This window comes from Gammaproteobacteria bacterium, assembly GCA_011682695.1.
In the GTDB taxonomy this organism is placed as follows: domain Bacteria; phylum Actinomycetota; class Acidimicrobiia; order Spongiisociales; family UBA4744; genus BMS3Bbin01.
Window position 1 is genome coordinate 1 of the sequence record JAACED010000017.1, and the last position, 43,037, is coordinate 43,037.

Consider the following 43,037-nt stretch of genomic DNA (forward strand, 5'->3'; position numbering starts at 1 on the left):
ATGTCACCGTCATCGACCCGCCGTCGGTGGCGACCAGAACCGTCGAGGCAGTGGTCTCGATGGGCCTCTCCCACAGCAGGCGAACCTATCCATCCCGAGCACCCAAGCCCTACCGCTGGCCAGGGCTCTCGCTCCCAACCTGATGAGGTCAAGCAGATGACTCATATCCGCATTCTCGTGCCCGTCGTCCCGAGCGACTCACTGCCCGGACCAGACGAGATTCTCGAAATCTACGCGCCCCTTCGCAGGCCGGATCTGGTGATCAGCTGCCGGATGATCGAGCGTGGCCCGATGTCGATCGAAGGGCGCAAGGAGGAAGCCGAGGCTGTACCGGGGCTCATTACCTTGGCGGTCGAGGCGGAGGCCGACGGAGTCGATGCCGTGGTGATCGACTGCATGGGCGACCCGGGCGTCGATGTGTTGCGCGAGATCGTCTCGATCCCCGTGCTCGGGCCTGCACGCACGTCGATGACCGTAGCCGCGAACATCGGACACCGTTTCTCGATTCTCACCGTCCTCGAGCGGTCGCGACCGCTGGTGGATGAGCAAGTGGAACGAGCAGGGCTCTCCGGGAGGCTGGCCTCGGTACGAGTGGTCGATTTGCCGGTGCTCGAGATCGAGAGCCACCCGGACGAGACATTCGAGAAGCTCATGGCCCAGGCCGAGCGGGCGGCCCGCGACGATCGTGCCGACGTGATCATCCCCGGGTGTACCGGGTATGTGGGACTGGCCGAATCGATTGAGCAGGAGCTCCACGCCCGGGGCCTCCTTGCCACCGTACTCGACCCGATGCCGCTGACGATCAGGATGGCGGCGGTGCTCGCCGAGAGCGGTCACAGCCACCCCAAGAGCGCGTACATGGCTCCGGGGTGATCGTTCTGCGACCCGCTCGGACAACCCTCGCCGAAGACCGGCGGTGATCCGGCAGGCGGGAACCACGCCATGGTCAGGACGACACCGGTGATCCGGAACGTGTGACCGATGATGAGGACGGCGGCGGCGACGTGACTTCTCCGGAAGCCGGTTCGACGTCGATGCAAGGGCACGACACGCTGCAATGAGTTCGGTGTCGACGCATACACTCGTCCGCTATCTCCCGGTGCACCAGCCTTCTTGCCGGCGATGTTCTGTTGCAGTTCGGTTCGAGACGGGCTACCGTGCTCCCCGCAATGAAAAGGCCATTCGCCCACGTTCATCATCACCACCCGGATCGGGTCGGTTGATGGTGCTCAACTAGCGAAAGCCAGCTAAGGACACAAACGCCGACTTCAGCAGTCGGTGTTTCTTGTTTATGGGCAAGCACCCGGCCGCTGTCGGCGGGAAAGAGCCCGGATGACATCACCCAAACAACAAGACCTTCTTCACCTTGCCGTGCCCAAAGGCCGTATCGAGGAGGGGGTTGTGAGCCTCCTTTCGGACGCGGGTCTGAGATTGCGCAGCGGTGGCCGCGGGTACCGACCCCAGCTGTCGGTTCCCGGCTACGAGGTCAAACTCCTCAAACCACAGAACATCGTGGAGATGCTGGCGGCCGGGTCCCGCGATATCGGATTCGCCGGTGCCGATTGGGTGGCTGAAAAGAACGCCGAACTGATCGAGATGCTGGACACAGGTCTCGACCCGGTACGTGTCGTTGCCGCCGCGCCCCTGTCGCTTCTCGAGGATGGTCGCCTTCCGAATCGGCGGTTGACGGTTGCCAGTGAGTACGAGCGGTTGTCCCGTCGTTGGATAGCTCAGCGTGGTTTGAACGCCGTCTTCGTCCGCTCGTACGGGGCGACCGAAGTGTTTCCGCCCGAAGACGCCGACGTGATCGTCGACAACACTGCCACGGGGGAGACCCTCTCCGCCAACGGGCTTACCGTTGTGGATGAGCTGATCACGTCGTCGACTCGGCTGTACGCCAGCCCTCAGGTACTGGACTTGCCGACGAAGAAGGCGGCGATCGACGGTCTGGTGCTGAGTTTGCGGTCGGTGCTCGAGGCGAGACGCCGTGTGATGGTCGAGTTCAACGTGTCTGCCGAGTACCTCGAGGGGATCATCGAGATTCTCCCGCGCATGCGTGAACCGACCATTGCTCGCCTGCACGGTGATAGCGGAATGGCGGTGAAGGCCGCAGTGCCTCGTTCCGAGCTACCGGCGTTGATCCCCTTGCTCAAAGAACGTGAGGCAACGGATATCGCCGTCTCGCGACTGGAGCAGATCGTCCCATGAGCCGGCCCACCGCATATTCGCCTCCTCGGTCCGAGTATCCGATCGATCTGGACCTGTCGAGGAACGAGGGGCAACCGCCATCGACTTCCCTGCTGAGCCACGTCTCCGACGAGGCCCGCCTGGTGAGTCGATACCCGGAGACTTCTGCACTGAGAGAGAGTATCGCCGAGCTTCACGGAGTCGACACCGATCGAGTGCTGGTGACTGCCGGCGGCGACGACGCCCTGCTGAGATGTTTCCTCGCTCGCATGGGCCCAGGCCGGAAGGCGGTAGCCACGTATCCGAGCTTCGAGATGATCCCCCGTTATGCCGGCCAGGTGGGAGGTCGCTTGGTCGAGGTGCCCTGGTGGCAAGGTGCCTTCCCGACAGAAGCCGTCATGAGCGCCATCTCGGATGACACGGATGCCGTGTTCGTGGTCTCACCGAACAACCCGACGGGGGGAGTGATCGACGAAGCCGCCCTGGGCGAGATGGCGGCGAGAGCGCGTCTGGTGGTACTCGATGCCGCCTATGGTGACTTTGCCGATTGTGACCTGACCGGCGCTGCTCTCGAAATGAAGAATGTCGCCATCGTTCGCACCCTCTCCAAAGCTTGGGGTCTGGCCGGCCTCCGGGTCGGCTACCTGCTGGGTTCCACCGAGCTGGTTACGGAGCTGGCGGCGTACGCGAATCCGTACCCGGTATCCGGGCTTTCGGCATCTCTTGCGACGAAGCGCCTGAATGATCGAAACGAGGTCGCCGAGTTCATCGGCAATGTGAGATCTCAGCGAGACGCGCTGGCCGGAATCCTCGATTCGCTCGGCGTCGTCACATTGCCATCTCAGGCCAACTTCCTCTTGGCCCGATTCGACGCTCCGGAATGGGTGCTTTCCGCTGCTGCGTCTCTGGGAGTTGCGCTGCGAAGGTTCCCGCATCGCCCGGGACTCGAGAGCTACCTTCGGATCACCCTGCCCGGCGACCAGCCTCGGTTCGAGCGTCTGGTCCACACTCTGGCGTCGGCCGTTGCTCCCGAGGCCCTGTTGTTCGACATCGATGGTGTCCTCGCCGATGTTTCCGACTCTCAGGTGACCGCGATCGTCGAAACCGCAGCGAGTTTCGGAGTCGATGTGACCCGTCGGGATATCGAGGAGGCCAAAGCGGCGGGCAACGCGAACGACGATTGGGAGCTGACGCGAAGACTTTGCGCCGACTCCGGCGTGGAGGCGCCGATATCCGTTGTCATCGACCGGTTCGAGACTCTCTACCAGGGAGTCGACGGCCTCGAAGGTCTCAAACTGCGCGAGGAGGCGCTGGTGGATGCCGCCACGTTGGAGCGGTGGGCGGAGATGCTTCCCATAGGTGTCGTGACGGGACGACCAAGGTCTGATGCCGAGGAGTTCCTCGCCCGGTTCGGGATGTTGGATTCGATCTCGGTACTGGTCGCCAAAGAAGACACTCGTCTGAAGCCCGACCCGGCACCGGTCCGGTTGGCTCTGGAGCGTCTCGGTGTCGACAGGGCCTGGATGTTGGGCGACACCCCTGATGACGTAGCTGCGGCAAGAGGTGCAGGAGTGATCCCGATCGGGATCGTTGCACCTGGCGATGACCCGAACCGGGCTCGACGGTCTCTGGCCGGAGTCGCACGGATCCTCGGGTCGGTCTCGGAACTGGAAGGACTCTTTTCATGAGCAGGACGGCGGATTTCGCACGCAAGACCCAAGAGGTCGACATCGTGGGCTCGATCAGCCTCGATGGGACCGGACAATCCAAGCTCGATACCGGAGTGGGCTTCCTCGACCACATGCTGTCCACCCTCGCCAAGCACGCAAGATTCGATCTCGATCTCACCGCCCGGGGAGACTTGGGTGTCGACGATCACCACACGGCCGAGGACTGTGGGATAGCCATCGGGGGTGCCATCGACGAGGCGTTGGCGGACCGGACCGGAATCACTCGGTTTGGCTTTGCCTATGCACCGTTGGATGAGGCACTGTGCCGTGCGGTCGTCGACCTCTCGGGCCGCGGATGGGCTGAGGTCGGGATCCCGTTCACGAGGGAGACCATCGGCGATCTCGCGACCGAGAACATACAACACTTCCTGGTGTCGATGGCGGTCGAGGCGCGCATGGCGCTTCATGTCGATCTGATCCGAGGCGAGAACAATCACCACATGGCAGAGGCCGCGTTCAAGGCAGTGGCTCTCGCCCTGCGGTCGGCGGTGAGCGTGACCGGCGGAGACGTTCCGAGCACCAAGGGAACCTTGCGATGAGCAAGAGCGTCGTGATCGTCTCCACCGGTACGGCCAATACGGCATCGGTGGTCGCCGCGTTTCGGCGGGCTGGGGCTACTCCGAAGCTCGCAGACGACGCCAAGGACGTGGAGGCCGGCGACCGTGTGGTCGTTCCCGGTGTGGGTTCGTTCGGTGCCGCAATGTCGAGAATCGATCAGGTCGGGATGCGGGAGGTGCTGTCGGAGAGAATCGATGAGGGCCGTCCCACTCTGGCGATCTGTCTCGGGTTGCATCTGCTCTGTAGCGCGAGCGAGGAGAGCCCGGGGCAGCTCGGTCTTGATCTGGTCCCCGAAACGGTCACTCGGTTCGACGACGAGGTCAGGGTGCCTCAACTCGGGTGGAACATGGTCGAACCTGAACGAGGAAGCCGGTTTCTCACACGGGGCTGGGCCTACTTCGCCAACTCGTACCGGCTGTCGCGAATACCGCAAGGATGGACGGGCGCAACGAGCGACTACGGAGGCCGGTTCGTGTCGGCGCTGGAACGGGGCGACGTCCTGGCTTGTCAGTTCCACCCCGAACTGTCCGGCGCCTGGGGCGCCGGCATCCTGGAACGATGGCTGACGGTCACTTCGGGGGTGGCGTGATGCTTGCGTCCCGCGTCATCCCCTGCCTCGACATCAGGGACGGGCGTGTTGTCAAGGGTGTCCGTTTTCAGGATCTGCGCGACGCCGGCGACCCGGTTGCCTGCGCCGCCGCCTACGAGGACCAGGGCGCCGACGAGATCGTTCTTCTCGATGTGTCGGCAACGCCCGAAGGTCGAAGTCATGCCGTTGAAACGGTCCAGGCGGTACGGTCGGTCCTCTCGATTCCGCTCACCGTCGGTGGGGGAGTCCGTTCCCCCGAGGACGCGGGGAGGCTTCTCGACGCCGGCGCGGACAAAGTGGGTGTCAACACGGCGGCGGTGACACGGCCCAGCCTGGTCTCGGACATCGCGCAGCGTTTCGGCTCTCAATGCACCGTTCTCGCCGTTGACGCCGCCAGGCGATCGACCCGTGGATGGGAAGTCGTGGTGGAGAGCGGCCGGAGACGGACCGGAATCGATGTCGTCGAATGGTGCCGGGCAGCGACCGCAGGCGGAGCCGGAGAGATCCTTCTCACGAGCTGGGATCGTGACGGGACCAAGGACGGGTACGATCTGGAGCTGGTCGCCGCGGTCAGCTCGGCAGTGAGCGTTCCGGTGATCGCGTCCGGTGGGGCCAGCAACGCCGCGCATCTCAGGGAGGGCCTCGAGGCGGGAGCCACGGGGGTCCTCGTTGCGTCGATTCTCCACGATGGCGTGACGACCGTCGGAGAGCTCAAGGCCCGACTGGGCACCATGGGAGTGGAGGTGCGACAGTGATCATTCCCTCTATCGACATTTCGCACGGTTCGACGGTCCAGCTCGTCGGGGGCGAGAAGCCGGTTTTGGACGCCGGTGATCCCAGGCCTCTCCTGGAACGGTTCTCGGTGGCCGGGGAGGTGGCCGTCATCGACATCGACGCCGCTCGCGGTGAGGGGGACAACGCCGCCCTCATCGCCGATCTGTGCCGACGAGGTCCAACGCGGGTGGGCGGTGGCATACGTGATGTCACCACTGCCCGACGTTGGCTGGACGCCGGGGCGAGGCGGGTGATCATCGGGACGGCTGCGACACCGGAACTGTTGTCGCAGCTTCCTCGCGAGCGGGTGATCGTGGCCCTCGATTCCCGTGATGGGGATGTGGTAACCCACGGGTGGCGTCGCACGACAGGAGAAACCGTCTTGTCGCGAGTGGAGGAGCTTCGCGACTTCTGCGGAGGCTTTCTCATCACATTCGTGGAACGTGAGGGGCTTCTTCAAGGAACCGATCTGGAGCGCGCCGCGGCGGTGGTGGCCGCGGCCGGTGACAGCAGAGTGACCGTGGCCGGTGGAATCGTATCCGCAGACGAGATCCGAGAACTCGATCGTCTCGGCGCAGATGCTCAGGTGGGTATGGCCCTCTATACGGGAAAGATGTCCCTGGCAGACGCCATAGCCGCACCGCTGAGGTCCCTCCAGCCCGAAGGACTTTGGGCGACCGTGGTCGCCGACGAGGCGGGTCAGGCGCTTGGTCTCGTCTGGTCGAGCATGGAGAGCCTCCGTCTGGCCATCGAGACGAGAACCGGTATCTATCAGAGCCGATCCCGCGGGCTCTGGGTCAAAGGGGAGACCTCCGGGGCGACACAAGAGCTGATCAAGATCGACGCGGACTGTGATCGTGACGCCTTGCGCTTCACGGTTCGTCAGAAGCACGGATTCTGCCATCTCGGTCATCGGTCCTGCTGGGGTGAAGACAACGGGATACAGCGACTCGCCCGCCGCCTCATCGGGATCGCCGAAGAAGGGGCGAGCGGCAACACCGCCACCCTCTTGAACGATCCCGCCCTTCTCGCCGCGAAGATCCGTGAAGAAGCGAACGAGCTCGCCGTGGCGGCGGCTCACCAAGACGTGATCGCAGAAGCAGCGGACCTTCTCTACTTCACCTTGGTCAAGACCGCCTCGGCGGGTGTCACGCTGGAGGAGGTCGCCAAGGAGCTCGATCGACGAGAGTTGAAGGTCAGCCGAAGGCCGATGGAGGCCAAGGAGGTTCCCCAGTGAGCGAGTGGCTCAGACTGATCTCGGACGTGGACGCGATTCGAGAGCAAAGACGCCCTGTCGATTCTGCAACCCTTCGCGAAGCCTCGGTGATCGTCGAAGACATCCGCCGAAACGGTGAGGAAGCGTTGCGTCGACACAGCGAACGGTTGGGGGACCTCGAGCCCGGTGAGACTCTTGTCGCGACCCGTCGCGATCTTGACGGGGCACTCGCCGGCCTCGACGAACATCGGCGGCAGCTCCTCGACAGGGCGGCACAACAGATCAGGGCCTTCGCCGAAGCCCAGCGGGGCGCCATCGACAACATTGACGTGGGGGTGCCGGGAGGGCGGGCCGGGCATTCGTGGATCCCCGTGAGAACTGCCGGGGCCTATGCGCCGGGCGGCCGGTATCCGCTCCCTTCCTCGGTTCTGATGACCGTGATCCCGGCCCGGGTTGCAGGTGTCGAGAGAGTCTGGGTGGCTTCGCCCAAGCCGACCCGGCTCACGATGGGCGCCGCAGCGCTGGCGGGCGCCGATGGGTTGCTCAAGGTGGGTGGCGCACAGGCCATAGCGGCGCTCTCGTTCGGCATCCTCTCCCCACCATGTGACATGGTCGTCGGTCCGGGGAATCGTTGGGTGACAGCGGCCAAGAAGCTCTTGTTCGGCGAGATCGGTATCGACGGGCTGGCCGGGCCCAGTGAGATCGTTGTCATCGCCGAGGCCTCGGCCGATCCCCGCCTGGTTGCTGCCGACCTCCTCGCTCAGGCCGAGCACGATGTCGACGCTCTCCCCATCCTGATTACGACGAGCAGCTCACTTCGTGAGAACGTGGAACTCCAGATCACCAGACAACTCCAGGACCTGGCTACGGCCGATGTGGCTGCGGTGGCCCTCGGCAATGGGTTTTGCACGATCGTGGACGATTTGGAGCAAGCCGCGACGCTCAGCGAACGGATCGCCCCTGAGCATCTCGCCCTCCACGTCTCCAACCCCGAAGCGCTGGCCGGCGAGCTCAGGTCATACGGCTCGCTGTTCGTGGGCGAGACCAGCGCCGAGGTAGCGCCGAGGTGTTTGCGGACTATGGGATCGGACCCAACCATGTTCTTCCCACCGGAGGGGGAGCCAGGTTTCAGTCCGGGCTCTCTGTGATGACGTTTCTCAAGGCACCGACGTGGATCAAGCTCACCAAACCACACGAAGTCGTGGCCGACAGTGCAGCCCTGGCGCGGATCGAGGGACTCGAAGCCCATGCCCGCGCGGCCGAATTCCGGCGCTGAGCGCTCGGCGGGGTTCTCGCCGGATCGAGGTGAGCCCGCCGTGGCGACAGAGAAGGGTCGGAAGGACGGCCTTTGTTCGCTCTCGGCACCCGTTACGCGGACACCGAGGCGCCGGCACAGATCCGTGGTGACGCGCCCGAGTGCCATGTCACCGGGCAGTTGGGGTCGTCGTCGGCACTCAGCCGGTGGACGCCACCCGCGCCGCGATACGGTCGCCGATCTGTGCCGTCGTGGCGCCCATCTCGGGTCCGCTCATCGATGTGAGTTCGGACAGCACCGCGCTTGCCGCCGCCTCCACCGTCCGGGCGGCATCGGTCTCACCCAGGGATGCCAGACACATGGCAGCCGAGAGGACCGATGCGACCGGGTTTGCCCAACCCCTGCCGGCGATGTCTGGTGCCGAGCCGTGGACCGGCTCGAACATCGAAGGGTGATCGCCGGGAGGGTTGAGATTCCCGCTGGCGGCCAATCCCATCCCGCCCTGGACGGCAGCTCCCAGGTCGGTGATGATATCCCCGAACAGGTTGTCGGTTACGACCACGTCGAACCGCTCCGGTTCCGTCACCAGGTAGAGGCACATCGCGTCGACGTGGACATAGTCGAGTGTCACTTTCGGGAACTCGGCCGAAACCTCCTCCGCTGTTCTGGTCCACAGGTCGCCGGCGTAAACGAGGACATTGGTCTTGTGGCACAGCGTGAGTCTCCCGCTGCGCCGCTCCGCCTCGGCGAAGGCGTAGCGGACCACCCGTTCGACGCCCCTGCGGGTGTTGATCGACTCCTGCGTCGCCACCTCATTGGAGGTTCCTCTTCGCAGCGTCCCCCCCGCGCCCACATAGGGCCCTTCTGTGTTCTCCCTGACCACCACCAGGTCGCAGCGGTCCGGTGTCAGGCCGACGATCGGTGAAGAGACCCCCGGATACAGCTTCACGGGACGCAGGTTGACATACAGGTCGAAGTTGAACCGAAGCCGCAGCAGCAGGCCTCGTTCGAGCACTCCGGGACGAACATCGGGGCTGCCGACCGCGCCCAACAGGATGGCGTCATGCTCGTCGAGCTCGGCCTCGATGGAGTCGGGGAGGACAGTCCCTGTCGCCAGGTAGAAGTCGCTTCCCAGGTCGTACCGGCTGGTCTCGACGGTGAATGAGAATCGTTCCGCCGCCGCCGAGAGGACTTTCAGCGCCTCGGCGGTGACCTCCGGTCCGATTCCATCGCCTCCGATCACCGCGATTCGATGCTTAGCCATGCTGTACCTTCCACACAGGGACGACGAGTGTACCGACGCTCAACACTGCCAGGATGCCTTGTCGAGTGCCGAGACGAACGCCTCCGCCGACCCTTCGACGACATCGGTAGAAACACTCCGTCCCGAGTAGGCACCGTCTCCGACCCTGACCACGACGTTCACCTCCGCCATGGCGTCCGCCCCGGAAGTCACAGGGACGACCCGGTAGTCGACCAGTGTCGCGTCCAGATCGAACGCCTGGCGGATCGCGGCGAAAGCAGCGTGCACCATGCCATCTCCCTCGCCGGTGAACTCTTGTTCGCTGCCGTTCATTCTCAGTCGTGCCACCGCACGAGGCGTGATCTCGTTGCCTCCGGCGACGTGAAGCCCGACGAGTGCGGTGGACTGTTTTGGCTGGTGGACCTCATCCTCGATGATTACCCGGATCTCGGCCTCGGTGATGCGGATCTTGCGGTCGGCGAGCTGCTTGAACCGTTCGAACGCCTTGCCGAACGCCTCGTCCTCCAGGGTGATTCCCATCTTGGTGAGCGTGTCGGCGAAGCCGGCCCTCCCCGAGTGCTTCCCCAGGACGATCTGGCCGCCCTCCTGGCCGACGGAGGCGGCGTCCATGATCTCGTAGGTGAGACGGTCCCGCAGGACACCATGCTGGTGGATGCCTGCCTCGTGGGCGAAGGCGTTGCGTCCCACGACCGCCTTGTTGTACTGAACCGGGTAGCCGGTGAGTCGCGAAACCAGCCGGGATGTTTCGAAGATCTGGGTGGTGTCGGCTCCGACCGTGACGCCAAAGCGGTCGGATCGGGTCCGCACTGCCATGATCACCTCCTCGATCGAGGTGTTCCCGGCGCGTTCGCCGATCCCGTTGATGGCCCCTTCGATCTGGCGGGCCCCGGCGGAGATCGCCGACAGCGAGTTGGCCACGGCCAACCCGAGGTCGTTGTGGCAGTGGGTCGAGATGATCACGTCATCCCTGCCGTTTCGAACTTCGGCGTACACCCGGCGGATGAGTTCCACGAAGTCGGTGGGTGTGGCATAGCCGACGGTGTCGGGAATGTTGATGGTGGTTGCGCCTGCTTCGACCGCTGCTTTGCACACGGCTATCAGAAAGTCGGGGTCGGTTCGGGTGGCGTCCTGAGGGCTGAACTCGACGTCGTCGCAGTAGCTCCGGGCCCTCTTCACACCCTCGGCCGACGCCGCGAACACCTCATCGGGCGTCATGCGCAGCATCTTCTCCATGTGTACCGGGGAGGTGGACATGAAGACGTGGATGCGGGCCTGCTCGGCGCGACGAAGCGCATCCCAGGCCTGATCGATGTCGTCCGGGTTGGCCCGGGCCAGGCTGGCGATGACCGGTCCCTTCACCTTCTCCGCGATGCGGGATACGGCATCGAAGTCCCCCGGAGAGGACGCGGCGAAGCCGGCTTCGATTACGTCGACGCGCAGCTTGGCGAGCTGTTGGGCAATGGCCACCTTCTCATCAGGGGAAAGGGCGATTCCTGGAGCCTGTTCCCCATCACGCAGGGTGGTGTCGAAAATGATCAAACGGTCGGACATGGCAAACTCCTTGTTCTGTCGTTGCCGGTGAGTTCCGGCGCGGGGCGACGGCAGGCGTGGACCTGCGTACCGGGGGGCCGGGTCAGCCGATGAAGCTGCCCGGCCCGGGAAGCACGAGAAGTCTCCAACCGGGGAGTCGAGCCATTCCAGCGTTCCGCATGCTCACCCCGGGGGTTGCTTCGGGTCGAGGAAGGGCATCATCTGGCGAAGGCTGCGTCCCACCTGCTCGACGAGATGTTCGCGATCCTGGGCACGGCGCTCCAAGAGGAACGGGGCTCCGGCCCGGGCCTGGGACATCCACTCTTTGGCGAAGGCACCCGACTGGATCTCGTCGAGCACGTCCTTCATCGCCGCCTTGGTCTGGTCGGTGACGATGCGAGGGCCGCGCGTGTAGTCGCCATACTCGGCGGTGTCGGAGACGCTGTAGCGCATCCACGAAAGCCCGCCTTCGAAGAGGAGGTCCACGATCAACTTCAGCTCGTGAAGGGTCTCGAAGTAGGCGGATTCGGGCTGGTACCCGGCTTCGACAAGCGTTTCGAAAGACGCTTTGATCAGGGACGAGACGCCACCGCACAGGATCACCTGTTCTCCGAACAGGTCCGTCTCCGTTTCTTCCCTGAAGGTCGTCTCCAGAACTCCGGCTCTGGTCCCACCGATTCCCCAGGCGTAGGAGAGACCCAGATCGTGGGCGGCCCCGGTGGCGTCCTGGTGAACGGCCAAGAGGCAGGGGACGCCCGAAGTCTCCGTGAAGGTGCGACGAACCAGATGGCCCGGGCCCTTGGGCGCCACCATCACCACGTCCAGCCCTTCGGGGGGCTGAATGAACCCGAAGTGGATGTTGAAACCGTGGGCGAACATCAGGGCGTTGCCCGGCTCGAGGTGCGGTGCCACCTCGGCGGCGTACAGGTCGGCCATGTGCTGGTCGGGCACCAGGAGCATGACGACGTCCGCCCATGCGGCGGCGTCCGGGATGTCCATCACCCGCAGGCCGGCCTCTTCGGCCTGTCCCCGGCTGCTCGAGTCGGAGCGGAGGCCGACGGCGACATCGACACCTGCTTCATTCAGGTTGAGCGCATGGGCGTGCCCTTGGCTCCCATAGCCGATCACCGCCACCTTCCGGTCCCTGATGATCGATGGGTTGCTGTCTTGGTCGTAGTAGATGGTGGCCATGTTTCCTCTCAGCCGATCGCTCGCAAACTGGCGCTGTTGGTCTTCACTTCTCGGGCGATCGCTATCCGTCCGGACTTCACGAGATCGGTGATCCCATAGGGGCGGACCAGGTTCAGGAAGTTCCTGAGCTTGGTCGGATCGCCGGTGACTTGGAAGGCGATCGTCGTAGGGCCGACGTCTACGGCCACCGCCTTGAAGATCGAAGCCACCTCCAATACCTCACTTCGACGGCTGGAGGGAGCGCTGACGCGCACGATCATGATTTCGCGCTCGAGTGACTGTTCGGGGTCGAGTTCGGCGATCTTCACGACGTTGATCAGCTTGTGCAGTTGTTTTTGCACCTGCTCCAGTTCGGGTGCCTCGACCACGATCGTCATGAGCGCCATACCGTCGTCTCTGGCGGGGCCGACGGCCAGTGAGTGGATGTTGAATTCTCGGCGGGCCAGCAGCAGCGACACCCGCGCCAGCACCCCTGGCTTGTCCTCGACCAGAACCGACAGGGTGTGTTGAGTCTGCATGGAGTGCCTCACGGTCGTATGTCCAATCTCGAGATGTCATTCGGGTTCCGCTTGACGGTCGTGCCGGGACCGGTCATCACTTCGTCGTTCGACCCACCGGCACGCACCATCGGGAAGACCATTTCATCCGGGTCGACGACAAACTCGACCACCACCGGTCGATCATCGATCGCCAGTGATTTCTCGAGGACCGGGGCGACTTCTTCGGGTGTTTGGGCACGCAGCCCCACACAGCCCATCCCCTCCACCATCTTGACGTAGTCGACCTCGTTGCCGAGCAGGGTGGCCGACAGGCGCCCGGAGTAGAAGAGTTCCTGCCACTGTTTCACCATGCCGTGGGCGCCATTGTTCATGACGGCGATCTTTATCGGGATCCGTTCCGTTGCGGCGGTGATCAGCTCCTGAAGGGTCATCTGGAAACAGCCGTCACCATCGATGGCGTATACGAGTTCGTCGGGCTTGCCGGCTTTGGCGCCGATGGCGGCCGGAACGGCGAACCCCATGGTGCCCAGCCCGCCCGAGTTGATCCAGCGCTGCGGTCTGTCGAACTTCCAGAACTGGGATGCCCACATCTGATGCTGTCCGACCCCGGAGACCAAGATGGCATCACCTCCGGTCAGCCGGTAGAGCTCCTCGATCACGTACTGGGGTTTGATCGGTCCGTCCGGCTGCTGGTCGTAGGTGAGCGGGTACTCGCGCTGCCATTCGTCCAGGACCGTCAGCCAGGATGTTCGATCGGGAACCTCCCGGTCTCCCCACTCTTCGAGCAGCTGCGTGAGCACGCGCCGGGCATCGCCGACGATCGGGACGTCCGCTTTGCGGACTTTGCCGATCTCGGCAGGATCGATGTCGGCGTGAATCACCTTGGCGTGGGGAGCGAACGAAGCCGGGTCGCCCGTGACACGATCGTCGAACCTGACGCCGATCGCGATCAGCAGGTCGGTCGTCTGCATGGCGGTGGTCGCCGTGTACGTTCCGTGCATGCCGGACATGCCGAGCGCGAGCGGATGGTGATCCGGGAAGGCGCCACGCCCCATCAGGGTGGTCACCACCGGCAGGTTGGCCGCCTCGGCCAGCCTGCGCACCTCCCGGTGGGCGTTCGCCTTGATGATCCCGCCTCCGACGTACAGCACAGGGCGCTTGGCCGAAGCGATCAGCGATACGGCCTCCTTTGCCTTGCGGTAGTGTCCCTCCGCCGTCGGCTTGAACCCGGGCAGGTTTATCTCTCGTGGCGCATGGGTTGTGGCTGAGGCGGCAAGCACGTCTTTGGGGATGTCGATCAGCACCGGGCCCGGTCGTCCGGTGGCCGCGATGTGAAACGCCTCATGGACCGCGTCGGCGATGTCGTCCGGGTCGGTTATGAAGTAGTTGTGCTTGGTGGCGGACATTGTGATGCCGACCGTGTACGCCTCCTGGAAGGCATCGTTGCCGACCGAGTGGGTGGCGACCTGACCGGTGATCGCGACCAACGGAACCGAGTCGATGAGGGCGTCGGCAAGCGGGGTGACCAGATTCGTGGCCCCCGGGCCCGAAGTGGCGATGCATACTCCGACCCTGCCGGTTGCCCAGGCGAAACCCTCGGCCATGTGACCTGCACCCTGCTCGTGGCGGGCGAGGATGTGGCGGATCGGGCTGTCGTAGAGGGGATCGTAGGCGGGGAGGATCGCGCCACCGGGTACGCCGAATACGACGTCCACACCTTCCGCCTCGAGGGAGGTGATAAGAACTTCGGCTCCGGTTCTCTTGGTCAAGGGCTGGTCCTTTCAGTGGTTGGGCGGGCGGAGCGCCAGGGCGGTCAGGGTGCAAAAAACCCTCCACTGTGAGGAGGGCTGGGGAACGCACACATCGGGTTTGGGATGCGTGCGTTACGTAAGTACCAGAATGTCGTAGTGATTCATTAGCGGGGAAACTTACGCATCGGCGACGGCATTGTCAACCATTGGCCTATGTCGCGGGCCGGGGCTTCGATGCGTATGATCCCCGTCATGGCACGCAAGATCCACTCTCAAGACGTCACCGAGGGTCCCTCCAAGGCAGGTGCCCGGGCCATGCTCCGGGCGGTTGGGCTCACGGATGAGGATTTCACCAAGCCGCAGATCGGGTTGGTCTCGGCCGGAAACGAGGTTACACCGTGCAACCTCAGCGGTCCGCGCCTCTCTGAGCACGCCAAGCAGGGCGTGCGCGATCAGGGAGGTGTCGGCCTGGTGTTTGCCACCATTGCCGTATCCGATGGGATTGCGATGGGCCACGAGGGGATGCGCGCCTCTCTCGTGTCGCGGGAGGTGATCGCCGACTCGGTCGAGCTGGTCATGCACGCCGAGCGTTTCGACGGCATGGTCACCATCGCCGGCTGCGACAAGTCGCTTCCGGGAATGTTGATGGCAGCGGCCCGGACCAACCTACCGAGCGTCTTCCTCTACGGAGGCTCGAGTCTGCCGGGACGCTGGCGGGGGAAGGACATCTCGATCGTCGACGTTTTCGAAGGGATCGGCGCCTTCTCGGAGGGGACCCTCACCAAGGAGGAGCTGCTCGAGATCGAACGCCACGCCTGTCCAGGGGAGGGCTCCTGCGCCGGAATGTTCACTGCCAACACGATGGCTTCGGTCGGTGAGGCAATGGGCATGTCGCTGCCCGGCTCGGCGGCGGTTCCCGCCACTGATCCACGTCTTGACGAATTCGCGGTGGCTTCGGGCAAGGCGGTGATGGCGTTGCTCGAAGCGGACATCCGACCTCGACGCATCATGACCCGACCGGCGTTCGAGAATGCCATCACCACCGTGATGGCATTGGGTGGCTCCACCAACGCCGTGCTGCATCTGTTGGCCATCGCTCATGAGGCCGGAGTCGAACTGACCCTCGAGGACTTCGATCGGATTTCGCGCCGGACACCCCACATCGGTGATCTCAAACCGTTCGGGCACTACCACATGGTCGATCTGGACCGGATCGGCGGCGTGCCGGTGGTCCTCAAGGTGCTGCTCGACGCCGGGCTGCTGGAGGGTGACGTTTTGACCGTGACCGGTACGACCATGGCCGAGAACCTGGCCGCGGTGGAGGTTCCAGACGGCCAGGACGTGCTGGCTCCGGTAGATCGTCCGCTGGCCGGCGAGGGGGGCATCGCCGTGCTGCGTGGCTCGCTCGCTCCCGAAGGAGCAGTCGTCAAGGTTGCCGGAGTCGAGCTCGACTCGTTCGAAGGCCCTGCCCGGGTGTTCGATGGCGAGCAGGGGGCCCTCGATGCCCTGTTCAAACATCAGATTCGGCACGGGGACGTCGTCGTTATCCGCACCGAAGGACCCAAGGGAGGGCCCGGGATGCGGGAGATGTTGCAGATCACGGCGGGGATCAAAGGTGCAGGGTTGGGCAAGGACGTGCTGCTCATCACGGACGGTCGCTTCTCCGGTGGCACGACCGGGCTGTGTGTCGGGCACGTTGCCCCCGAATCCGAGGTGGGTGGGCCGCTGGCGCTGGTCGAGGAAAACGATCGTATCCGTGTCGACCTTCCCGGTCGCACCCTCGATCTCCTGGTGGACGAGGGAACGCTGGGCCGGCGGCGGGCGCACTGGAAGCCTCATGCGCCTCGATACCCTTCCGGGGCGTTGGCCAAGTACGCCAAGCTCGTGGGTTCTGCCGAACGGGGCGCCGTCACCGGCTGATGCACAACTCCTGGCGAGCTTGCGCATCGACGAAGTCGCGGGCGTGTCGGCGCCGGGTCACAAACGGGGCATGAAGACCGGGCGACTGCGCTCGAACACGTCGATATCGCTGCCGTGGCGCAACGTGATATCGATATCGTCGAGTCCGTTCAAGAGGCGATACCTGATGAACGGGTCGATCTCGAAATGTGCTTCGAACGATTGCCCTGCATATGGTGCTCCAATGATGACCGTCTGACTCGTGAGGTCGATCGTCGCCTCGGCGGTGGGGTCGGTCTCGGCAACACCTATCAGCCACCGTGTCTCGTCCTCGGAGAGTTGAACAGGGAGCAGACCGATCTTGGTGCAGTTGCTATAGAAGATGTCGGCAAAGGAAGGCGCCACGATCGCCTGGAAACCCCAGTCCATCAAACCCCACGGTGCATGCTCGCGCGACGAGCCGGATCCGAAATTCGCCCCCGTCAGCAGAATGCGGGCGTTTCGATACTCGGGGCGGTTGGTGACGAACTCGGGGTCGGGTTCACCGTCCGGCCTGTGCCGCCAGTCATGGAAGAGAAACTCCCCGTAGCCGGTGCGCTCCACTCGTTTCAGGAACTCCTTCGGCATGATCTGGTCGGTGTCGACGTTCGCCCGCGGCAGCGGCAGCATCGTGCCCACGATACGATCGATAGGCTCCATCAGGCTCTCTCCCAGGTTCGGATGTCGACGAAGTGGCCTTCGACGGCGGCGGCTGCAGCCATCGCCGGGCTGACCAGGTGGGTTCGCGCCCCTCGTCCCTGGCGTCCCTCGAAGTTGCGGTTGGAGGTGGATGCGCAGCGTTCTCCAGGGGCGAGGATATCGGGATTCATCCCCAGGCACATCGAGCAGCCGGCGTCCCGCCACTCGAATCCGGCAGCCTTGAAGAGCCGATCGAGACCCTCGTTCTCGGCCTGGAGCTTCACCAGCCCGGAGCCCGGCACGATCATCGCCGAGACGTCGGGATGCACCTTCCGGCCATCGACGAGGCGCGCCACTTCGCGCAGGTCTTCTATGCGAGCGTTGGTGCACGATCCGATGAAGACCCGGTCGAGGTGGATGTGGGTGAGGGGGGTTCCCGGTTCCAGGTCCATGTAGGTGAGGGCTCGCTGGATCGACTCCTGCTCGTTGGGGTCGGTCGCAGCATCCGGGGAGGGCACCGTGCTCTGTACCGGCAGGGTGTGGGCCGGGTTCGTGCCCCACGACACGTATGGTTCGAGTTCGGAGGCCAGGAAGGCCACCCCCGTGTCGAACTGGGCTTCGGGGTCGCTGGGGAGCGAGCGCCAGTAGTCGAGTGCCTGCTCCCAGGCGGGGCCGGTGGGAGCTTGGGGGCGGCCCTCCAGGTACGCGAAGGTGGTGTCGTCGGGGGCGACCATACCTGCGCGGGATCCGGCTTCGATCGACATGTTGCAGATCGTCATTCGGCCTTCCATCGAGAGGCTCTCGATGGCCTCGCCCCGAAACTCGATGACGTGTCCGGTGCCACCGTCGACGCCGATCCGGGAGATGATCCCCAGGATGACGTCCTTGGCGGTCACGCCGTAGGGCAGCGATCCATCGACGACGATCGCCATCGATCGCGGCTTGACTTGGGGGAGGGTCTGTGTGGCCAGCACGTGTTCGACTTCCGACGTGCCGATGCCGAAAGCGAGAGCGCCGAAGGCACCATGGGTGGCGGTGTGAGAATCGCCGCAGACGATCACCATTCCAGGCTGTGTGATGCCCTGTTCGGGTCCGATCACGTGAACGATGCCCTGACGGGGATCGTCGAGTCCGAACAGTGTGATCCCGGACTCTCGACAGTTGGCGATCAGTGTTTCGATTTGTCGTTTGGAGAGAGGGTCGTGGATGCCCAGTTCTCGATGGATCGTTGGGACACCGTGGTCGATGGTGGCGAGGCTCAGGTCGGGCCGGCGTACCGTACGTCCGGCCATGCGGAGGCCGTCGAAAGCCTGTGGGGAGGTGACCTCGTGGAGGAGCTGCAGGTCGACATAGAGCAGGTCGGGTTCGCCCACGGCGGAGCGGACGATGTGGTCGTTCCAGACTTTCTCGAACAAGGCTTGTGGCATGTCAACGTCATGGGTCGCGGGCGGACGAGGCGGGAAGGATAGCCGGAGACTGGCGATGTTCCCGTGTCACACCCGGCTGATGGAGCGAACGTACTTTCTCAGAGAGGGAAGTGGATCCACCGGTAGATCGGCCGATGCGATCGGGCGGGTCAGCCGGCATGGGCCACCATGTCGGCAACCCATCTCGAGATCATCGGAAGGAACGAGCGAGAACGGTGATGGCGCCAAGAGGCACGATGGTCGACGATTGCCACGCTCACGGCGTCTTGGCGTGCCTCTTCGGCGCCACGTCGCAGGTGCCACGGGCCGCACGAGCCAACGAAGAACTTCCCACGACACGTGCCGCCCTCGGCAAGGCTCGTTACTCCTGCCGGTCGGACACGGTGCTACGCGCGTGACACTCCGAGAACGACACGTGATTGTCACGGATGACCCTGAGACGGAATGACTCAGGATTCGGGGGCACCATTGGAGATCCAGTCCTCGATCATCTGGATCTGCGCATCGGAAAGGCCTCCTGACGGCGGCATCGGTCCGCCGAATTCCTGGGCTCCCAGAAGTTTCTGGAGCAGGATGCTGGCGTTGGGATCACCCGGCACGATGACAGGAGCATGAGCGCCGCTGGTCATTGTCGACTGGTAGCCGGAGGCATCCCATCCTCCGAGCGTACCGTGACACATGGAGCAGGCGGTGTCGAAGAGCGGTTTGACATCGGCGACGAAGGTTGGCTCCTCCGAGGCGGTTGTGGGCCCGCCGGCGAGGGTGCGGACGAACCCGACCAGGTCTTCGATCTGGTCAGTCGTCAGAACCTGCCCCCAGGCGATCATCGCCGTGGCAGGATGGCCGAGTTGGATGGTGGTGACGATCTCGGAGTCGGTGTACGAGTCCTGGAATGTGGGGTCGACGAGCGAAGGACCGATCGCGCCAGACCCGTCGAGCGCGTGGCATTGCGCGCAGAACTCGTCCCAGATCTGCTGCGAGCTTCCCGCCACCTGCCGTGGTGCGATCGCAGGGAGCGCCTCGACCGGCGGGTTCGTTTCCCACGACCGCACGAACGCGACGACCGCGACGATCTGCTCTTCGCTGAGTGGGCCGCCCGAGGCGACACCAAACGGCGACATTCCCAGATCCGGCTGACCTTTGGTCACGATCGCTGTGATCGTTGCGTTGTCGTGGGTGTCGAGATATTGGCCGGCGCTGATGGGAGCGAGGACTCTCGTCGGGTCGGCGGGGAGCGGACCGCCTTCGCCGAAGTCGCCGTGACACATCGAGCAGTTCTGGGAGAAGATCCGCTGGCCCATGATCTCGGGAGCTCCCTCCGCCACTTTGATGGTGTAGGTCACCAGGGCATCGATCTGCTCATTCGTGAGGACGTCCCCCCAGATGGGCATCGTTTCGTGCTCGGCACCCACAGAGATTGCCTCGTACGCGGCATCCACCGTTGCGGGCGCGGGTACCCGCTTTCCGTGACAGGATGAGCAGTTCTGTGCAAAGAGTTTGTCTCCTCCAGGAGTCGTCGCCGGGTTGACGACATACCGGGCCAGCGTCACGATGTCCTCATCCGGGAGCCGTCCCGACCATGACGGCATTGTGCGATGTCGGCCGCCTTTCATGATGATCGAGCGAACTTCGGTCTCGTCGGAAACGGTGACACGTGTGCCGTGACACGTCGAGCAGTTTGCCGCGAAGAGACGCTGTCCGTCAGGAGCGATGAGGAAGTTGACGAGGGCTGTCACCGCCGAAGGGTCGAGTTTGGCGCTCCAGTTGGGAACGTCGAGACCCTGGTGCGCCGCGAACCCGGTATCGAGGGCATCCTGAAGCTGGAACGGATCCAGTTCTGCGAGGTCGGTGGCTTGATGGCATTCGGCACATTCGTCTCGGAAGACCGCCCATCCGTTCGGTGTGGTGATGAAACCGACGAGGGCGTCGATCTCGTCGACGGAGAGGTCGGCACCCCACGCAGGCATACCCTCGTGGTTACCTTGGGCGATCACCGCGTGCAGGTCGGTCCCCGGAGGAACCTCCAGGGAGGGACCATGGCATGCAGCGCAGTTGGTTGCGTAGAGGGCGGCGACCTTGTCGGGATGCTCCTCGCCGGCCAGTGGCTGCTGTTCACGGAGTGCCTGCACGGTCAGTGCGACGACGCCTATCAATGCCAGAGCCGTCAGGCCGGTGATGCCGAGACGGTCGCGGAAGTGACGCCGAGGAGACCGGTCGAGAACAGGCAGCGCGAGCATCAGGCCGACGGCGATCGCCGGAATGATGATCACGCCGATCACTTCGAGGTTGCCCGGGAAGTACTTGAGGAGCTGGAAAACGAACAAGAAGTACCACTCCGGTCGTGGCATGTACGTCGCGTCTGCCGGGTCGGCCCTTGCCTCGAGGGGCGATCCGAAGAAGTAGGCAAGGGCAACCAGGACGATGAACACGATGAGCATGACGACGGCGTCTTTGAAGATCGCGTCGGGGAAGAAGGGGATGCCCTTTTTCTTCTTCTCTTCCTCGTACTCGGCGAGGTATCGGCGCCGTTCTTCTTCGTTCATTTGGATCGTCGCCGCTTCGGGGGTGCACTGATGCCGATGCGAACGATGAGGAACAAGTGGATGCCGAGCAGCAGGAGCAGCAAGGCCGGGAGCACCCAAACGTGGGTGCCGAAGAAGCGGGTAAGGGTCACCGCGGAGAGCTCATCGCCGCCGCGAGAAACGCGAAGGAGCCATTCTCCGATGCCGGGAACGACCGCGACGATGCGAGTACCGACTGTGGTCGCCCAGTAGGCCTTCTGGTCCCAGGGGAGGAGGTAACCGGTGAATCCGAAGCCAAATACCACGAGGAGGAGCAAGACACCGGTGAACCACGTGATCTCCCGGGGGTACTTGTAGGCGCCGTGGAAGATGACCCTGAGCATGTGCAGGATGGCGAGTGCCACCATCGCGCTGGCACCCCAATGGTGCAGTCCCCGGATGAGCCAGCCGGCAGATACCTCGTTGGTGATGTATTGGACGCTGGCGTAGGCGTCCTGAGGGCTTGGGACGTAGTAGATGGACAGCAGAATGCCGGTGACGATCTGGTTGATGGCCACGAACAGTGTCGCCGACCCGAGGGTGTACAGCCAGTTCACCTTCGGAATCTTGCGCAGGAAGAGAGTCTCCCAGATCCGGCGCCAACCGGTGCGGTCGTCGATCCAATCTGCGAGTGTCATACGTCCCAGTGCACCTCGAGTTGTTCACCTTCGACGCGTATATCGAAGGATTCGAGCGGCTTTGGCGGTGGCCCATCGAGCACCTGGCCCGTCTTGGAGAATACGCCGTTGTGGCAGGGGCAAAGGAACGATTGCTGATCTTCCATCCACCGAACCCGGCAGCCGAGATGGGTGCAGACGTTCGAGAGTGCGGTGTAGTCGCGCCCGTTGTCCGTAGAGACGTAGACACCGGTCTCCTCGGTCTGTGTGACCCAGCCGGTGGTGCGATCGATCTGTGCCTTGAAAAGGGTGGGGGTGCCCATCTCGACCTGTCGAGTCGAACCGATCGAGACCCATGCGTCCTCGAGGTTGCTGTTGGATGCCGGAGCGACCACATAGGCGACCGCCGGAACGCCGAAACCGGCGGCGATAAACCCACCGATGGCCGCGACCATCTTCGAAAGAAACTTGCGGCGACTCACATCATCAGTCACTGTGGTTTTCCCTCCGCTTCCCAGAGTGTACGGCCGGCACATCAGGAGGCCAAATGGCGACCCATAACGCACCGAGGGGTCCGATGGGGCCCCTCACCGCAGCGTTCCTCGACCGGCCGGGGCCGCTCGCACCGGCGATTTCGTACGGTCCCTGGAGGATCTGCAAGGCGTTGTGGGTGCAAGCCACATCCTCTGCCGGTGCTCAGGTCGTGGCCACGCAGGCGAAAAACCCCATGCCATCAGGGATTCGGGCGATCGCTCCTTCAGGGGCCGACCTCTCCGAACCGGACGAACGACTTGGCGTACAGGCTGGTCTCGGTTTCATCTGCCGGGGGGAGTTCATCCACACGGAACAGCGCGATCCTTCCATTCTCCCGATCTGCGATGGCGAACACACCGTCGGGGCCGACAGCGAGCTTCTCGGGGAAGTTGAGCGTGCCCTCACCGGGCCCCCCTCGCCCAAATTCGCCGATGAGCGCGCCCTCGGGTGAAAGGACGACCACATGACCAATGCCGGCGCACGTGCGTTGGAACCTGAAGGTGTCGACGACATACACGTTGCCGTCGGGGCCCACGGCGATTGAACGCGGCAGCTGCCAGAAGCCGACGATCTCCCCTTTCTGGTCGGGTTGGCCCGATACCCACAGCACGCTCCCTGTCTCGTCGAGAGCGACGACGCGTCGATTCAGCGTGTCCGCCACGTAGAACCGTCCGAGTTCCGGATCGATGTCGAAGGCATCCGGGAAGTTGAAGCCACCCACCTCACGCGATCTCGCTCCGGTTCCCCAGTAGTCGACGACTTTCCCGTCTCGATCGAAGAAGTACAGACCATCGTTGCTCGAGACCACGACGAGGGATCCCCATACGCGGACTTCGAACGGCGTGAATCCGTCCGTGCCGAAGACGGAAGGATCCTGGTCGGCCGACGGATACGACTTGACGTAGCGGCCGTCGCGAGAGAACACCATCACCTGTCTAGCGTTCCAGTCTGCGACGTAGAGGCGGTTCTCAACGGCATCAAAGGTCAGACCATACGGACTTGTCAGGCGGTCCTGGCCCACCTCTCTGACGAAGGTGCCGGTCTGATCGAATTCGAGGAGCCGTGCGTGACCGGTGTCGGCGACCCAGACATTGCCGTCAGGAGCGAATGCCACACCCATCGGACGCAGCAGGAGGTCCTTCGGATCTGTTCCGATTCCGTAGATGGAGCGTTCGATCGTCATGGGGCATCCCGCCGCCTGCGAGGGGGCGCCTGACGTGGGAGAGGACGGGCGCAGAAGGAATACGATCAGCACACCGAGACCGACAGCCGCGGCACCGAGCAAAAGGAGAAGGAGCCACAGCAGATGCTGGGAGGTTGCCGAACGATCCGGCGTGCTCGGATGCTCCGCTGTGGGCTGAGGCGATTCGTTCATGATCCCTCCGTTGTCGTAGGAGAACCCCCGAGCCGTTCGATGGCGTCAAGGGCTTCTTCACTGTCAGGGTTGAAGTCGAGAGCACGCCGATACTGCTCGAGGGCGCCGGCATCGTCACCGAGTTGCTCCAGTGCCTGACCGAGGCCGAAGTGGGAATTGAAATCAAAGGGGAAGTCGGAGACCGCCCGCTCGAACGCGGCTTTGGCACCGGACGCGTCACCGCGTGCCAGCAGGAGTTCCCCGACGGCCACCAAAGGCGCGAACGCTCGGGAACGCGGGGCCGCATCAGCACTCCGATAGAGATAGTCGATGGCGCCGTCCGGGTCCGTGTCCCTGTCGAGGAGGCCGAGCTGGAACAGCGCCATCCAGTCGTTCGGGTCCAGTTCGAGCGCCTCGTGAAACGCTTTGCCGGCTTTTGTCTCGTCGCCCGCTTTGAGGTGAGCGAGGCCAAGGCCCGTGTAGGCCCAGGCCGATGGGTTCTCGTGGATCCGTGCATTCCAGATGGCAATGTCCCTTTCGGCGGCGGAGGTGGGCGGCTCATCCGAGCGAAGCTGAAGCGCCACCGTGGCCGCACCGAGGCCGAGCACCACGAGGGTGAGCACAACTACCGCGATCAAGAGGCCTTGGGAGATTGTGCCGGGTGGGCGCTTCGTCGTCACGGCTGTGTTTCCTCGTCGTACCGGACGAGCACGACGGAGGCTCGTTGCTCCTCCAGCCAGGAACGGTAGGCTTCTTCCTTCTTGGTTTTCTCGAGGCTGTCGTGGATGTCCGTCCGGACTTCGAGTAGCGGCCGGTCCTTGAATGCGTCTTTGTTCGCCTCGTAGTACGCCGCTATCTCATCGTCGGACACGGCAACATCCTTTACGATTTGGGCGAACACGAGCGATCCTTCGAGTTGCAGCCTGATGCGTCGCTTCAACTCCTTGCGATCGAGTCCGAGTTCGTCCATCCAGGCTTCGAACTCCCGGCGAGAGTCGAAGTTGTCCTTGATGGCGTCGAATTCGGCGTTCACATCTTTCGTGGACACTTCGATGCCGGTCCGGGCGGCCTCCTGCTCGAGGATGATGTCGTCGATCAGCGATTGAAGGGCCATCTCACTCCACTGTTGTGGGTCGGTGACAGCTCCGCCGTGCATCGATGTGAGGCTCGAGAGTCTCCGGTCCAACTCGGAACGGTGAATCGGCACACCGTTGGCTTCGGCAACGACAGGATCGGATTGCAGCAAGGTGACGGCAGCAATCGCGATCGCCGCAAGGACAACGGCTGAGAGCATCAGGACGGTTCGACGTTTCACGGTTCTCCTTGTGTTTCTGATTTGGGTGGGAAAGCCGGCAGTTCGCGCAGAGGAATGGTGCGGCCGGCGTGGCAGGAATCCGCGCACCATCGTATCGTATGACAGCTGTCACAGGGACCTCGGTCGGCCCGCACGGTCGAAGAGCCGTGCGTTGCCACCCAATCCTCAGGGTGTGAGACGTCATGGCAGGCATCGCACGTCGCCTGTTCGTGACATGCGGCACAAGCGCCGGGGTCACTGCCATCGAACGCTGCCGCGTCGACGAGGCCTCCGTGATGACCCCCGATGCTGCCTGGGAGGTGGCACGTGTCACAGTCGGGTGTCGCTGGTCTCGGATAGCCGAGAAGGAAGAAGTGTCCCACGGATCCGGGTGTGTGGCAGGTGTCGCAGAGGGATGGATCCTTCACGTCGTGACATTCGGCACAGGCATCTTCCGGTGGAGGCAGTGGCTCGGGGTGGGCGGTATCGGTATGACAGGTCGCGCAAGCGACTCCCGATGAGGCGTGCTCGGCATGGTTCAACAGGAGATCGCCGAAGCGCCGCTGCTGTGCGTAGTCGGAGTGACACTCCAGGCAGGAAGCGAACTCCTGGTCCGGCGTGGGTGCTGCGCGAAGCTTCCACAGGGGTTCCACCCAGTTGCGATACAGCGGCGACAACAACGATCTTGCCCGTTCTGGGAGTCCAGGAGCGTTGTCCTTTGCGGTCCACGTTGCTGCAGCGCGCTGGACGGTCGCACCCAGGTCGTCGCGGAATGTTGGCGAGACGAAGATCGCAATGATCAGAACGGCCTCGAAGAGAACGAGAACGAGTGCCGCAAACGCAATCAGCAGTGCTTTGCGCGGAGTCACGGCGTATCTTCCATGTCGAACAGGCGCTGCTCCCGATGCACCGCGTGACGTGCATGACATGCGTCACACTCACGGCGGTCGTGGCACGTCGCACAGGCCGCAGTATTCACGGTATCGACGCTGCGGTAGTGCAGAGAGAGCCACGAGTCGGCGTGGGGGATGTCGGTGCCGTGACATCCCGCGCAGTAGGAGGGCTGATGACAGAGTTCGCATGCGTCGGCTCCCACGGCCTGCTGTACGGTTCCGTGGGTCGTTCCCCAGTCATCCGGATGCGGTATCTCGACGCGAACGTGACATGCAGTGCAAAACATCGGAGTGTCGTGACACGATGCGCACTCGTCGGGAGCGTCGAGCGCCGCGGCACCATGGGTGAAGGTGAACTGGTCCGGATGTGGTCCGGACTCGATGGCGGCTTCGAGATGGGTGGTGTCGCCATGACATGTGGCGCAGTCGGCTTCCGCTTCCGGATGGTGCTCTATTTCGCCGAGTTCGTGGCATGTCACACAGGCTTCAGGGGTGAGCACGCCTTGGGCGAGGTTCAAGCCTGTGGCCTTGGCCGCCAGCTCACGCGCCAGCGTCGGCAGATACTCGACGGTGCCCAGAAGCCCCGGACGGGTATGGCAAGCCAGGCAGGGAACCTGACCGTGTACCGATACCGCAGCAGACGTCGCTGCAGTTTCGTGGCAAGAGCCGCAGAACGACCGTGACGTCGGTGCCCGGGTCAATCCCGAGAGCAGAATGATCGCCACACAGCCACCCAGCACCGGAAGCCACCATTTGATCTTGAACCGGCGAGCCATGGTCACCTACTTGTCGGTCCGGGGGTGGAGAGGCCGGTCGGCCTCCAGATTCTCTTCACCGACCGTGTGGCAACGCACGCAGGTGGCAGGTTCGTGACAGGTAAAACAGGTATTGGTGACGGCAGTCCGAACGACGTCCGGATGGGCCGCCCTCCAAGAGACATTCGCACCGCCCTCAGGGTGGTGGCAGGAGTCGCAGTCGTCCCGGGAGCTCGATGCATCCAGCTGATGGCACCGGGCGCAGGTATCAGCTCCTACTTCGAAGAACGCGAACGGGTGCGTGTTGGTGGCCCAGTCGGCGGGATGAGGTATCTCGACGCCGTGGCAGGCAGTGCAGAATTGTGTGGTGTCATGGCACCGCGTGCAGCTGTCTGCGTTGGCCTGGAGACCTGCCCCGTGTTCGGTCGCCCATAGGTCCACATGGCTCCCGGGAGACGGGATGAACGAGAGATTGTGGCACAACGTACAGCGGCCGGGGGCGAAGGCGGCAGGCGTCTGGCCATGGCACGCGAAGCAGCGATCCATGGAGGGAGTGACCTCATGGACGGCAGGGTCGTGGCACCGGGAGCAGCCGGCATTCGAGACGGCGAAATGTGTCTCGTGGGTGAACGTGGGGAGAGGAGCGACATCACCTGCCGTCAGGGATTCGTCGAGGTTCTCGTGGCACTCGGCACACTCCTCGAAGGCCGGCAGATCTATGGAGGCCGGGGGACTCGTCGAGATTGGTGAAGCCGTCTCCGCCTGGCGGTGTTGGAGGAGAAACCATCCTCCGACTGCAGCGAGGAGGACCAGCGCGGCGACGGTGAGCTTGAGCGCCATCGTCGACTAGGCCACCATTCCTGTGCTTCCGTCCAGAAGGTCGTCGAAGCTGACATCGAAGGCTTCGATCATTGCGCGTTGGGCTCGAGCACGCACGGGCTCGAGTGCGTAGTCGTCGCTTCGGTCGCAGCTGCGGGGATCGCCGGTGCAGTAGTTGACGGTGAAGGGCCTCTGGATGACTTCGAGAACCGTGATCGAAGTGGGTGAGCGAGCCAGCGTCTCGCCACCGCCGGCGCCACGCCGAGTCACGACAATGCCTGCCCGAGCCAAGGCAGAAACGATCTTGCCGAGGAACGACACGGGGACATCTTGAGTCTCTGTGATCTCGCCGGTGCCTGCTCGGCCGCGTCGGGCGATCACCAAGAGGCACCGCAGCGCGGCGTAGTCAACCTCGCGGGTCATCACTATGAGGAATCTCCAAGCTCTGCATATCAGTCCTGGCGACGTGCCAGACATCAGTGAGCCTAGGTCGGCTGCTCCGGGGGGAGCAAGACCGAAGGACCATGATGTGGGGCCAACGGACCCTTCACGTCGTTGAGGGCTCCACGTGCTCGGATGTCGGCGACCGGGTACCGGATCGTGGTCATGAGGTTTTCGCCACGAGCGCGTCACGACTGGGCCGTGACAGTTCGGTGCCGGCCATCGCCGGCCGGCGCCCTCTCGGACGGCCGTTGGGTTCAAAACCTGCCGCTCCCGTGGTAGTGGCACTGTGTGCACAGCTTGTTGTTCTGGTGATTCGTGCCTCGACTGGTATGGCACACGAGACAGAAGTTGAGCTGGAGATTCCCCCTCGACTCCCACATTGCGTCGTAGTTGGTGAACGTTGCAGTGGTCGTACCGTCGGGACTCACCATGTTCTCCTTCAGCATGTAGGCGTTGGAGGAACCGTGAAAGTCGTGGCATGCGGTGCAGGCGAGGTTGCCGAGGCGAGGACCGTGCTTGTCGCCACCGGAAGTGTCTTCCCAAATCGCGGCGGTAAACCTGTCGTGCGGGCGGCCGTCATCATCGGTAGAACCGGTGTCATCGACGAGCCGGATATCGTACGGAACCGTCGCGCCTGCCGAGATCGGTGCAGTCGTCGCGGGGTCGATGTGGCACTGTTCGCAGAACGAGGCGATGTCCCCACGGGTGAGATCGGCCGATCCGGTATCCCAGGTGACGATCCACCTGGTGGTGACGTCGGACGGGTCGACCAGCTTGGACGTCGAGCTGCCATCGTCTTGATCCGCGAGATGAGGGTTGTGGCAAGAGGCACACTCGACCTGACGTGTGCCCCCGTCCTGGTCGGCGGTCGCGATGGGGTGGTGGTAGATCCTGATCGGATCTCCGTCGGTCGTCGTGGTGTCGTTGACGGCGGCGGTGAATGCCTCATAGGGATTGGAGCCTCCCGACGTGTTCGGCGCGAGAGCCGTATGGCAGACGAAGCAAGTTTGCTCCTGGTCCGCGATGGTGAGATTGGTGTAGTCGGATCCGTGGGGCTGGTGGCACTCGAGGCACTGGATCTCTGCCTTCGCCGGGTCTTTTGCGATCAGCAGACCGTGGGCGCTGCCATCGAAGGGGCTGTGATCCCATCCTTTCAGACCCGGATAGGTCGCTCCCGACCCGTGACAGGTGTAGCAGTAGGTGTTGCCGATGGGGGTTGCAGTGGGGGAGTAGAGCCATGTGCTGCCGTCCCACACCCGGAGCAACTCTGTGATGTCGGATCGGAGCTTGTGTGGCGTGTGACAGTCGCTGCAAACGAGTTCGTACCCGTCCGTGGCTGCCGGTACGGGGTGGTAGGAGGTTTTCGTGGATGCTCCGATGACGCTCTCTCCGAAAGCGGACCGGATGTCGGTCGAAGCGCCGGTACCGTCGTGGCACTGATAGCAGGTCTCTTTCTCGGTGAGTTGGGCGAACAGGTAGGTCGGTGAGGCAGCTCCATGAACGTCGTGGCAGTTCAGGCAGAGATTGGTCGAGTCGGAGTATCCGCCGTGAGGATCGGTCACGGATGCAGCTGCATACAGCGACAGGTGGGCCATCTGTACGGTGACGGTGCCGTTGGCGAGGTCGACATCGGCGACACCGGTGGTAACCCACTGATCTGCGGACCACACTTGAATCACGGTCATGTCTTCCGGGTATCCGGTGGGTAGGGGGTATTCGGGAGGGATCTCGAAGGCGAGGGTGAGCGTGGCCGGTGCCACCGAGTCGAACTGCGTGCCGGTCGGGCCGAGTTCGAAAGAACGAGATACGAGTATTCGGTTCGTGTTCGCATCGGGGGGATGGGGGACCTGGCGGATCGTGAACACGGTGTCGGCAGCGACAGCGCCGGCCGGGATGTGGAGGGCCACGGTGCCGGTCGTCGGTACCAGATCACCTCCGTCGGGCCCCACCTCGAGCGTCATGGCAACGTTGTCCGACGAGACCACGGATGATGGATCGCTCCAGTTGCCGGCAAGATCGATGGCGACGACCCGGTAGAAGTAGATGCCCGGCACCGGAGGCACGTCTCGCAGCTCGGGAACGGCCGTCGTGGAGACATCGATCCACGGTCCGTTTGAATCCGAGGACCGCTGAACGAGCCACGTCACCACGTCGGGGTCAGTGGGTTCAGACCATCTGACCCAGTTGTTCTGTGCAGCCGTGGCAGAAACGTCCTGCGGGGGCGCCGGAGGCCCGTCATCGGGCCCAGGGCGCTGGGATGCCACTCGGATGGCGAAGGTCTCCGCGAAATCAGGAGAGCTGACCGACAGTTGGTAGCGGCCCGTCGGTACTTCAACGCCGTTGTCGGTGCGTCCCCTCCACGTGAACACATAGTCGCCTTCGACCGAGCGGACCCACTCAAAGATCGGGGTTCCGTCCTGGGTTTGCACGGCGAACGTCACCGGCATCGCAGTCGGTGTCCGCACACGGACCGTTGCCCAGTCTTGGCTCGCAGCAACCACCGTGGTGTGGCGTGCAGACACGGTTGGGACGGTCCCGGAAGAGGTCACTATGGCTGTGGCACCAAGCGCGGTAACCAGGAAGAACACAGGACCCAGAATTCGGGACCACTTTGGTCGTATGTGCACGGGAGCCCCTCGACTTGCTGGCCGCGGTGAGTGTACCTGCGCGGTGTTCTTGCTGCCACCCTCCGTGTTGACGTCCCCCCTCCGAACAAGCTATATTTACCCCATAAGCGGCGCCATAAACCGGTATCGCTCAATGCGGATATTTTGGAGTAGAAACAACAGGTTTGTATCGAGGTGGGGTCCGAGAATAGGTTTCCGGTATGCCTCCGCGAGGCGGTGTGCCACCGAAGAGATGGGAGGCAATCGTGAGAAGTAGGTGGAGAATCTGGCTGCTGGCGTGTCTCGGTGCCGGGTTCATCCTGGCGCTCGGATCAATCGCTTCGGCACAGCCGAGTGAAGGTGACCCGTCCGGAATCGACGTGGCGCCACACGGGGGGTACTCGTCGGCAACCAATCAGTGCCTGCAGTGCCACGACGTGCACGCGGCGACCGGAGACTATGCGCTCATGGCGCAGTCGAGTGTGAATGCGGTGTGCATGACATGCCACACGGCGACCTCTCCGACCGCACCGGGCTCTGGCCCGGGATCGGGAACGATCGGGACGGCGTCCGTGCGAGCGGTCTACACGGAATCGGGTGGTGGCGAACACACCCAGGGCACCAACTCGGTCGATGGCAACACGATGACCCAATCAGAGTGGTCCTATCCCGGACCGCCGTCCGCGAATGCAACGACGGCAGCTGGGACGGGGACGAGCGATGCTTCAGGCGGCCTCTACTGCGCGTCGTGTCACACGCCTCACGGTACGTTCGGACAAGTCGTCAACGACTGGACGAAGGCGAGCGATGAAGGCACGTCGATCTACATCGACAGCGGCTCGCCTCCAACGTGGTCCCAGGTGTGGCTCGACTACGACGAAGCCAACGACGCATGGGCGTTCTGCGCCCTGTCGGGTGACGTCATCACGACGAGCACCGGCACCGATTCGTGCATGTCGGCAAGTACAGCCGGAGCGACGTGGGCGACGGTCAGCGACGCCGCAGGCGTCTCCAAGTACCTGTTTGCGTACAACCTGCTGACGCCCGGTCCGAACCACCAGTACAGCCCCGGTGAAGCGACATTCCGGACCTTGAACGACGGCACCGACGTGTACGACTGGTGTGCGACCTGCCATACCGGCAAGTCGGACACGGCACACAACCACTACACGACGTGCTACGCCTGTCACGGGAATCCGAGCGCCGACTCGGCTTCGGACGACTTCCCCCATTCGAGTACGTTCAGCACGTTGCTGAAGGAGTATCCGGACGGGTTGTGCCTGAACTGTCACACATCAGGCAGCCTGCCGTAATACGACTCGAACAGTGATCAAGTGGGGCGGGGTATTCCCCGCCCCACAGTTCGTGACGGACCGACCGGCGGGGCCGCTGCCATCGATCGGGTCGTTTCGAGACACGGCATCCGGAGAGGGCATGTTCTCGGATCGTCTTGTGCCTCATCCTCCTCGACGCCTCTGTGTGGAGCTTCGAACCGGGACCTGTAGCGTCATCCCCACGATCGAGCCCGGCAGGGAGACGGCGTGCGCCGGTAGGATGATCGGGCGCACACTCGAGGAGGATTCGTGGAGACGGCGGTCATCGACGGGGCACTGCGAGTCCTGGCGGAAAACAAGCAGCGGTGGGCCCGGCTGCCGGTGCGAGAGAAGATCGGGTACCTCGACACCCTGCGCGTTCGGACCAATGACGCGGCGGCAGACTGGGTCGCGGCCGCACTGAGCGCCAAGGGGCTCAATCCGGAATCTCCGGTCGCCGGCGAGGAATGGACGTCCGGTCCATATGCGCTACTCGGATGGCTGAACGCAGCTCGTGCGACACTCAGCGCGGTCGAGCAGGGCAGAAGCCCCCTTGAAGGCATCAAGGCGTGGGCGAGGCCGGACGGCCAGGTCGTTGTCCGTGTCTATCCAACCGATGTGTGGGAACGCCTGCTGCTCAACACGTACACGGCCGATGTCTGGATGGATCCATCGGTCACCCTCGAATCTCTGCCCGGCACGGTGGCGACGTTCTATCGGGAACCGGATCCCGAAGGTGGCGTGTCGCTGATCCTCGGAGCGGGGAACATCGCATCGATCCCGCCGCTCGACCTCGTCTACAAACTCTTCGCGGAGGGGCACGTCGGGATGGTCAAGACCAACCCTGTCAACGAGTACCTCGTTCCTATCTTCGAGCGAATCTTCACCCCGCTCATCGACGAAGGGTTCATTCGGTTCGTGTATGGAGGAGCGCCCGAAGGTGCCTATCTGACCAGCCACGATCTCGTCGACGACGTTCACATCACTGGCAGCGCCCGGACCCACGACGCCATCGTGTTCGGATCCGGTGCCGAAGGCGCGCAACGCAAAGCAGAGCGTCGGCCGTTGCTCACCAAGCCGGTGACCTCGGAGCTGGGTGGCGTCAGCCCGACGATCGTGGTTCCGGGTCCCTGGACAGACGCAGATTTCACCTTTCAGGCGGAACATCTCGCATCTCAGAAGCTGCACAACGACGGGTTCAATTGCATCGCCTCTCAAGTACTCGTGTTGCCGAGTGGATGGTCCGGAACCGACAAGCTCACCTCCGCGTTACGGAAGACGCTGGCGGAAGTCGAGGAACGGCCCGCGTACTACCCCGGATCCGATGATCGCCAGAACGCCGCGATCTCACACTATCCGGCGGCCGAACAGCTCGGGACAGGAGCCGCCAGGACGTTGATCGTGGGGGTTGATCCGAGCGATGCGGACGCGTACTGCTTCAACGAGGAGTTCTTCGCTCCCGTGTATGCCACGACGATGCTCCCGGAGTCCGACCCGGGTGCCTTCCTGAGAGCTGCAGTCGAGTTCTCCAACGAGACACTGGTCGGGACCCTCGGGGCCAACATTCTCATTCATCCGAAGACGGCCAAGGAATATGGGCCCCAGCTGGAAGCCGCCGTAGCGGACCTTCGCTACGGCACCGTCGCCGTCAACACGTGGACTGGAGTCGGGTTCTTGCTGGGAAGGGCTCCGTGGGGAGCGTACGCGGGAGCAACGATCGACGACGTGCAGAGTGGCATCGGATTCGTTCACAACGCCCTCCTGCTCGACAAACCTCAGAAGACCGTGGTTCGTGGCCCGTTCCAGCCATTCCCGAGAGCGATTACACAAGGTCAATTCCACATGGCGCCTCGTCCACCATGGTTCGTCACCAACAAGACGGCACACATCGTCGGGGAACGGCTCACGCGCTACGCGGCCGACGGAAAGATCTGGCGGCTGCCAGGAATCTTCGCAGCGGCGCTGAGAGGCTGATCTGTCTGCGGATGGCGGGCCTGAGCACTCGACCGGCACGGAGGACGGCGCGTGCTCCACTTGCCCGGCGACGCGCCGGCTCCCATTAGCCTCTTGGTGATGCGTGTCCTCGTCGTCACCAACGACTTTCCACCCTCACCCGGCGGCATCCAACGGTATGTCGGTGACCTGCTGCGGCACGTTCCATGGGAGGTACACGTTGCTGCTCCATCTCATCCAGAGGCTTTCTCCGACACTCTGGTTTCCCGCTACGAGCGGGCTCTGACGCCAACACGGAGGGTCGCAACCTGGATCGCCGGGCAGATTGAGGAGCATCGGTGCGACATGGTGCTCTACGCGGCGCTTCCACTTGCCCTACTCGGACCAGGCGTCGCGGAACGCACCGGGGTGCCGTACGCGCTGTTTCTGCATGGGGCAGAGGTCACCATTCCCGCTGCGGTGCCGGGTGTTCGAAGGCGTTATGGGAGAGCGGTACGCGGTGCCGCTGTGCGACTTGCGGTGAGCCGGTATACGAAGCGACGTGTCGAAGAGCGATTCGACGTACCCGTTGTCTGGGCGGGTGCGGGAGTGGACATCGACATCTTCTCACCCGGACCCGTCGAGCACGAAGGCTTCGTTGTCGGGTGTGTGGGGAGATTCGTGCGACGAAAGGGCCATGCCGAGGTCCTACGGGTGGTCTCCTCGTTGAGGGCGGAAGGACTGCCGGCACGATCGATAATGGTCGGGTGGGGTCCGAGAGAGCAATACCTGCGACGCATCGCTCGCCGGTCTCAGGTTCCGACCGAGTTCATGGTCCGAGTCTCGCGAACCGCACTCGCCGGCGCGTATCACGAAATGGATGTCTTTGCGATGCCGGTCCGCTCGCGTTGGGCAGGTCTCGAAGTCGAAGGTCTCGGACTCGTGTACCTGGAGGCAGCGGCAAGCGGACTTCCCGTCATCGCCGGCAGCAGCGGGGGAGCACCGGAGACCGTGGACAATGGGCGGACAGGCTTCGTCGTGGAGAGCCGCTCGCAGTTGACCTCAGCCCTGCGAACGCTCCAGGCGGATCCTGATCTTGCCGCCGACATGGGCTCTGCCGGCCGTGCCAGGGTGGCCGAACTCTTCACATGGCCGGCAGTGGTGGCCCGTATCGACCCACAACTTCGCGAGGCCGCAAATGGATGAGACGCTAGTGCTCGCCTCGGGGTCGCCGCGACGACATGAGCTGCTCACGATGGCCGGTGTTCGACATATGGTCGATGTTCCCGAGATCGATGAGACAGCATTGGCAGGCGAGTCGGCGGACGCCTACACCGCACGTCTCGCCAGAGCCAAGGCCGCTGCGGTGGCTGCTCGCCATCCCGGATTCTGGACGCTCGGCGCAGACACGGTGGTCGTTGTCGATGGCCGCATCGTGGGCAAGCCGGGTGACGCCGCCGAGGCCGAGATGATGCTCGAGGCAATGGCCGGGAGGCGACACGAGGTGATCACGGCCGTCGCACTCGTTCGCGGCTCCGTGGTCGAAGAGCGATCGAGTACGACTTCGGTGTGGATGAGACCGTTCGATCGGGAGATCATCCGCTCCTATGTGGCCACCGGTGAGCCGATGGACAAAGCCGGTGCCTATGCGGCCCAGGGCGTCGGCACCATCCTGATCGACCACATCGACGGCGACTTCTTCACGATCATGGGGCTACCACTCAACGCGGTGATGGAGATGCTGCGATCCGTCGAGTTCGAGGCCGTCTGAAGGCAGCGATGGTACGATCGGGTTAACCAAATTGGAGGCTGGTCATCGGACGCCCCGGCATCATCGAACCGAACCCCGTCCCGCTATCTGAGAAGGAACTCGCGGCAAAGGTCTTCCGGACGCTTGGTGATGCCACGCGACTCGAGATCGTCGAGATGCTCCTGGATGGTCCCCGATACCAGAAGGAAATCGTCGATGCGGTCGGCCTGTCCCAGGGGCAGGTCTCACATCACCTGTCGTGCCTCACCTGGTGCGGACTGATCTCGGCTGAACGGAAAGGCCGGCCCGTCGAGTACCGGATCGCGGATCCGCGCGTGGTGGCCATGGTCGACATGGCGAAGGCGCTTCTGGAGCACAGCACAGGGGATATCTGCTCGTGCAGGATTGTCGACGAGGAGCCCGGCGAGTAATACACCATACGTGTCTCGGGGCCGATAGCCGACAGTGGGAGACTCGTCGTTGGGGTAGGGGCTCAGATTCCGTTGCGGCTTCATCATGTTCCCCGTGCCCGGGGTCGTCGTGCGTTCCCCACCGCTCGCTTCGCTCGCTGGGGGAGGAACGCTTGTCCACTTCACCAGGAGGTCGCCAACCCCGTGTCCTCCATCAGGAGGTCCCCAGGGCCGATGTGTGGGAGTTGCCGCCCTGCGGTGGAGGGCGTCCTGGGAGGTGCCTTCAAGGGACGGACGGATTCGGGCACGTCGATGGGGAGCGCCGGTTCGCGCACCGCCAACACTTCTTGACCGCGGCGCCGAAACATTTGGAGAACCCAATGGGTTGTCTAGACTGGGGAACCGTCAGGAGGATCCATGCTCGGTCAGTCTCATGCGCATTGTCGCCGCCTTCGGTCCGTATCTGACGATGGCCGAGGGACGGAAACTTGCAGTTCAGGGGTTTGGCGAAGACGGCAAGATGCTTTCCTGCTGTGCTGCGTGAGTTGGATCGAGAGGAGGTGAGTCTATGTCACGGTTCATGATTCCGCGCGTGGCCCATTGTTCCGGGGGCTGCTCGACCAAGTCCTGAGCAGGACGAAAAAGGGCTCGGTATCGGGGACCTTCGGGTCCCCGAACTCGCGTCTTGGGAAAGAGGAGAAACGGCCGGGCGATTGGGGGACGTTTCGGGCCCGCCGGGTAATGCACGGCATGTGACGTGGCGGCCAACGCCTCGGTGGGGCCGAGGCGGTACCATGAGGCCCAGTGAGCTTTGACTACGACGTATTGGTGATCGGTTCCGGGTTCGGCGGCAGCGTGAGCGCGCTGCGGCTGACGGAGAAGGGCTACCGGGTCGGTGTTCTCGAGGCGGGGAGACGCTGGGATGAGGCGACGTTGCCGAAATCCAGCTGGAACCTGCGCCGCTTTCTCTGGTTCCCACGCCTGGGGATGAAGGGCATCCAGCGCATCACACTCCTCAAGGACATAATGGCCCTCTCCGGCGCGGGAGTCGGCGGGGGTTCGCTCGTGTGGGCGAACGTTTCCTATGAGCCGCACAAGGAGGCGTTCTCCGACCCACAGTGGGACGGAATCACCGATTGGAAACAGGAGCTCGCGCCGTTCTACGAGCTGGCTCGGCGCATGCTCGGTGTGCAGACCAACCCCGTCGAGACACCTGCCGACCGGGTCATACAGGAGGTCGCCCGCAAACTCGGCGTCGAAGACACGTACGAACCGACTCCTGTGGCGGTGTACTTCGGCGAGAGTGACGTCACCGTGCGCGACCCCTTCTTTGGCGGCGCCGGACCCGATCGAACCGGATGCATTCTGTGCGGCGGCTGTATGACAGGGTGTCGTCACAACGCAAAGAATCGGCTCGACAAGACATACCTCTACCTGGCAGAACGAAACGGGGCACAGATCCACCCTGAGCATCAGGTTGTCGACGTCGTGCCGCTCGACACCGGCGGGTACCGGGTGGTGACCGAGCGTCCGGGGGCCTGGCTGCGGCGCCACCGCCGCGCGTTCACGGCAGAGCAGGTCGTGTTCTCGGCCGGAGCACTGGGAACGGCCCGGCTGCTACTCAGGCTTCGTGACGATGGACATCTTGAACGGCTGTCACCGCGCCTGGGTCGACACCTGCGCACCAATTCGGAAGCGCTGGTCGGCGCCTCTGCTCGCACGGTCGATGTGGACTATTCGAAAGGCGTGGCGATCAGTTCGTCGTTTCAGCCCGACGCGCACACGCACATCGAGCCTGTCCGTTACGAGAAGGGCAGTAATGCGATGGGGCTGCTGTCGGCGATGATGGTCGACGGCGGCGGGAGGATGCCACGCTGGTTCCGTTTCTTCGGGTCGGCCGTTTTGCACCCGATTCGACTGCTTCGCTCGTTGTCCGTCTACCACTGGTCGGAACGGACGATCATTCTCCTCGTCATGCAGAGCTTCGACAACAGCCTGAGGTTGCGTCGTGGGCGATTTGGTCGCCTCACGACCGATCAGGAGAGTGGAAAACCGAACCCGACGTTCATCCCGGTGGCGAATGAGGCGGCTCGGATCGCGGCCGACCTGATGGATGGTGATCCGGGGAGCAGCATCAACGAGGTGCTGTTGGACATTCCCTTGACGGCACACGCCATCGGTGGAGCTTGCATCGGGGCCACTCCCGAGCGTGGCGTCATCGACCCGTACCAGCGGGTGTTCGGCCATGAAGGGCTGCACATCGTTGACGGCGCTGCGATCACGGCGAATCTGGGTGTCAACCCGTCGCTGACGATCGCGGCGATGAGCGAACGAGCGATGTCATTCTGGCCGAACCGTGGAGAGGAGGATCCCCGGCCCGCCATTGGGGATCCCTACGAGCAGTTGGAGCCGGTCGCTCCACGCCATCCGAGTGTTCCAGGCGACGCACCGGCCGCCCTGTTCTATTCCTAGCCTTTCTCGTGACACTTCGCGGGAATCAACCTCACGAAACGTCACGAGAACGGTCAATCGTCCAGCATGACATCGGAGTAGCGGGCTCGCACAGTGCGCTTGTCGAACTTGCCGGTTCCGGTCTTGGGGAGTTCTTCCACGAAATCGATCCTGTCCGGGACCCACCAATTCGCGACCTTGGTGCGCAGGAATTCGGTGAGTTCCTGCGCGCTGACCTCAACACCCGGGCGCTTGACGACGACCGCGAGTGGCCGCTCTTGCCAGCGGACGTGGCGCACGCCGACGACGGCGGCTTCAGAGACCCCGGATGCGCCATGAGGGCGCGTTCGAGATCGAGTGACGAGATCCATTCTCCGCCGGACTTGATCACGTCTTTGGCGCGATCGGTGATACGAATGTATCCCTCGGGTTCGATCTTGCACACGTCGCCTGTCCGAAGCCATCCGTCCTCGAAGGACTCGTCGCTTCTCGGATCTCGAATGTACTCGGCGGCGATCCACGGTCCTCGAATGAGGAGTTCGCCGAACGCCTCGCCGTCGTGGGGGAGCGAGATCCCCTCGTCGTCGACGATCTTGGCCTGCAATCCCGGAACGAGCATCCCGGCGGTCTCCAGAAAGTCGAGCTGGCGCTCGAAATCCCAATCTTCCATTCCCGGCTTGAGTTGCGACACCGAGGCGATCGGGTTGGTCTCAGTCATTCCCCAACCCTGCACGACGGTGATTCCCCGAGCCTCGTGAAACCACTTGATCATGGCTCTGGGAACGGCAGAGCCGCCGACGATGAATGCTCGGATGCTCGAGGTGTCGGCCTCGGGGTGTTCCATCAGGTACTGCTGGATGCCAACCCAGACCGTGGGGACACCGGCGGAGAACGTGACCTTCTCGTTCTCGAAGAGCGACACGATACCTTTAGGGGAGAGATCAGGTCCGGGATACGTGATCTTGGAGCCACACATGACTGCCTGGTACGGATATCCCCATGCCGCTGCGTGGAACATCGGAACGACCGGAAGGATGTTGTCGCCGGCTCCGACGGGATAGTTGGCGACGTTGGAGAGCGTATGGAGGTAGGTGGACCGCTGTGTGTAGGCGACGCCTTTCGGATTCCCGGTCGTGCCCGACGAGTAGCAGTACATCATGGGGGATCGCTCATCGAGGATCGGCCACACACCCCACGGCTCTGCATCCGCGATCAGGTCTTCGTACGCGATCGCGTTCGGAAGTGACGTCTCACCAACGGAATCGCCCATGATGATATAGCGCTCGACCTTGTCGAGGTGCTCGGCGAAACGCTCAACGAGCGGCACGAGGCTCGGGTCGACGAAGATCACTCTGTCGCCGCCGTGATTGACGATGAAGGCGAGCTGCTCAGGGAACAGGCGAATGTTGAGCGTGTGCGCCACCCGACCGGTGTTGGCGGTTGCCCAATAGAGTTCGTGGTGACGCTGATTGTTCCAGGCGAACGTTCCCGCGACATCCCCGACTCCGAGGCCGAGTGTGGTCGCGAGCGCAGTTGCGAGCTTGCGGACTCTCAGGTCCGTTTCGGCGTACGTGTGTCGCTGAATCGACAGGTCGGCTTCTACGGAGACGATCTGCTGATCTGGGAACAGTGCTACAGCATGGTTGTAGAGCGTTGAGAGAAGGAGTGGAAAATCGTCCATCATGTGCGGCATGGAACCCTCCTGGGTCGGCGACCTCTCGACGCCAGTACTCGGCCGCGTTGCGTGGCCCAGAAAACCGCACTCTTTGCGGGAACCGGTTGATCAGCTTCCGACTTGCCCCTTGGCTTCCTCGAGAGCGTTCTCGATGTTGACGCGGAGCTGTGGCGGGAGGTTCGGCTCGGCCAGGACCTCTTCGAGCAGGGGGATTGCCGCCTCAGGGTCTTCGAGTCCGTAGAGATTGATGATGCCCAGGAACAGAGTGGCTTCCAGGTTGGTGGGGTCCTTTTTTAGGGCCTGGTCGATGTAATCGACGGCGGCCTCGTTCTGGCCCGTCACGTAGGCGAGCCATCCGACCCGGGCAAGCGTGTGGCTAGCCTCTCCGTCCGTCGGATTCTGGTCCAACACCATGAGATACTGATCGAGGGCGTTCGAGAAATCGTCCGCTTCGAAGTATTGGTCGGCCAGTGCGAGCCGCATCTCGATGATGTCAGGGTTGGCCGCCACGGCAGCCTTCATCTGCTCGAGGGCCGTGGCGCCCGCATCGCTCTGGGAGGCGGTGTTGGAGACCGGTGGCGACGTTTGTGCCGAAGAGATGACGAGCACCAAGATACCGGTGAATGCTGCAACGAGGATCCCTGCACCGATGAGGATACGTTTGGTGGAACGCCCCTGCTCAGGAGTCTCGATGGGAGCTTCTTCTGGAGCACTCGGTTCAGCCGGAAGCTCGTTCAGCTGTGCCTCTGCTTCCGCCAGGTCCTGCTCATAGCGGGCCCGCAAGTCCTGGGCGGTTGCCTCGTCGATCTCGCCGGCGTCGACTTGATCGGCGAGCTCTTGGATATCTCTGGCGATGAGATCGCGGCGTTCGGTCAGACGTGCTCTGAACTCGCCGGCCCGGGAGGTCAAGACGCTCCCCTCCGGCGGGACCGCATCTTCGAAAGGATGAGGACCACTCCGGCGATGAGCGCCACACCCGGCAGTAGCCAGACGAGCAGAGTCTTTCCTGCGAAGGGAGGGTCAACGAGGATCGCAGTGTTGTAGCGATCCTCGAAGTACTGGATGATCTGATCATCGGTCCATCCGGCTGCAACCTTCTCTCGGGTGATCGCCATCATCGTCTGGGCGGTTTCGGACGGTGACTCACCGATCGTGACTCCCTGACACACAGGGCACTTGATGCGCTGACCAAGGCTGCTGACACGATCTTCGGGTGTCGAATCACCTGCGATCAGACCCGCAACGACGATCCCTGCAAGCACCAGGGTGATGACGCCGGCGATGATCTGTCTTGCGCGGTTGGACATGGATACTCCACACTCGGAGGAAACCGCAAGGATACCAGAGGCTCAGAGAATGGATTCCGGGAGTGGCGACGAAAGGTCTACGCTGCGCGGCGTGAATCGCCCGTTCGACATTGTTCTGTTGCTTGCCCTTCCTGCATCCGGCAAGTCCGAGATTCGCCGGTATCTGGCGTCGCTGCCGCCCGACGTGGCACGTTCGGAGTTCAACCTCGGACCCACGGTCCAGATCGATGATTACCCGTATGTGCATCTCATGCGGCGGATCTCACAGGAACAGGTCCGGCTCGGCTCGGCACCTGCTTTCTTCGCCGATGACACGCAGCCGTTTCTCGACGATCGGGATTGGGGCACACTTACGGTGCTTCTGGACGAGGACTATCACGCGCTGAGGCGGGAGGTTCCTGAGTTCATTCCGGATCCTGCGAAGTGGCTTCTCGATCGTCTCGATCGTGCTCGGGGAACCGCAGGAGCGCCGGTTCCGTTCGATGCCATCGACTCCCGGGCGGCGCTCGAGGCCGCCATCGCGAACGATGCAGCGGAACTTGTCGAAGGACTTCCCTCCGGGCCTCTCGAGGGAGGCGAGACGGTCGTCATGGAGTTCGCCCGGGGAGGACCCCGCGGGGCTGCTCTGCCCCTTCCACCGCCCTTTGGATATCGCTACGCGCTGGCGATGCTGTCGGCGGAAGTACTCTCTCGCGCAGTGATTCTCTACGTGTGGGTCAGCCCCGAAGAGAGCCGGCGCAAGAACCGGGAACGAGCCCGTCCCGGTGCCGACGGTTCGATCCTGTATCACGGGGTCCCGGAGGCGGTGATGGAGGCAGAGTATGGCCTCGATGACATGGCGTGGCTGCTGGAGTCGTCAGACGTTCCCGGCACGGTCACGGTGAATGCACACGGCCGGGTGTTTCACCTTCCCACCGCGCGATTCGACAATCGGGTGGACCGCACATCGTTCTTGCGCGCCGGTCCGGAGGAGTGGTCCCCGGATGACATCCAGGCCGTGCATGAAGAGCTGCGGCGAGCGTTTCGTTCGCTCCAGGAATTACGGCAGACGGTGGGCGAATTCGGTGACGTGAGCGGGAATTGCTAGCTGGGGATTCGAGGATTCAGGAGGGCCCGCGGTCATTCGGGTCGGGATGACGCCGGTCCACACGGGCCATTCCTCCGTCGATGCCGGCGGGCCCGTCCGGGCTTTCAGAGATGCCTCGCTCAGCGGGATCGAGACGACCACGGTCGCCCCGACTTCTTGATCGGTCATCGGACGCAGATGAGGGAGCCGTCCGGGGATGAGGTGCTCGACGATCGCCTCGAGCGCAGCTCGCTTCTCCCGAGGGTCGGTGACTTCGGTCGCATTCCCGAACACGACCACCGACCGGTAGTTGAGCGAGTGATGGAACGCAGAGGAGTCGAGCACAAGGCCGTCGAGCAGGGCTACAGAAATGGACACATCGGCACCGGACCGCAGGATCTTCATCAGCCGGCTCGCCGATGAACCATGGAGGTACAGCCGGTCGTCGTCCCGCGCGTACGTCGAGGGAATCACCACGGGGCCACCGTCGATGAAGCCCACATGACAGATCATCGCCTCGTCGAGGAGGGCTGCGATTTCGACGAAGTCCGAGCTTCCACGTTCGGGGTGACGGTGCAAGGTGGTGCGGCGGGTTGACATGTTCGGGAGCTTAGGAGCCCGCCGAGTAATGCATGGCACACACCTCGACGACTGTGCATCGCCGCCCGTGGCGTTCTCCGCCTCGACGTACCCCGGAGGGTGCGCCT

The 43,037-nt window shown here is 63.5% G+C and carries 40 protein-coding genes and 1 pseudogene; 19 read left to right on the forward strand and 22 right to left on the reverse strand.

Annotated features, from left to right (window positions below):
* Positions 1-156: 156 nt before the first annotated feature.
* The 9 genes from GWP04_05065 to GWP04_05105 all read left to right on the forward strand — a co-directional run bounded on the left by GWP04_05065 (position 157) and on the right by GWP04_05105 (position 8,330).
* On the forward strand, positions 157-873 hold the full coding sequence (locus GWP04_05065) for a hydrogenase expression protein HupH (protein NIA24921.1): 717 nt from the start codon (positions 157-159) through the stop codon (positions 871-873).
* 459 nt (positions 874-1,332) lie between these two features.
* The gene (gene hisG / locus GWP04_05070) at positions 1,333-2,208 is read left to right on the forward strand and encodes an ATP phosphoribosyltransferase (protein NIA24922.1); all 876 of its coding nucleotides are present in this window, start codon (positions 1,333-1,335) and stop codon (positions 2,206-2,208) included.
* The gene (locus GWP04_05075) at positions 2,205-3,875 is read left to right on the forward strand and encodes an aminotransferase class I/II-fold pyridoxal phosphate-dependent enzyme (protein NIA24923.1); all 1,671 of its coding nucleotides are present in this window, start codon (positions 2,205-2,207) and stop codon (positions 3,873-3,875) included. The genes hisG and GWP04_05075 overlap by 4 nt, the downstream gene beginning before the upstream one ends.
* On the forward strand, positions 3,872-4,456 hold the full coding sequence (gene hisB, locus GWP04_05080) for an imidazoleglycerol-phosphate dehydratase HisB (GenBank protein NIA24924.1): 585 nt from the start codon (positions 3,872-3,874) through the stop codon (positions 4,454-4,456). Before GWP04_05075 ends, hisB begins: the two co-directional genes overlap by 4 nt.
* Entirely contained in the window at positions 4,453-5,064 is a 612-nt protein-coding gene (hisH, locus tag GWP04_05085; GenBank protein NIA24925.1) for an imidazole glycerol phosphate synthase subunit HisH, read from the forward strand. The genes hisB and hisH overlap by 4 nt, the downstream gene beginning before the upstream one ends.
* The gene (gene hisF / locus GWP04_05090) at positions 5,064-5,819 is read left to right on the forward strand and encodes an imidazole glycerol phosphate synthase subunit HisF (protein ID NIA24926.1); all 756 of its coding nucleotides are present in this window, start codon (positions 5,064-5,066) and stop codon (positions 5,817-5,819) included. The genes hisH and hisF overlap by 1 nt, the downstream gene beginning before the upstream one ends.
* Positions 5,816-7,075 (forward strand): phosphoribosyl-ATP diphosphatase, encoded by a 1,260-nt coding sequence (hisE, locus tag GWP04_05095; GenBank protein ID NIA24927.1) that lies wholly within the window; start codon positions 5,816-5,818, stop codon positions 7,073-7,075. Before hisF ends, hisE begins: the two co-directional genes overlap by 4 nt.
* On the forward strand, positions 7,072-8,202 hold the full coding sequence (gene hisD, locus GWP04_05100; GenBank protein NIA24928.1) for a histidinol dehydrogenase: 1,131 nt from the start codon (positions 7,072-7,074) through the stop codon (positions 8,200-8,202). Before hisE ends, hisD begins: the two co-directional genes overlap by 4 nt.
* Complete coding sequence (locus GWP04_05105) at positions 8,121-8,330, forward strand: hypothetical protein (protein NIA24929.1); 210 nt, start codon at positions 8,121-8,123, stop codon at positions 8,328-8,330. The genes hisD and GWP04_05105 overlap by 82 nt, the downstream gene beginning before the upstream one ends.
* 178 nt (positions 8,331-8,508) lie before the next feature.
* On the opposite strand, the gene GWP04_05110 is transcribed toward GWP04_05105, so the two are convergent.
* From GWP04_05110 to GWP04_05130, 5 genes are all read right to left on the reverse strand, one after another.
* Positions 8,509-9,573, reverse strand: a complete 1,065-nt coding sequence (locus GWP04_05110; protein ID NIA24930.1) for a 3-isopropylmalate dehydrogenase — start codon at positions 9,571-9,573, stop codon at positions 8,509-8,511.
* A gap of 39 nt (positions 9,574-9,612) precedes the next feature.
* Entirely contained in the window at positions 9,613-11,124 is a 1,512-nt protein-coding gene (locus GWP04_05115; GenBank protein ID NIA24931.1) for a 2-isopropylmalate synthase, read from the reverse strand.
* 162 nt (positions 11,125-11,286) lie between these two features.
* Positions 11,287-12,294 (reverse strand): ketol-acid reductoisomerase, encoded by a 1,008-nt coding sequence (ilvC, locus tag GWP04_05120; protein ID NIA24932.1) that lies wholly within the window; start codon positions 12,292-12,294, stop codon positions 11,287-11,289.
* A gap of 8 nt (positions 12,295-12,302) precedes the next feature.
* Positions 12,303-12,812: an acetolactate synthase small subunit gene (ilvN, locus tag GWP04_05125; GenBank protein ID NIA24933.1), complete on the reverse strand. Its 510-nt coding sequence runs from the start codon at positions 12,810-12,812 to the stop codon at positions 12,303-12,305.
* Positions 12,813-12,820: 8 nt separating this feature from the next.
* Complete coding sequence (locus GWP04_05130) at positions 12,821-14,563, reverse strand: acetolactate synthase large subunit (protein NIA24934.1); 1,743 nt, start codon at positions 14,561-14,563, stop codon at positions 12,821-12,823.
* Positions 14,564-14,797: 234 nt separating this feature from the next.
* Between GWP04_05130 and ilvD the strand changes: the two genes are divergently transcribed.
* Entirely contained in the window at positions 14,798-16,465 is a 1,668-nt protein-coding gene (ilvD, locus tag GWP04_05135; protein ID NIA24935.1) for a dihydroxy-acid dehydratase, read from the forward strand.
* A gap of 57 nt (positions 16,466-16,522) precedes the next feature.
* On the opposite strand, the gene leuD is transcribed toward ilvD, so the two are convergent.
* Complete coding sequence (gene leuD / locus GWP04_05140) at positions 16,523-17,143, reverse strand: 3-isopropylmalate dehydratase small subunit (GenBank protein ID NIA24936.1); 621 nt, start codon at positions 17,141-17,143, stop codon at positions 16,523-16,525.
* Positions 17,143-18,549 carry a 3-isopropylmalate dehydratase large subunit gene (gene leuC, locus GWP04_05145; GenBank protein NIA24937.1) on the reverse strand — a complete coding sequence of 469 codons (1,407 nt, stop codon included), beginning with the start codon at positions 18,547-18,549 and terminating at the stop codon, positions 17,143-17,145. Before leuC ends, leuD begins: the two co-directional genes overlap by 1 nt.
* Before the next feature lie 215 nt (positions 18,550-18,764).
* Between leuC and GWP04_05150 the strand changes: the two genes are divergently transcribed.
* Positions 18,765-18,947 carry a hypothetical protein gene (locus tag GWP04_05150; GenBank protein NIA24938.1) on the forward strand — a complete coding sequence of 61 codons (183 nt, stop codon included), beginning with the start codon at positions 18,765-18,767 and terminating at the stop codon, positions 18,945-18,947.
* 51 nt (positions 18,948-18,998) lie between these two features.
* Here the strand turns inward: GWP04_05150 and GWP04_05155 are convergent, their stop codons facing one another.
* The 11 genes from GWP04_05155 to GWP04_05205 form a co-directional block, all read right to left on the reverse strand.
* Entirely contained in the window at positions 18,999-21,092 is a 2,094-nt protein-coding gene (locus GWP04_05155) for a hypothetical protein (protein NIA24939.1), read from the reverse strand.
* Positions 21,089-21,748, reverse strand: coding sequence for a DUF4405 domain-containing protein (locus GWP04_05160; protein ID NIA24940.1), 660 nt, complete (start codon positions 21,746-21,748; stop codon positions 21,089-21,091). The genes GWP04_05155 and GWP04_05160 overlap by 4 nt, the downstream gene beginning before the upstream one ends.
* Positions 21,745-22,221, reverse strand: coding sequence for a Rieske 2Fe-2S domain-containing protein (locus tag GWP04_05165; protein ID NIA24941.1), 477 nt, complete (start codon positions 22,219-22,221; stop codon positions 21,745-21,747). The genes GWP04_05160 and GWP04_05165 overlap by 4 nt, the downstream gene beginning before the upstream one ends.
* Positions 22,222-22,484: 263 nt before the next feature.
* Positions 22,485-23,636, reverse strand: coding sequence for a hypothetical protein (locus GWP04_05170; protein NIA24942.1), 1,152 nt, complete (start codon positions 23,634-23,636; stop codon positions 22,485-22,487).
* On the reverse strand, positions 23,633-24,295 hold the full coding sequence (locus GWP04_05175; GenBank protein ID NIA24943.1) for a tetratricopeptide repeat protein: 663 nt from the start codon (positions 24,293-24,295) through the stop codon (positions 23,633-23,635). Before GWP04_05175 ends, GWP04_05170 begins: the two co-directional genes overlap by 4 nt.
* Positions 24,292-24,930 carry a hypothetical protein gene (locus GWP04_05180; protein ID NIA24944.1) on the reverse strand — a complete coding sequence of 213 codons (639 nt, stop codon included), beginning with the start codon at positions 24,928-24,930 and terminating at the stop codon, positions 24,292-24,294. The genes GWP04_05175 and GWP04_05180 overlap by 4 nt, the downstream gene beginning before the upstream one ends.
* Positions 24,927-25,778 carry a hypothetical protein gene (locus tag GWP04_05185; protein NIA24945.1) on the reverse strand — a complete coding sequence of 284 codons (852 nt, stop codon included), beginning with the start codon at positions 25,776-25,778 and terminating at the stop codon, positions 24,927-24,929. The genes GWP04_05180 and GWP04_05185 overlap by 4 nt, the downstream gene beginning before the upstream one ends.
* The gene (locus GWP04_05190; protein NIA24946.1) at positions 25,775-26,578 is read right to left on the reverse strand and encodes a hypothetical protein; all 804 of its coding nucleotides are present in this window, start codon (positions 26,576-26,578) and stop codon (positions 25,775-25,777) included. The genes GWP04_05185 and GWP04_05190 overlap by 4 nt, the downstream gene beginning before the upstream one ends.
* Before the next feature lie 6 nt (positions 26,579-26,584).
* Positions 26,585-27,397: a hypothetical protein gene (locus GWP04_05195; protein ID NIA24947.1), complete on the reverse strand. Its 813-nt coding sequence runs from the start codon at positions 27,395-27,397 to the stop codon at positions 26,585-26,587.
* Positions 27,398-27,403: 6 nt separating this feature from the next.
* Complete coding sequence (locus GWP04_05200; protein ID NIA24948.1) at positions 27,404-27,799, reverse strand: Rrf2 family transcriptional regulator; 396 nt, start codon at positions 27,797-27,799, stop codon at positions 27,404-27,406.
* A gap of 275 nt (positions 27,800-28,074) precedes the next feature.
* A complete protein-coding gene (locus GWP04_05205; protein ID NIA24949.1) occupies positions 28,075-30,342 on the reverse strand; it encodes a hypothetical protein in 2,268 nt (755 codons plus the stop codon).
* Positions 30,343-30,692: 350 nt separating this feature from the next.
* Here GWP04_05205 and GWP04_05210 point away from each other — a divergent pair, with 350 nt between their 5' ends.
* From GWP04_05210 to GWP04_05240, 7 genes and pseudogenes are all read left to right on the forward strand, one after another.
* Positions 30,693-31,739, forward strand: a complete 1,047-nt coding sequence (locus tag GWP04_05210; GenBank protein NIA24950.1) for a hypothetical protein — start codon at positions 30,693-30,695, stop codon at positions 31,737-31,739.
* Positions 31,740-32,009: 270 nt separating this feature from the next.
* Positions 32,010-33,713, forward strand: coding sequence for an aldehyde dehydrogenase family protein (locus GWP04_05215; protein ID NIA24951.1), 1,704 nt, complete (start codon positions 32,010-32,012; stop codon positions 33,711-33,713).
* Positions 33,714-33,812: 99 nt separating this feature from the next.
* Entirely contained in the window at positions 33,813-34,877 is a 1,065-nt protein-coding gene (locus tag GWP04_05220) for a glycosyltransferase (protein NIA24952.1), read from the forward strand.
* On the forward strand, positions 34,870-35,442 hold the full coding sequence (locus GWP04_05225; GenBank protein ID NIA24953.1) for a septum formation inhibitor Maf: 573 nt from the start codon (positions 34,870-34,872) through the stop codon (positions 35,440-35,442). Before GWP04_05220 ends, GWP04_05225 begins: the two co-directional genes overlap by 8 nt.
* Before the next feature lie 38 nt (positions 35,443-35,480).
* A complete protein-coding gene (locus GWP04_05230; protein NIA24954.1) occupies positions 35,481-35,852 on the forward strand; it encodes a metalloregulator ArsR/SmtB family transcription factor in 372 nt (123 codons plus the stop codon).
* A 436-nt stretch (positions 35,853-36,288) separates the two neighbouring features.
* Positions 36,289-36,375, forward strand: a pseudogene (locus GWP04_05235) (pyridine nucleotide-disulfide oxidoreductase).
* 260 nt (positions 36,376-36,635) lie between these two features.
* Positions 36,636-38,303, forward strand: coding sequence for an FAD-binding protein (locus tag GWP04_05240; protein ID NIA24955.1), 1,668 nt, complete (start codon positions 36,636-36,638; stop codon positions 38,301-38,303).
* 31 nt (positions 38,304-38,334) lie between these two features.
* On the opposite strand, the gene GWP04_05245 is transcribed toward GWP04_05240, so the two are convergent.
* From GWP04_05245 to GWP04_05255, 3 genes are all read right to left on the reverse strand, one after another.
* Positions 38,335-39,975 (reverse strand): AMP-binding protein, encoded by a 1,641-nt coding sequence (locus GWP04_05245; GenBank protein NIA24956.1) that lies wholly within the window; start codon positions 39,973-39,975, stop codon positions 38,335-38,337.
* 90 nt (positions 39,976-40,065) lie between these two features.
* On the reverse strand, positions 40,066-40,866 hold the full coding sequence (locus GWP04_05250) for a tetratricopeptide repeat protein (GenBank protein NIA24957.1): 801 nt from the start codon (positions 40,864-40,866) through the stop codon (positions 40,066-40,068).
* Positions 40,863-41,264: a cytochrome c-type biogenesis protein CcmH gene (locus GWP04_05255; protein ID NIA24958.1), complete on the reverse strand. Its 402-nt coding sequence runs from the start codon at positions 41,262-41,264 to the stop codon at positions 40,863-40,865. The genes GWP04_05250 and GWP04_05255 overlap by 4 nt, the downstream gene beginning before the upstream one ends.
* Before the next feature lie 91 nt (positions 41,265-41,355).
* On the opposite strand from GWP04_05255, the gene GWP04_05260 reads away from it, so the two are divergent.
* Positions 41,356-42,351 carry a hypothetical protein gene (locus GWP04_05260; GenBank protein ID NIA24959.1) on the forward strand — a complete coding sequence of 332 codons (996 nt, stop codon included), beginning with the start codon at positions 41,356-41,358 and terminating at the stop codon, positions 42,349-42,351.
* Here the strand turns inward: GWP04_05260 and GWP04_05265 are convergent.
* Positions 42,304-42,930, reverse strand: coding sequence for a pyridoxamine 5'-phosphate oxidase family protein (locus GWP04_05265; protein NIA24960.1), 627 nt, complete (start codon positions 42,928-42,930; stop codon positions 42,304-42,306). The genes GWP04_05260 and GWP04_05265 overlap by 48 nt on opposite strands.
* Positions 42,931-43,037 lie beyond the last annotated feature (107 nt).

Bases quoted from the DNA above. Each gene is read 5' to 3' on its own strand.
- GWP04_05190 (NIA24946.1), bottom strand. From the start codon at position 26,578: ATGGCTCGCCGGTTCAAGATCAAATGGTGGCTTCCGGTGCTGGGTGGC.
- GWP04_05200 (NIA24948.1), bottom strand. From the start codon at position 27,799: ATGACCCGCGAGGTTGACTACGCCGCGCTGCGGTGCCTCTTGGTGATC.
- GWP04_05065 (NIA24921.1), top strand. From the start codon at position 157: ATGACTCATATCCGCATTCTCGTGCCCGTCGTCCCGAGCGACTCACTG.
- hisB (NIA24924.1), top strand. From the start codon at position 3,872: ATGAGCAGGACGGCGGATTTCGCACGCAAGACCCAAGAGGTCGACATC.
- GWP04_05170 (NIA24942.1), bottom strand. From the start codon at position 23,636: ATGAACGAATCGCCTCAGCCCACAGCGGAGCATCCGAGCACGCCGGAT.
- ilvD (NIA24935.1), top strand. From the start codon at position 14,798: ATGGCACGCAAGATCCACTCTCAAGACGTCACCGAGGGTCCCTCCAAG.
- hisG (NIA24922.1), top strand. From the start codon at position 1,333: ATGACATCACCCAAACAACAAGACCTTCTTCACCTTGCCGTGCCCAAA.
- GWP04_05110 (NIA24930.1), bottom strand. From the start codon at position 9,573: ATGGCTAAGCATCGAATCGCGGTGATCGGAGGCGATGGAATCGGACCG.
- GWP04_05255 (NIA24958.1), bottom strand. From the start codon at position 41,264: ATGTCCAACCGCGCAAGACAGATCATCGCCGGCGTCATCACCCTGGTG.
- leuC (NIA24937.1), bottom strand. From the start codon at position 18,549: ATGCCACAAGCCTTGTTCGAGAAAGTCTGGAACGACCACATCGTCCGC.
- hisF (NIA24926.1), top strand. From the start codon at position 5,064: ATGCTTGCGTCCCGCGTCATCCCCTGCCTCGACATCAGGGACGGGCGT.
- GWP04_05075 (NIA24923.1), top strand. From the start codon at position 2,205: ATGAGCCGGCCCACCGCATATTCGCCTCCTCGGTCCGAGTATCCGATC.
- hisH (NIA24925.1), top strand. From the start codon at position 4,453: ATGAGCAAGAGCGTCGTGATCGTCTCCACCGGTACGGCCAATACGGCA.
- GWP04_05115 (NIA24931.1), bottom strand. From the start codon at position 11,124: ATGTCCGACCGTTTGATCATTTTCGACACCACCCTGCGTGATGGGGAA.
- GWP04_05155 (NIA24939.1), bottom strand. From the start codon at position 21,092: ATGAACGAAGAAGAACGGCGCCGATACCTCGCCGAGTACGAGGAAGAG.
- GWP04_05195 (NIA24947.1), bottom strand. From the start codon at position 27,397: ATGGCGCTCAAGCTCACCGTCGCCGCGCTGGTCCTCCTCGCTGCAGTC.
- GWP04_05265 (NIA24960.1), bottom strand. From the start codon at position 42,930: ATGTCAACCCGCCGCACCACCTTGCACCGTCACCCCGAACGTGGAAGC.
- GWP04_05245 (NIA24956.1), bottom strand. From the start codon at position 39,975: ATGCCGCACATGATGGACGATTTTCCACTCCTTCTCTCAACGCTCTAC.
- GWP04_05225 (NIA24953.1), top strand. From the start codon at position 34,870: ATGGATGAGACGCTAGTGCTCGCCTCGGGGTCGCCGCGACGACATGAG.
- GWP04_05220 (NIA24952.1), top strand. From the start codon at position 33,813: ATGCGTGTCCTCGTCGTCACCAACGACTTTCCACCCTCACCCGGCGGC.
- leuD (NIA24936.1), bottom strand. From the start codon at position 17,143: ATGGAGCCTATCGATCGTATCGTGGGCACGATGCTGCCGCTGCCGCGG.
- ilvN (NIA24933.1), bottom strand. From the start codon at position 12,812: ATGCAGACTCAACACACCCTGTCGGTTCTGGTCGAGGACAAGCCAGGG.
- ilvC (NIA24932.1), bottom strand. From the start codon at position 12,294: ATGGCCACCATCTACTACGACCAAGACAGCAACCCATCGATCATCAGG.
- GWP04_05160 (NIA24940.1), bottom strand. From the start codon at position 21,748: ATGACACTCGCAGATTGGATCGACGACCGCACCGGTTGGCGCCGGATC.